This is a genomic window from Acinetobacter sp. SWAC5 (assembly GCF_003419885.1).
Classification (GTDB): domain Bacteria; phylum Pseudomonadota; class Gammaproteobacteria; order Pseudomonadales; family Moraxellaceae; genus Acinetobacter; species Acinetobacter cumulans.
Genome location: NZ_QUWR01000011.1, coordinates 1 through 57,671, shown reverse-complemented (window position 1 = coordinate 57,671; position 57,671 = coordinate 1). Strand labels below are relative to the sequence as shown.

The window sequence follows — 57,671 nt, the reverse complement described above, 5'->3', positions numbered from 1 at the left end:
TGTCGCTTTTGCCAAATTGGGCTTAGTGATTATTGATGAACAGCACCGCTTTGGGGTCGATCAACGCTTGGCACTGCGTAATAAAGGCTTAAATGGCATGACACCACATCAGCTGGTGATGACGGCCACACCTATTCCCCGCACACTGGCCATGTCGGCTTATGGTGATTTGGACACTTCGGTGATTGATGAACTGCCGCCCGGCCGTACACCAATTCAAACCGTGACTATACCGCTGGACCGCCGTGAAGAAGTGCTACAACGCATTGCCACCAATTGCGCCGAAGGCAAACAGGCCTATTGGGTCTGCACGCTGGTAGAACAGTCGGAAACATTAGATGCGCAAGCTGCAGAAGCCACTTTTGCCGAAATTAAAGAACGCTTCCCCGAGCTGAATATCGGACTGGTACACGGTAAAATGAAAGCCGATGAAAAGCAGGCTGTGATGCAGCAGTTTAAGGACAATGAACTACAATTGCTGATTGCCACCACGGTCATTGAAGTGGGTGTGGATGTACCGAATGCCTCGATTATGGTGATTGAAAATGCAGAGCGTCTAGGCTTATCTCAGCTGCATCAGCTGCGTGGCCGTGTGGGGCGTGGCGCTAAAGCCAGCTTCTGCGCCCTGCTGTATAAAAACCCACTGTCGCAAAATGGGCAGGAACGCTTACGTATCATGCGTGAAACCAATGACGGTTTTATCATTGCTGAAAAAGATTTGGAAATACGTGGCCCAGGTGAACTGCTTGGCACCAAACAAACAGGCGATATGGGCTTCCGTGTAGCCAAATTAGAGCGCGATGATCATCTGCTGAATCAAGCGCATTATGCTGCGCAGCAAATATTAAAAGAACATCCTAAAAATGCAGAAGCCTTGCTGAAACGCTGGCTGCCTGAAGCACCACGCTATGCCTATGTATAACCCTAAATCTAATTCCATACTCCAGCAATTGACAGGGCTGTTTCGAAGCTTCCAGCCCTGTCAACTTTGCCATGCAGATACCCAACATTGGCATCAGGTCTGTGAGGATTGTTGGAAATCTTTACCTTGGCAAAGGCAAACCATAAAGCGCCAAGGCCTACAAATCATGACACCATGTCGTTACGACTATCCACTCGATCGCATTATTCAACAGTATAAATATCAACAACAACTACAATTTCAACCACTCCTTTCAGGCTTACTCTGCTCGCTCAAACTACCCAAAAAAGTACAGGCGATTGTTCCTATGCCCATATCAACGAAACGCCTAGAAGAACGTGGTTTTAATCAGTCCTTGCTGATTGCACAAGATCTGGCAAAACACTTGGATGTACCCATTTGGCAACCTGTCACACGTTTAAAACAACACGCACAAAAAGGCTTAAGTCGTTTAGAACGTATGAGTGATATTCAACAACAATTTCAATTAACGCCACCAAATGCAGTGCGCTATCGCAATGTTCTGATTGTCGATGATGTGGTCACTACGGGCAGTTCTATTCAAGCCCTACACAATTGCCTAATCGAATTGGGGTGCCAGCAGGTACATGTCACCTGCTTAGCCGTTGCAGAAATTTAAGCGTCTTACTTACCACAAAACTCATCTAACTGCTTAAGAAACCAATTGCTGCTTAATCCAAGGAATAATGATTTCTGTGGTCAATGGTGCCAGTGCTATGTCTTGATCATCTAAATCCACCCAACGCATTTCCGCAATTTCTGCATGTACCGTTGGAATCTGATCTAAGGTCACATGATATACATAGCTCACCAGTTGATGATCAGGTTCATTGGCTGTTGCAGTTTCAAAGCGCCCAAGATAATGCTGAATTTTAGCCTGACAGCCAATTTCTTCTGCAATTTCGCGCACAATGGTTTGTTCTGGATGCTCATTCGGTTCTAGCTTGCCACCCACCTGCATAAAGCAGGCAGTATTTTTCTTACGCACCACCAACATTTGCTGTTGTTCATTTAGCACAATGCCCGCAGCAACAGTAATCACTTTCATCTTAATGTTTCACCAAATCTTGTTGATCTGCCGCCATTCCCCATTTAGGTTGTGGCGCCGTATAGTGCATAAACTGCGTTAAAATATCTTCTACTTGATCGGATACCACCAAAGCATCTGCAAAACGGGTTTGCGTAAAACCTTTTTCCACTGTGAGCTGAATAAACTTAATTAAGTCCGTATAAAAATCATCAATATTTAAAAATGCGCAAGGTTTTAAGTGAATTCCCAATTGTGCCCAAGTCCACTGTTCAAAAATTTCTTCCAAGGTACCAGCACCACCAGGAATCGCAATAAAACCATCGGAGAGTTCCGACATTTTGGTCTTACGTTCATGCATATTTTGCACCACATGTAACTCTGTCAAATGTGGATGTGCGAGTTCACGGTCCACCAATTGCTTCGGAATCACGCCAATAACTTTACCGCCCGCCTGTAATACGCTGTCTGCAACGATGCCCATGAGACCTGAACGCCCTCCACCATATACCAAAGTGATCTGATGTTTTGCTAAGCATTGCCCGACTTGAATGGCGATTTGCTCATAAACAGGGTCCGTACCTAAAGCTGAACCACAAAAAATTGCTATAGAATTCATCATCTCTCACCCTGTTATTGAATTGTCATGCTTGGAATCTAAACTTCGTTCAGATTTTTTAATAAAATAATCATTCGAGCAGTGTATTTCTAAGCATCCTTGTCTAAAATACACGCATTCATTTTTACATACTGCGCAAGGGAGAAAAGACGGCATGCTGGAAGCCTTTTACGCCACAGAGCGCGGTAGTTTAGAAGATACCACTGTCAATGGTGACTTCGATCTACATCAAGATTTGGTCTGGCTTGACCTCATTGCTCCATCTCAAGAAGAACAGCAATGGATCATGGATGCCTATGATCAAAATATGCCTACGCTTAAATCGCTAGAAGACATTTCCTCATCTGCACGATTCTACCGTGATGATGATGGCATTTTGCATATCAGTACGTATTTTTTAACGAAAAATAAAAACTTTCAGGTCGATGGCGAAACCGAAGAAAACTCCAGTATTTTAGCAACCGTGCAGACCGTTGCTTTCATTCTTCATAAAGAGCGCCTATTTACACTGCGCGGTGAAAAACTGGTGGCCTTCCGTGCTTTTCGTGCACGGGCGCGTCGTAATGACTATGAAATTGATTATAAAGATCCAACTTGGATTTTATTGGGCTTGCTGGAAGCCAAACTCGATGAGCTTGCGGATATCTTAGAAGATATCCACAAGGACTTGGAAAAATACTCCACAGAAGTGCTAAACAATCGTCACCGTGAAATGATTTTAGATTTAGATGACATGATCACGCGCTTGGCACAATTAGAAGACATGCTTGGTAAAGCACAGCTGTGTCTTATTGACTTACGTCGTGTCCTCACCTTCTTATCTCGTCCACGTGCGCTTGGTAGCCATATTTACGACGCAGATATTCGAGAACTGAGTGAAGATGTACGCTCATTGGTAGAACATGATGCCTTCTTATTCCAAAAAGTACGCTTCTTGCTCGACACAACTTCAGGCTTCATTAATACCGAACAGAACGATACCATTCGTCGATTCTCGATTTTACCAAGTATGCTTGCGCCTCCTATGCTGGTGGCCAGCATTTACGGCATGAATACCGATGTGCTCCCTTTCGCACATGGAACAACCAGCTTTATCGTGGTCAGCTTAATTTTAATTGCCTTCTTGATTGGCCCACTCATTTACTTCCGCTGGAAAAAATGGATTTAAGCACGCCTTGGCGCATTGCTTCAACCTGAAATACACAGCATGCTACAGATGAAATCACGATTTATCTGTAGCCCACAAAAAAGCGCCCTTAGGCGCTTTTTTTTATGAAGATCACTTTTAAATCACGATAGAATTTAAATAAGTTTCAAATCATGCTCTAAATGACAAGCTTGAATAATCTTCATCATTTTTTCAGGAACAGCTTTAAAGACTAGACCTTCTGCATTTGGTGTTTGTCTTAGCCAGCGAACCAATACCGCCAATGCTAAAGTACTACCATGCTCCAAAGCAGATAAATTCACTGTCATTGGATATTGTTGCTGTGTCTGAATAACTTTCAGCCCTTGAGCGTAATACTGTTCAGCATTACGATAATCAATTTTCCCAGTTACATGCAACTCTTGCGCAGTGAATTCAATCATCTTAAACCTGCTTATTTTTTCTTTTCAACAGCAGCTTCAGCATCAGGCTTGAAGTTCGCAATTGATTTATCCAAGTTACCGCCATTACGTTTTACAGTTGCCGCAAACTGATTACGGAATTGCAAGCCTAGGTCGATACCTGAAACGTTGATATTACGAATTTTCCATTGGCTACCTTTGTCAGCCAATTGGAACGATACTGGAATTTTTTCGCCATTGTTAATGAAGTCGATGGTCACAACAGGATTGGTTGGATTTGTCGACTTAAATGGACGCATGGTGTAGCTTTGGTTGCTGTATTTTGCAAAAGCAGAACCATAGTTTTCAATGAGCGTTTCACGGAAATTCTTTTCGAACTGAGCACGCTGTGCAGCAGTACTGTTCTGATTCGTTGCATAAGTACCCATCACAATACGTGTAAATGCTTGTGAATCAATATATGGGTCAAGATTTTGACGCACAATTGCTTTTACTGCTGCAGGGTTATTTTGCAGTTTAGATTGGTCCGCTTTCAAACGAGTGATCAACCCATCAGCCACTTTCTTAATAAATGCAGGTGGCGTTTCAGATGGTGCTGCAAAAGCGGTACCTGCAAGCATGGTCGAAAGTATGCTAGCTGTTAAGGTTTGTTTCACCAAAGTATTCACGTGTTTTCTCCTCAAAAAACTATTCTGTAAATGACGGTTCTGCATCTGCCGTAGTATCTGTCTCTTCAGCTTTAGCATCAGATGACTTACCAGCACCACCGGTTACAAATTTGGTAATTAAGTCTTCAATTTCCATCGTGCCCTGTGTGTTCACAATTTGAGAATCACGCTTCAAATAGTTCAAACCACCACCCGGTACAATTTTCAAATATTTCTCACCCAACAGACCGTTGGTTGCAACCATAATATAAGCATCTTCATCAATATTCGTGATGGACTTCATGTTAGCAATAAGTTGCTTTTCCATTTCTTTTTGTTGTGCTGGATCGGCCGCCTCATAATCCGAACTATAACGTAGCTCTTCTAAGGCATCTTTTTGCACTTGCTTTAATTGTTCTGGATTAAACGTTGTTAAGCTACCATCCATCGTAAGATGTACTGTCGCTAAACGCGTCATTGGATCGAGTGTAATTGAATCTACTTGTCCAATTTTAACACCACTCATTGCAACTTTTGCACGGGGTTTAATGCCATTCACATTTTCAAAAACAGCAGTCATTTCATAGCTGTCTTTTAAATTATTGCCCACCAAACCACTCACACGCATGGCCAAGAAAAATAAAGCAATACCAAATAAAATAACAAAAATGCCGACGGCCAGCTCACTCGTACGTGATTTCATTAAATACCTCCGAACATGACCGCAGTCAACACGAAATCAAAACCTAAAACACACAGCGACGAATACACCACTGTACGTGTTGTAGAAGTTGCAATACCTTCAGATGTTGGCTCACAAGCATAGCCTTGATACACCGCAATCCATGTACAAATTAGTGCGAACACAAAACTTTTAATAATTGTGCCGTTTAACACATCTTTAAAAAATTGCACGCTATTTTCGATACCACTCCAGTACGAACCTTCATCCGCACCCAAGAAGTCCACACCGACCAACTTACCGCCCATAATACCAACAGCGGCAAATATGACGGATAACATTGGAAGGCTAATAATGCCTGCCCACAAACGCGGTGAAATCACACGTTTCAAAGGGTCTACACCAATCATTTCCATACTTGATAGCTGTTCAGTGGCTTTCATTAAACCAATTTCAGCAGTTAATGCCGAGCCTGCACGGCCTGCAAACAATAAAGCCGCCACAACAGGTGCAAGTTCTCTTAACAATGTGAGTGCAACTGCAGTCCCCAGCATGGCTTCACTACCAAATGTAGACAAAATGCTATACATCTGTAGGCCCAAGACTGAACCAATAAATAAGCCAGATACAGTAATAATCAGCAGGGACAACACCCCAACACGATACATCTGATAAATAAACAGCTTTACCCCAAGCCATGTGGGCAAAGAGCATAAAATTTGCAACAACATAATAAATGCTGTGCCAATGCCTTGGACACGTTCAATGACGCGTCTACCTAATGCGGCAATTGCATTCATGAACGAACCTCTTGCGACAAATATGGCTGATGGCTAAATTGATAATCGACAGGACCATCGACTGAACCTGTAAGGAATTGACGTACAAAAGGTGAAGCATGTGCTTTCAGCTCAGCGGGAGTCCCCTCACCCTGAACTTTGCCTTCTGCAACCACATAAATATAATCGGCAATCGATAAGGTTTCTGCCACATCATGCGACACAATAATAGTGGTAAGATCCAAAGCTTCACGCAAAGAGCGAATTAAACGGGTTAATACACCCATCACAATTGGGTCTTGGCCTGCAAAGGGCTCATCATACATAATCAGCTCTGGATCAAGCGCAATTGCACGTGCCAATGCCACACGACGATTCATCCCGCCAGAGAGCTCTGCAGGCATAAACTGTTCTGTACCACGTAAACCCACAGATTCAAGCTTCAGAGAAACCAACTCTGATATTAAATGTTCAGGTAACTTCGTATGTGCACGGATTGGAAAGGCCACGTTTTCATATACGGACATATCGGTAAATAATGCACCGCTTTGGAAAAGCATGCCCATACGCGCACGTGCAGCAAATAATTCCTGGCGTGACATTTGGCCAATATTTTTACCATCTAGGAGGACTTCACCTGCATCGGGCACCAACTGACCACCAATAAGACGTAATAAGGTAGTTTTACCCGTACCTGACGGCCCCATAATAGCGGTGATTTGACCACGACGAATGGTTAAGCTGACATTGTCATAAATGACACGCTCTCCTCGCTTAAAACTCAAGTTTTTCACTTCAATGAGTGATTGAGCCTGAAGAGGTGTTTGATTATTCATAGCTGAGCTTATTCCTGCATTTTTTCAGCACGCATACTATAAAGGATTCAAGAACATAATGTTACCTTTCCATGTAACACAAGATGACTAAATTATAGTGTGTTTTTATTTTTTATTTTTTCAAAACTGGCGAAAACAAGGCGTACGAGTTTAAACCCAATGATTATAGACATAATAAACAATATTGCTTAAAAATAAAGCTAAACCGATATAAGGCATAAGCACCTCCAAAGAAGAAGCTTGTAAAAACCGCTTGCTAACATTCAACATAATTATCAAATAGAACAAGAAACATGATCGAGTATACATTTTATCAAAAAAAGGACAAATAAAAACCGGTGAATGGCCGGTTTTTATCTTTATTTCAGACGAAATTCAATTAGTCATTGAATTTGCGACCGCGTTCGCCATCTTCGCGACGTGGACGATCTGAATTAAATTCGCGACGTGGACGGTCATCACCAAAGCTACGTTTTGGACGGTCACCGAAGCCACCTTCACGACGTGCTGGACGATCACCAAAATCACGTTTTGGACGGTCACCGAAAGAACCTTCACGACGTGGTTTGTAATCTACGCGATTGCCACGGTTGTCATCATTCGAGTCAAAACGTGGTTTATCGTTGAAGCCACCTTCGCGACGTGGACGATCATTGTTGAATTCACGACGTGGACGGTCTTCGAAACCACCTTCACGGCGTGGACGATCGTTGTTAAATTCGCGACGTGGACGGTCTTCGAAACCACCTTCACGGCGTGGACGATCGTTGTTGAATTCACGACGTGGACGGTCTTCGAAACCACCTTCACGGCGTGGACGATCGTTGTTAAATTCGCGACGTGGACGGTCTTCGAAACCACCTTCACGGCGTGGACGATCGTTGTTGAATTCGCGACGTGGACGGTCTTCACCACCGAATGAACGGCGTTCGCCATCACGGCCACCTTCACGACGTTTGAAGTTGCTTTCGCCTTCAAAACGACGACCGCCACCAAAACCGCCACGACCACCGCGACCACCGTCACGACGACCACGACCGCCATCACGGCTACCGCGTGCAGGAGGTGGAGATGGCTCAAGGCCTTCAATTTCAGAAACTTCTAAACGTGCATCTAGGTAATCTTCTAAAGCACGGATTTTACCGCGTTCACGGTAAGTTGCTAAAGTGATTGCTTTACCAGTACGGCCCGCACGACCTGTACGACCAATACGGTGTACATAGTCTTCGTTCTTCATTGGAAGACCAAAGTTAATTACGTGAGAGATTGTTGGTACGTCAAGACCACGTGCTGCAACGTCAGTTGCAACTAAGATTTTTGCACGACCTTCACGGATGCTACGTAAACGACGGTTACGTACAGTTTGTGGCATAGCACCGTGAAGCGCTACAACTGAGTGACCTGCTTCAGCAAGTTCTTCAGCCAACATATCTGTGTCTTCTTGAGTAGAAGCGAATACAACTGCTTGATCAAGATCTTCTTCGCTCAACCAGTGAGTAAGAAGTTTTTTCTTGTGCTCAAAACCATCAGTCCAGTGTAAAGTCTGAGTGATGTCTGTATTTGTTGTATGACCTGTTTCAATTGCAATACGTTCAGGTTCATTCATCATGCGTTCAGCAAGTGTAATGATACGTGGTGCAAAAGTTGCAGAGAACATTAATGTTTGTTTACGGTTCGCAGCCAAATCACTGATTGCTTCTAGGTCTTCAGAGAAACCAAGATCAAGCATACGGTCAGCTTCATCGACAATTAACGCGTCAACTTTATCTAATTTAATTTGACGACGGTTTACCAAGTCAAGTAAACGACCTGGAGTCGCAACAACAACTTGCGCGCCTTTTAATTGTTGGATTTGTTTACCAAAAGGCATACCACCCATAATTGCAGCAATACGAACACCTTTCATGTGACGTACGAATGCAATTGCGTCTTGACTCACTTGTTGAGCCAACTCACGCGTTGGACATAAAACCAAAATATTAGGTTGAGTAATCGCTTTCATACGTTCTTTAAACGGTACGAAAGTATCTTGGTCAGCTAATGCATTTAAAGTTGGGAGTAAGAATGCAGCTGTTTTACCAGAACCTGTTTGGCTTGATACTAAAAGGTCTTTACCTTCTAAAGCCGCAGGAATTGATTGCTCTTGTACAGGAGTTGGCGCAGTAAAACCTAAGCTTTGTAGAGCTTGTTGCAGGGACTCGTGTAGAGGAAATTCAGCAAAAGTTTTGCTCATAGAGTTTTTCACCCGAAAAATGGGTGCTCCATTAAAATAAAGTCAATTGGACATCGGCAAAAAGCGGTACAGCAATAAACGCTGACAATCTAAGATTCAGCGGCGATCCGAGTAACGACGATGTGATATAACGCACGCATGATTACGGCTAAACCTGAAGGAATCGCTAAAGCGATTGGGGCGCGAGATATCGTCCTCTCTTTGGACCGCACGCGCATACACAATGATTTGAAGAGAAATGTTCAGGTAATGAACGAAAATAAGTGCGTGGGCGGATTATATCAGAATAATTTTAAAAGTCATCCTTTTTAGTCAACTTGAAACAACAAATTCAAAAAACATATATTTATTTGCTGTCTAGCATGCAAAAATTTGACTGATAGATACTCCATACTTTATTAAAGTACTCCTTTATTCAACCCTTTAGGCGCCGCGAGAAGTGTCATTAAAAAATTAACAATATTTTCTGGTGTATCGTGGGTAATGACCCGTGTACACGCGAAAGAAGCATATTGATCAAAACGCTGTGAAATTTTTAAGCATTCTTTTTCAGGATCTGCCTGAAGATATGCTCTGTTTAATTGCCTCTGCACAATAAGATCAATACATTGTTTTTTATCTAATGATGGTAAAAATACATAGGTCTGTGCTTCAGCTAACAGTTGATGCTTAATGGTCTTATATTCTGCATCCTGATCTAGTGCATAGGTCATAAACCCAGATGAACACACTAAAATGACAGATTGTTCTGGCTGAATTGATCTTCGCAGTTGTTGATACAAAGTGATATTACGGCGTGCATAGGCCAAATAGCCGTGCTGTTGAATATATAAAGAGATATCCCCTTCCATTTTTAGGAAATATTCATCCAAATCTATACAGACAGCCCCTATTTTAGGAGCAAGTTGCTTTGCGATCGTTGTTTTGCCTGCACCGCCAGGCCCAATAAACTGAATTAACATATTCTGCACTCTAGTTGGAGATGGGCTATTCAAACACCTGCTCAAGCTCTGTCATTTTTTATTTCTTAGATTTATTATTTTTATCAGTCTAAATATAAGCCCAATAAAAAACCCTCATCAATGAGGGTTTTTTTAAACTCGAACTACAGATAAGTTGAATAACTTATTTAGCAGCTTCGCCCCAAGCAGGAACTACAGCTTGCATTAATGGTTTTAACATTTTCATAGAACATGCGATCACTTGACCGTTTTCCATAGAATCTGAACCGCCACGTGCATCTACTACAGTACCGCCCGCTTCTTTCACAATCAGCTCACCTGCAGCGATATCCCAAGGCTTTAAGCCAAGTTCAAAGTAGCCATCTAAACGGCCAGCAGCCACATAAGCTAAATCAAGGGCAGCAGAACCGGCACGGCGGTATTGAGCACCTGCTTCAGTTACATTTAATAATGAATCGAAGTGATTTTTTGCATAAGACACTACTTCACCATTACGGACTTTACGGTAAGCATGGCCTACACCCATAAAGGTATTTTCTAAGCTGTCTTTTACATTTACACGAATACGGCGTTGGTTCAACATTGCGCCACGACCACGGCTTGCAGAGAATAACTCATCTTTTACAGGGTCATAAATAACACCGTGTTGAGTTACACCTTTATGTTGAACAGCAATAGATACACAGAAATGTGGGAAACCATTAATAAAGTTTAAAGTGCCATCAAGTGGGTCAATAATCCAACACCAATCAGCGTCATGACCTTTACCTTCTTGAAGACCAAACTCTTCACCTAGGAAGCTGTGGTTTTTATAGCTTTTACGAAGCGTGTCGATAGTCAACTGCTCAATGTAGCGATCAACACGTGTTACAGGACCGTCGATGCCTTTTTCTTCAACTTGCAAATCGAGTTTATGACGATTTTGATGCGCTTTTAAAAGCTCTTGACCAACTAATTGAGCCGCACGCGCAGCCATCACCACCATAGGTTCCATTGAACACCCACTACAAATTTGAAGACACTGATAAAGAATAATGCATAAAAGCCCGTACATTTTAGCAAATATACGGGCTTTTAGGCAAAAAATGTTTCTAAACGTATTTAAAAAAATAAATTCAGCGATTTAAACGAGTTTCGACCACGCACGTTGTACTGATTTTTCAATACCTTCGGCATCAAGGCCAGCTAATTGCAACATTTGTCCATGTGAGGCTTGATGTAAAAATTCATCTGCCAAACCTAAGTTCAATGTTGGTTTCACAATACCTGCCTTCGCGAGATATTCATTCACTGCACTACCCGCACCCGCCATTACAGCATGCTCTTCAACCGTCACAAATAAAGCCGTGCTATCTGCAAGACGATCCAACAATGCTTCATCTAATGGTTTCACATAACGCATATTGACGATACGAACCGCTAAACCTTGTGTTGCTAAGGCTTGTGCAGCTTCAAAAGCAGGCTGTACACGACTACCAAACGCTAAGATTGAAATGCTTGGGCCTGCCGCCTCATTAAAGCTTGCTAAAACTTCTGCTTCGCCAATGTTCATGGCCTGAAGTTCGCTTTGGATACTCACCCCTAAACCATTACCACGTGGGTAACGTACTGCTGTTGGGCCTGGATATAAATATGCCGTATGAAGCATTTGGCGACATTCATTTTCATCTTTTGGCGCCATGATCACCATATTCGGAATGGTACGCATATAAGCGTAGTCATAGGCACCCGCATGGGTTGGGCCATCCTCGCCCACCAAACCTGCACGGTCAATCCCAAAAGTCACATCAAGGTTTTGTAATGCAACATCATGGATAAGCTGGTCATAACCACGTTGTAAGAAGGTGGAATAAATCGCGACAACAGGTTTTAAACCTTCACATGCCATACCTGCAGCCAAAGTGACCGCATGTTGTTCTGCAATAGCGACATCAAAATAACGCTGTGGAAAATCTTGGGCAAATTTTACCATGCCGGAACCTTCACACATGGCCGGTGTAATTGCGATTAAGCGCTCATCTTGTGCCGCTTCATCACATAGCCACTGACCAAATACATCTGAATATTTTGGCGCAGTTGTAGACGATGCGGGTGCGTTAAGTTTACTAATCGCATGATATTTGATTTGATCCGCTTCTGCTGGTGCAAAACCTTTGCCCTTTTTGGTATAGACATGTACCAAACGTGGACCTTTGCGCTTTTTCACTGCTTCAAAAACTTGAGTCAGTTGCACAACATCATGGCCATCAAAAGGGCCAAAATAATCAAAACCAATGGCTTTAAATAGATTGTCCGCCGCATCTGTGGCTGCGCTGTGTAAACGTGAGTTATAAGTCCATTCAGGATGAGGCTGTAGATAAGCCTCGCCCTGTTCGGTGATATTGACTGACTCACCTTTGCCCCAAATGGCTGCCAAGTGTTTGGCAAAACCACCTGTGCTACATGAAATCGACATATCGTTGTCATTCAATACAACAATTAAATCTGCATCATGTGCAACTGCATCGTTCATGGCTTCAAAGGCCATACCCGCAGTCATTGCGCCATCCCCTACAATAGCAACAACTTCACAAGGATCTTTTTGGTAACGGCGTGCCAATGACATGCCTAAACCTGCAGAAATTGCCGTTGAAGAATGGCCTACGCCAAATGTGTCGTACTCTGACTCTTCACGCGCAGGAAAGGCCGCTAAGCCATCTTTAGCACGAATAGTAACGAGTTGTTCACGGCGCCCTGTTAGCGCTTTATGTGGATAGGCTTGATGCCCCACATCCCAAATCAGGCGATCGCGTGGTGTGTTAAAACAGTAATGCAACGCAACGGTCAATTCAATCACGCCAAGATTTGCGCCAAAGTGTCCGCCGCTTTGTCCTGCTGCATATATAATAAATTGACGTAACTCATCCGCCACTTGTTCGAGCTGCGTGCTTTCAAGCAGACGGAGCTGTTGAGGTAGCTCAATGCTGTCCAGCAGCGATGTAATGGGGCGATGAGACGGTATTTCTGTATACAGCATAATATGGCAAAGCCTTCTAAAGCCTGGCAAATCCTAAGCTAGGTCAAATGGATATTCGATGATTATATCGAATTGTATCACCTTCAATCAGCCATATTTCTAGCGATGCAATTTTAAGTTCAACTCAAAATTGGGTGTTATGTTTAAGTGTAGGAGATTATCCTGAATAATCTGACTATTTATCAACTATTATCGTTCTCTTTATGCAAAAAAAGAAAATGTTCTGCACAAAATCGTAACTGCAATTCTACCAATGTCCAAGCATTACGCTATACTTTAAACAATTTACAATCAATTATTCGGGTTTGACTGTGCCTATAGAATTTGTCGCGACTTCCAGATTACCGACCGCTTTTGGTGAATTTAAAATTTCAGTATTTCAAGACCCACACACCGGCGAAGAACATGTCGCACTCTCTAAAGGCTTAGAAACCGCACCAACGGGTGCTGTTTTAGTTCGCATTCATTCAGAATGTTTAACAGGTGATGCCTTTGCATCACTCAAGTGTGACTGTGGTCCACAACTACAAGCAACACAACAACTGATTAATGATGCAGGTCAAGGCGTAATTTTATATTTACGTCAGGAAGGTCGCGGTATTGGTCTTACCAATAAAATCCGTGCTTATGCCCTACAAGATCAAGGTCATGACACTGTAGATGCAAACCTTATGTTGAATTTACCTGCGGATGCACGTACTTACGATATGTGTAGCATTATGCTGGCGCATTTACAGGTCAACGAAGTCCGCCTCATTACCAATAATCCGTTAAAACTTAAAGCATTAACAGACCTCGGCATTAATGTGGTAGACCGTGTTCCGCTTACAGTGGGTTTAAATAAATTCAATGAAGAATATTTAAAAACCAAACATGATCGGATGTCGCACATGTACGATAAAGATGATTTTTAAATAAAAGCATGAATTAAGAATAATCGGAGATTGAACACATGAAGCTAACCACGATTCTATTTGTGTTCAGTCTCTTCTTATTTGCCAACGTGTGTAAAGCCGATCTAGCACCAGCAAATGCCCAAAACACGCAAGCACCCACCATTCAAAAACTACAACAATTTCAGACGAACAATCGTTTTGCTTATGGCAGCGCTTCTGATGCAACATTACAAGAGCACATTTTAAAAAATCACATTAATCAATCTATTGAAAGTACACGACAAGCATTTATCCGTCTCTATCAAAGCAATAGCCAACCAAGTAAACAACAGTTATTACACATCTTATCCAATGGGATTAACCAAATAGATCCAAACAGTTTATATACTGATGATCGCGAGCAAGTTGCGACTATTTTTGAAAATTTTTTAGATGTTATTGGCTTAGAAAGTTCAGACGGAATACTCAACACATGGATATATGGCAAAGAAATTACTGACCTGATTACCAAACCTAAAATGCAATGACGACAAATCGATGTGAAGCATCCATTTTTTACTCGGCAATATTTTTCTTTTGCTAAACACATCTCCCTCTCTGCAATCAGAACGGGAGACTTAGCAATCTTCTCTCCAAAGTGAAAATCAAATCGTCATCGAGAATATCTGAGTTTCAGGTTTTCTTCGTTTTAAATGTAAATCAAACGCCATACAAATATTTCTTACGAAGGGCTTACCTTGCTCCGTAATCACAATTTGATCCTGTTCTATCTGCAATAAGCCATCTTGCTCCATCTCTACCAGTTGCTGAATGACATCTTCCCGTTCAGGAAAATCCATCGTCTGGTCAGCCCATGAGGTTTGAAACGCACACATTAAATTCAAAATATGCTTACGAATTTTTAAATCTTCCGCACTCAACACATGGCCTTTCACCACTGGAATTTGATGATTTTCCAGACATGCATAATATGCATCTATATTCTTTTCATTTTGTGCAAAGCTATACCAACTGTCGCTGATCGAAGATACCCCCAAGCCAATCATGACTTGTGTTTTAGATGCGGTATAGCCCATAAAATTACGGTGTAAAGCCTGCGCCTGAAACGCCTGATACATTGGATCGGTGCTTAATGCAAAATGATCCATACCAATTTCATGGTAACCATGCGCCAATAATGCTTTTTTGCCCTCTTCATAGCACTGACGTTTCATTTCATCCTTAGGCACATCAGCATCTTTAAAACCGCGTTGCCCATTGCCTTTAATCCATGGCACATGCGCATAACTATAAAATGCCAAACGGTCTGGCATTAAGCGTGTGGTCTGCTCAATGGTATTCAATACATCTTCGAGCTGTTGAAAAGGCAAGCCAAAAACCAAGTCATGGGAAATTGAGCTATAGCCAATCTCTCTTGCCCAAGTGGTCGCACGCTCTACATGGGCAAAGGGTTGGATACGGTGAATCGCTTTTTGTACATTTTCATTGTAGTCCTGTACCCCGTAGCTAACACGACGAAAGCCCACATCATATAGTGCTTGTAAGTGCTCACGCGTAGTATTGTTGGGGTGACCTTCAAAACTAAATTCATGCTCAGGTGCTACATCTGAATCGGCTAAAATCCCTTGAATTAACTGTGTTAAATGTTCAGGAGCAAAAAACGTAGGCGTCCCACCGCCCAAATGAATTTCTTTAATGACAGGTCGTTCGACCAATAATTGGCGGTACAGCGCCCACTCTCTGAGCACCGCCTGAATATAAGGCTGTTCAACTTCATGCTTTTTTGTGACTTTCTTATGGCAACCACAGAAGGTACACAAGCTTTCACAAAATGGCAGATGAATGTATAAACTGATGCCTTCAGTTGCATTGGATGCATCAAAGGATTGTTTTAGTGTGTGTTTCCATGCCTCTGATGAAAATGAAGTTTCATCCCAATAAGGTACGGTTGGATAACTGGTATAGCGTGGCCCGGGCACATTATATTTTTGGATGAGTGATGTTGCCTGTTGCATATCCACAGCCTTAACAAAAAACGAAATTGCATTTAATGCTATTTTGCTTGGCTTATCAGGTGAATTCAACCTAGCCATTTAGTCGGAATAAGCCAGCAGAGCTTCATACAAAATGCCCTTCCGACGACTTAAATTTTGACCTACTTTCAGTTTTTCCGATGCTCAAGATTGGCAAAAAAACCTTAAGTTTTTAGACATTTTATGTTTTGATATTCCTAGTCATTATATAAATCAATGAGAGTGGCAATGTCACATCCAACTTCAGCGGATATACAACGTGTCCGAGATTTCCTTTGCGATTTGCAAGCCCGCATTTGTACGGCACTAGAGCAACAAGAACATGCTGGTGGTGGCCAAGCCGAGTTTGTTATTGATGATTGGCAACGTCCTGAAGGTGGTGGTGGTCGATCCCGTGTGCTGCAAAATGGAACCGTGATTGAAAAAGGCGGTGTGATGTTCTCCCACATCCAGATCTCTAAGCTCCCTGCCTCGGCAACAGAGCGTCACCCACAAATTGCAGGTGCGAAAGCACAAGCGATGGGCGTATCACTGGTCATTCATCCGAAAAATCCAAATGTACCCACCTCGCATGCCAATGTTCGATTATTTGTCGCCGAAAAAGAAGGCCAAGACCCAATTTGGTGGTTTGGTGGTGGTTTTGACTTAACGCCTTTTTATCCTAATGAACAAGATGTCCTGAGCTGGCATCAAACAGCCCACGACTTGTGTGCACCATTTGGCGATAACGTTTATGCCGAACATAAACAGTGGTGTGATGATTACTTCTACTTAAAGCATCGCGATGAACAGCGTGGTGTAGGTGGCTTGTTCTTTGATGATTTGAATCAATGGGACTTTGAGACATGCTTTAAATACATGCAAGCTGTGGGTAATGGCTACCTTGAAGCGATTTTACCCATCTTTGAACGTAACCGTGACAAGCCATACAGCGAAGCACAGCGAGACTTCCAACTGTACCGTCGTGGACGCTATGTCGAATATAACTTAGTGTATGACCGAGGCACCTTGTTTGGCTTACAAACGGGTGGGCGCATTGAGTCCATCTTGGTCAGCATGCCTCCACTGGCAGGTTGGTCGTACCGTCCAGAATGGGATGCAAATTCTGCTGAGAAAAAACTCACAGACTATTATTTAAAACCACAAGACTGGTTAAACACGCTGAAATAAGTTTTTGTATCCCCGTCTGCTTTAAATACAATCAAGCCTCCAACTCTTGGAGGCTTTTTTACATGGACTGAAAATCCATTGCCAAACTGAGCGCTTAACATAGACATCAAAGATCAGCTTCAATTTGAGCTCCCGACTCCCCCTTACTTATTTACCTTTGATGTACACAATATAGACTCAACGTTGGCAGTCCTTGCGATTAACCTACATCTATTATCGTCGAGTGCTGTACTATGAATGCTCAAGTCATCATCATGACTTTAGAGTGTTGAAGATCTATCCTGATGAAATATGCCTCATCATCAAAATGATATTGTCATGATTGCAATCTATGATCTTCTCCTCCTACAGATCAAACGCAGGAAATAGCATGAATATCATCAAAACCCATTCCACACTATTCAGCTTTTGGGGATTTATCGTCCTTATGCTTACAGCTATCAGTATCGCGCTTTTTTCTGAAAGCCAGTTTAATGATCAATTTGCTTATAGCACGATGCCGATCGCATTGATTGGGATTCTTTTGAGCGCTTCTTTTTTAGCTATTGATGCCATATTTGAGCTTTGCAACTCTTAAATACAGCAAAAATTACCCAATAACAGAATGAAGAATCACAAGGCAAAGCTTGGGCTGAAATTTTGATTAAAGCTTTAGACTGACGCATAATTGCCGTATATTGATGCACATTTCTCCACATGGATTTTGTGCGATGAGCAAGCAATTTGCCGTGATCGGCCATCCAATTGAACAATCTCGTTCTCCAGAACTGCACCATGCCTTTGCCCAAAAAATGGGTATCGACCTCAATTATGCGAAACGCCTTGCACCACTCGATGGCTTTGATGCCAGCATGCAAGATTTTTTCGCACAAGGCGGGCTTGGGATGAATGTGACTGTTCCATTTAAAGAACAAGCTTTTAATGCCTGCACGGTGCTTACTGAGCGTGCAAAAATTGCCAAAGCTGTAAATACCCTTTGGATGCAGAATGGTCAATTACATGGTGACAATACCGACGGCCAAGGGCTGGTCGAAGCCATCCTTGCCTTAGGGTGGAACTTAGCACAAAGTCGTATTTTAATTATTGGTGCAGGTGGCGCAACGCGTGGCGTGATCTACCCACTTGTTCAAGCGGGTGCGCAAAAAATTGTGATTGCAAACCGTACCTTGGCACGTGCCGAACAACTGGTTGCAGATCTAAAAGATGCAGTCCCAAATACTGAACTCAGTGCGGTTGAATTGCATGACTTAGATGGCGATTTTGATCTGGTCATCAATGCAACGTCTGCAAGCCTTTCTGGCGATGCGCTGGTTTTGCCTGAAACTTTACAATTTAAATATGCGTATGAAATGGCATACGGCAAAGCATCAAGCTTTTTGGATCAAGCCAAAGCGCGTGGTGTGCCGACATCTGAAGGTTTTGGTATGTTGGTCGGACAAGCGATTGAATCCTTCCGCATTTGGCATGGCGTCAAACCAAACTTAAAAGATTTTCTGTAATTTAGGCTTTTCCTAATATCAAAAAAATGCGCTATTGCCCTGTGATTTATGCAGGTGCAATGGCGCATATTTGTTGGGCCGTGGGGCATTTACACAATTTTTCCCATGCAGTCATTTTGATCATAATGACAAAAATAAAATGAGTTCATGCTATCTTCATTCAAAACTTTAAATACCCATACACAGTCAGCATATAATTAAATATACATCTGTTTTATATTGTTTTATCTCATTAAAAATAATCATTAATTCAATATTTTTTGAATTTTTGTTGTATTTAAACCAACAATTGTATTGCAAAAATATTTCAGCAATTCGCATTTCTGACAGTTTGATCAGTCTATGCTATCAATGTAATTTAATCATTATTGTGAATAATCAAATCATCGAACCAGATAATCCAAAACTATTTTAAATTAGGATTAAATTATGCCTGCTTATAAAGCTCCTTTACACGACATTCGTTTCTTAATGAACGAAGTATTCGACTTCCCTGCACATTTTAAAACTTTATCTAACGGTGACCTTGCAGACGCTGACACTGTAGACATGATTTTAGAAGGTGCTGCCGATTTTTGTGAAAATGTACTTTCTCCTCTAAACCAAAGTGGTGATGAAGAAGGCTGTCACTTTGAAAATGGTGAAGTAAAAACACCAAAAGGTTTTAAAGAAGCGTACGACCAATTTGTTCAAGGTGGTTGGCAAGGTCTGTCTTATCCAGAAGAATTTGGTGGTCAAGGCTTACCAATGTCGCTTAACCTGATCAAATCTGAAATGATGGGTACAGCGAACTGGTCATTTACCATGTACCCTGGCCTCAGCATGGGCTGCATGAACACCATCATGCAATTTGGTACAGAAGAACAAAAAAATACCTATATGCCTCACCTCACTGCAGGTACTTGGTCGGGCACAATGTGCTTAACTGAACCTCAATGTGGTACAGATTTGGGCCAAGTAAAAACCAAAGCTGAGCCAAATGCTGACGGTACTTATGCCATTACAGGTACAAAAATCTTTATTTCTGCAGGTGAACATGACCTAACAGAAAACATTATTCATATTGTGCTTGCTCGCCTTCCAGATGCGCCTGCAGGTACACGCGGTATTTCTCTGTTCATCGTTCCTAAGTTCATTCCAACTGCAGATGGTGGTGTAGGTGAACGTAACCCTGTGACTTGTGGTTCTATTGAACACAAAATGGGGATCCGCGCTTCTGCAACAGCTGTACTGAACTTTGACAGTGCGAAAGGCTACTTGATTGGTGAAATGCACAAAGGTTTACATGCTATGTTTACCTTCATGAATACAGCCCGCATTGGTACGGCGGTACAAGGTTTGGCACATGCTGAATTGGCATTCCAAGGTGCATTACCATACGCGAAAGACCGTATGTCTATGCGTGCGCTATCTGGTAAAAAAGATCCAGATAAAGTAGCTGATGCAATTATTCACCATGCGGACGTACGCCGTATGCTGTTAACTCAAAAAGCCATTGCTGAAGGTGGCCGTGCCATGATTTATCATGCTGCACAGTTGGCAGACAAAATGGCAGATTCTTTAGCTCAAGGCAATCAAGCAAAATTCGAAGAATATGATGACAAGCTTGGTTTCTATACCCCAATCTTGAAAGGTTTCTTAACTGAATTGGGTTATGAAGCGGCGAATCATGGTATGCAAGTTTACGGCGGTCATGGTTATATTAAAGAATGGGGCATGGAGCAAATCGTACGTGACTCACGTATTTCAACCCTATACGAAGGTACAACTGGCGTACAAGCACTGGATTTAATTGGTCGTAAAGTGTTGTTATCGTCTAAAGGTAAAGTCGTACGCGACTATACTGCTGAAATCTTAAAATTCTGTGGCGTACATGCACGTAATAAATATATGCGTCGTTTTGCATGGGATTTAACTAAAATCTGTGCACAGTGGAACGCATTGACTGTTCGTATTATGTTGGCTGCACGTAAAGACCGCGACATCGTATCGTCTGCATCTGTCGATTACTTGATGTTCTCTGGCTATGCCATGATGGCATTCTACTGGGCGCAACAAGCTGCCGTTGCTTCTGCAAAATTGGCTTCTGGCGAAGGCCAAGAAGTACCAGAGTTCTATAAAGCAAAAATCAAATTGGCTGACTTCTACTTCGAACGCCTATTGCCACGTACCCAAGGTCATGCTGAAGCGATGGTCAACCCATCTAAAACAATGACATCTTTAGCACCAGAGCATTTCAGCTTCGACTACTAATTTGTTGTTATTAAAAAGACCGCTTCGGCGGTCTTTTTTATGCTCATTACTTTTAAATTCTAAGCAAATAAAGTAGAGCGCATTCCTTCTTAAAAACTCATATCCATAAAACGTCAAAAGACGCTCATTGCGCCTTTTGTCTTTCTTTAAATTTAAAAATATTAGCTTAAAGAAACTCTTCCAGTACTGAATTTAAAAAGATATGCCCCTGCTCTGTACATGACAGCACATTTTCATCAGCCACCATTAACTTGCGCTCACGTAAGGAATTTAAAAGCTCCTTTAAACCATCTAAACTTAATCCTGCACGTTCCGCATAAAGTGCAGCATCCACCCCATGATTCAAACGCAAGGCATTCATCATAAATTCAAATGGCATATCCTCTTGTTCAATTTTTTTAAATTGCAAATGCTCTGCTGGCACTTTGGCTAAATAGTCTTTCGGCAAGCGGGTTTTCTGATAGCGATACACCCCATCTGGCTGTGTCACTTTGCCATGTGCGCCTGCACCAATCGCAAGGTAATCGCCAAACTGCCAGTAATTCAGGTTATGCGCCGAAGGCTTTTCTTTACGCCAAGCCGAAACTTCATAATTGATAAAGCCCTGTGCTTTTAAATAGGCCTCACCCTGTGCTTGAATCTCTTCCAATACATCATCAACTGGCAAGATCGGCTGTGTGCGGAAAAAAACCGTATTCGGTTCAATCGTTAACTGATACCATGACACATGCGTCGCGCCATTTTCTACTGCCAGTTTTAAGTCCAATAAGGCTTGCTCAATCGTTTGCTCTGGCAAACCATGCATGAGGTCAACATTCACACGCTCAAAACCTGCTTCTTTAGCATGCTGAATCGCAGAAATTGCGTCATCGTTAGAATGAATACGGCCTAATTTTTTCAGCTGATCGGTATTAAAACTTTGTACGCCGATCGACAAGCGGTTAATCCCTGCCTCTAAATAGCCCGCAAAAGGATCATGTTCCACTGTGCCCGGATTGGCTTCTAAAGTAATTTCACAGCCATCTTCAAATGGAATAATGCTTTTGAGCTGTTCAAATAACCATTGATAACCTTTTGCGGAAATCAAAGATGGCGTGCCACCCCCAATAAATACGCTGTGTACCGCACGGCCTTGGGCAAAATCGACTTGCGTTTTAAAGTCTTCAACCAGCGCCTGTAAATATTCTTTTTCTAGATCTAAAGACAGTTCACCATTGGGTACTGCATGCGAGTTAAAGTCACAGTATGGACATTTTCGTACGCACCACGGCATGTGAATGTATAAAGACATCGGAATATTTGCAGGAATGAGTTCAGCCAAGGAGAATGCTCAAATGAAAAAAGAGAAGATGAATATTTTAGCATGAGTCCATAAACACACTAAGGCATTCTATATTTCTGTTCTGAAGTTTTATGCAGTACACTCAATCAAATTAAAAAAATTTACAGATAAGAAAATGAAAATAAGTAGCCACCTACTGTATTTACTCCCACTTGCGATGGGTATTGGCATCGCCATGAGCATTCAAACCGCGATTAATAGCCAATTGCGTGAATATTTATATTCTCCGTTACAAGCCGCCCTATTATCGTTTTTGATAGGTACAATAGTGCTTGCTGTCTTGGTGTTTTTTCAACCTGTCGAAAAGCCCAACCTTGAAACGCTGCTACAGATTCCTTGGTTTTTATGGCTGGGTGGATGCTTAGGTGTATATGCCATTAGCATCAGTATTTATACGGCACCCAAATTAGGTTTTTTAAGCCTATCTGGCCTGATTATTTTTGGCCAAATTGCCATATCAATGTTTATTGACCAATACGGCTTATTGGGTAATGAAAAAACTCCTATTCATTGGCAGCGCCTTTTAGGTGGCGTGGTGATTTTTATTGGTGTGCTTCTCACTTTACAACGCTAAGACCTCATACCTAAGCACCTCAAAGAAAGAGTATGTTCTGTGTCTACTGTCACAACAACCCGCTTTGAATTAAAGCAACTGTTCCGCTTGATGATTCCCATCTTAATCACCCAATTTGCGCAAGCAGGTTTTGGTTTGATTGATACCATTATGGCTGGCCATTTGTCTGCGAATGATTTGGCTGCTATTGCAGTTGGTGTCGGGCTATGGATTCCGATTATGCTACTGTTTAGTGGCATCATGATTGCCACAACGCCTTTAGTCGCAGAAGCCAATGGTGCGCGTACACCTGAAAAAATTGCCACCATTGCTCGCCAATCTTTATGGATTGCCTTTATTCTTGGAATCATTGCCTGCCTGATTTTACAAGTTGCACCTTTTCTACTCCCTATTTTAGGTGTACCTGAAGCATTGCTCCCCAAAGCCAGCTTATTTTTACATGCGATTGGTTTTGGTATGCCTGCGGTGACCATGTATGCAGCCCTACGCGGTTATTCCGAAGCATTGGGCTACCCTAAACCTGTCACAGCCATTAGCTTAATTGCACTTGCTGTACTGGTGCCGCTGAACTTTATCTTTATGTATGGACTCGGCCCAGTGCCTGAGCTTGGCTCTGCAGGCTGTGGTTTTGCGACTGCTATTTTGCAGTGGCTGATGTTCTTGGCTTTAGCACTGTATATATTTAAAGGCAGTGCCTATAAAAAAACCCAGCCTTTCGCGGTCTGGGAAAAATTAGACCCCGTGTGGATGAAACGCATCTTTACACTGGGCTTTCCTATCGGCTTAGCGATTTTCTTTGAGGTGAGTATTTTTAGTACTGCCGCCATTGTGCTCAGCCCACTCGGTGAAGTGACTGTAGCTGCACATCAAATTGCCATCTCCATCACATCACAGCTGTTTATGATTCCTATGTCTTTAGCCATTGCGCTCACCATTCGGGTGGGCACGTATTATGGCAGTCAAAACTGGGCTGCTATGCGCCGTGTACAAATAGTTGGTCTGGCAACAGGGACCGTTTTTGCACTCATTACCATGCTACTGCTGTGGATACTACGCGCTGAAATTGTGTCGCTCTATACCTTTGACTATGATGTTGCGGTATTGGCGGTGTACTTGGTGCTCTTTGCAATTGCTTATCAATTGATGGATGCATGGCAAGTGAGTGCTGCAGGTTGCCTACGTGGCATGCAAGACACTAAAGGCCCAATGTGGATTACCATGCTGGCCTATTGGATTATTGCCTTCCCTGTGGGTATTTATTTGTCACGCTTTACCGACATGGGCGCAGCGGGTGTTTGGATTGGACTGATTGTTGGTTTAACTGTGGCCTGCATCTTACTCATTAGCCGTTTGATGATTATAAATAAACGTATCGCACAGCTTTAAATTTGATTGTCCATACGGTTACGGCTCGTATGGACTTTTCTTCTCAGTACTTTAACTAACCCAAGTCAGCCAACGCTTTTTTTAAGCCCTCAGGCACATCTGCTTCCTCTGCCTCTTTCATAATGGCTTGACCCACAATCACATCTGTACCGTTAAAGGTCATGGTTGGCGAACCATAAAGCTCATAGCCTTCATTTAAGGCCTTGGTCACACGTGCACAAAAGGTCACATCATCTTTACCGGTTAAATATTTATATACTTTCATGGTCTAATTTCGTCTGAGTTACTCAGCTTATTTTAAGCTTAATCCTACAAGATGTAAGGCTGAGTTTAGAAACTTTGCATGAATGGCTAAGCGATACACATGAGCCAACAATGCAAAATGATGCCAAAACAACGATCAGCTTTAAACTGCCTGATAGCCTGTAAGTAAGATTGATTTAACACCCTGATGTCGTCATAGACACAAAGCTTTAACATTTTAAAGTAGGCAACACCTTGATTAACGCCTATGATCAAAACCATATTTTATGATGATCTTGAGGAGCATCACATGGCCAAATCGGCTAGCACCCCCGGTCGCCGCTTTATGAAACTTGCGGGAATGACTGCAAGTATTGCCAGCAAGACAGTTTCAAATTCGATTAAAAACCTCACTGCCGACGAAGAGCAAAAGAATGCTTCGCGCAGCAAATTATTTCAAGATATTGGGGTACAAATTGCCGACACCCTCGGTGACATGAAAGGTGCTGTCATGAAAGTCGGACAGATCGCCTCACAATATAAAGACATTTTCCCACCCGAAGTTGCAAAGGCGATTGGCAAACTACAACGTCAAGCACCGCCTATGCCGTTTAGCGATATTAAAGCGCAAGTGGAAAAGGAACTAGGCAAGCCCATTCTTGAGATATTCAAAAGTTTTGATGAAGTGCCCTTTGCCGCAGCCTCCATTGGCCAAGTACACAAAGCGACTTTGCCCAATGGCCAGCAAGTTGTGGTCAAGGTGCAATACCCAGGTGTAGATGAAGCCTGCGAAAGCGACTTAAAACAGGTTCGCCTAGCACTCCGCTTAATGGGCGTATTAAAAATTGATCGTAAACTTCAAGATCAATTATTTCATGAGATACAAGAAAGCTTAGACAACGAACTCAATTATCAAATTGAAGCACAAAACCTTGCCGTTGCACGTACCTTCCATGAAGCGCTCGATAGCAAGATTGTCATTCCCCAAGTTTATGAAGATTATTCTTCACGCCATATTTTAACTTTAAGCTTAGAAGAAGGCGAAAGCATAGAAACAGCAAGCACTTGGTCACAAGATACCCGCAATGAATTGGGTCGCCGTTTACTCCGTGCTATGGGACAAGAAATTTTCTTCTTAAAACGTTTTCACTGTGACCCACATCCGGGCAACTTCGCCTTTCGTGAAGATGGTACGGTCATTATTTATGACTTTGGTGGCGTTAAAATTTTATCCAATGACACGGTACAACAATTTAAAGCATTAATACGTGCAGCACGCGCAGAAAATATTCCAGAAATTGAAAACCAGCTGGATGCACTGCACTCGATGGCAGAAAAAGGAAAATTCCCAGAAGCCCTATACAAAGAATGGTTAGAAGTGCTCATGCGTCCACTCACAACGCAATATGACTTTGCCGAAAACTCTGCACATCATGATGGTGTTGAGCTGATTAAACCTTCATTAAAATATTGGGATGTGTTTAAGCCTTCGCCTGATACGCTTATGGTCAACCGTACCGTGTCTGGGCATTACTGGAATCTTATTCATTTAAAAGTGAATGACAATTTAAATGATATTTTTGAAGAGTTAATTCCCCCTCTGGCCTAAGTTTGAATTTGCCTTAAAAGCTCGATCTCGATCGGGCTTTTTTTATGGCTTGTAATGAAATGACAAGACGCGCTGACATTCGCTTGTCCAAAGTTCCATTGGTGAAGAAATGTAAATCTGCTTGCAGATACTAATGTTACAATATAACATAACATTAAATTTAAAATCTGCGATAGGAGAAGAACAATGCGTCCGAATATTCATCCTCAATACCAAGATGTACTTTTTCATGACACCAATGCTGATGTGTATTTTGTGATTGGCAGTACACTACAACCGACACAAACACGTGAATATGAAGGTAAGACATATCCTTACGTCACTTTAGATATTTCAAGTGCATCACATCCGTTTTATACGGGTGAACAACGTCAAACTAGCAATGAAGGCCGTGTGGCAAGCTTTAACAAACGTTTTGCGCGTTTCAAACGCTCACACTAAATTCATATTGTTTTAAGCTTTTGCTTTTAAAGTAAAACTATTAAAGAAGTCTAAGATCCCCTCCTCCAGCTTAGACTTCTTTTTTTTGTCTGTGCACAGCCAATTTATACTTTTAGCAAATACTGAAACAGATAAAAACCCAAAGCCAACAGTACTACACCCAACACCACACTCGACCCTACATAAAGCAAGGCAATACTGGTTTGTGCCTGTTTCAGCAATTGAAAGGTTTCTAAGCCAAAACTCGAAAAGGTGGTAAACCCGCCTAAAATACCGACCATCACAAACAAACGAGTTTCTTGTTGCAATACGGGATATTTCTGCGTAAGTGCAAAAAAAATACCTGCGATAAAACACCCAAGTAAATTAATCGCCCACGTGCTCCAAGGAAACAAACCACTCGGCTTATACAACCAAAGCCCTGTGCCATAACGCAGACTTGCACCTATTGCCCCCCCAAGGGCGACCAATAACCAATTCATGGATGTTCCTATCTATTTTTGAGGCAATCTCGCCTGCTTTTCTAAGTTCTGCCTGTCACTATAGCTGAACTTTGACTTCTATTCGGCACCCAAATTCACTCAATTTAAATGCAAAATCTTGCTATATTCGCAAAGCTTAATTTACATTTTTTACGGATGATTCATTCATGGCGCAACAATTATTGGCAGAACTTCAAGCTGGCACAGCAAAATTTGCTGACGTGATTGCATTTATTGAAGCACGTTATGTTCATACGCCAACAGCATTTCAAAATGGCCAGCAAAGCAACGGTGCCAATGAAAACCAAGGCAGTGCCAAAGTATTTTCTTTTGCACAGCTGAATGGCTTAGATCAAGCGCAAACTTTAAGTTTATTTGCTGAACATTATGCATCTGTACTGGCAACACCAGAAGCGACAGATCACCAAAATATTCGCCAATTTATGCTCAATGGCTGGGATGGCATTCAATTTGATGGCCAAGCCTTAACTGCAAAATAAGCCTATGCGCTGAGCAATCATATTCAATCGACTTTAAAGCAATCAAGCCAGCATTCGTGCTGGCTTGATCAGTAGAAATGTACGTAAAAACCGTGACTACACTCTAATCGCTTAAGAAATTCTAACTCGGCACTGCCATTCGTCAATCGAGTTTTTTTCCCACGGTCGTGCATGCTGTATATGCAGTACCTCTTCACCCGCTTGTTGTGCGGTAAAACGATAAGTTTTTTGACCACCTACACCTACAATAGGCGGATCACTTTGCTTTGGTTGATCCGATTTATACAGTTCTTCAGCTTTAAATAGCTTAGGGCTTTTCGTTAAGCGCCAGACATAACCTGTGGTTGGGTTTTCATCTAATATGACTTCAAGTGTTTGACCACGATCCATCTCTAAAAGTGCTGGACAGCTTTGCTTACCCGTAAAAATATGATTTTTACCATCGACCGTTGAGCTCAAACTACTACACCCACCCAAACCTAAGGCCAAAACCAAAGCCATACCCATTGCTTGTAACTTCATGATGATGCCAACTCAAATCTAACTTTTAACGCGTTCAATCCATTGAATTGAATCTACTCGAAAAACTTCACAAGCCCCATCCCCTGTATCGGTTGGGGTTAAGGATGAGGTCCAAACCAAGTCTTTGTCTTTAATTTCGACCAAATCACCTTTTAAGCGGACTAAATCACCGCGTTTAACTTTTTTAATTTCTTTGGCAATCGCAGGACTAGAAGGAATAATGTGCATATTTGACACCATCATCATCGCCTGCTTTTCAGGTACAGGAACTTTATCCATACGCCAGTTTAAATAGCGGTCATATTGATTAACACTAATACGGCGAGCAATTTCTGGCTCGGCAAATAGCCCCCAACTCACGGCATAATCGATAGGCGAAAATTTAGCTTGTTCATCATTGCTATAGGTTTTTGAACCTAAAATTCGAAAGTCACCATAAAATGGCTGCAAGGTAGAAATAGACTGCCCTTGAGCAACCGGTGCTAAACCTTTGGCAATATTATATTCCGATGATGCCTGCGCACCTGTTTGTAGCAGTATTGAAGCCAATACCGTACTGAGTAAAATCTTTTTCATCATCGGGTTACCTCTTTTCATTGCTTCGTTCAGGCCTTTGCAATCGATGCCATCGACCAACACAATCCAGCGGATGTTCAATCCCAAATAGACCGATGATCAGCATCTCACCTGAAACTGAACGCTTGCTTAATCATTTATTTCTAATCTTATATTAAGGAAAAATTCGGCAGAAACATTAGTAACTTGGTAACAATTCAGCCCTATTGACGGGTATATGTCTTATCTTTTGAGCCATATTCGACTAAGCTTGGCAACATTCCCATTCATTTATAATAATAGCGCAATAATGATTTATAAATTTTATCAACAACATATCTTTCCGCACTTACTCAATCAAGTCATGCAAGTGCCCAGCTTAATGGATAAGCGCCGTGAACTGCTGTTGCCCATTCAAGGTGAAGTTTTAGAGATTGGTTTTGGTACAGGATTGAATCTTGCCTTTTATCAAGCAGTAGATACCGTGTATGCCCTAGAGCCCAATATTGAAATTTATCAACTGGCAGCACAGCGCATACATGAAACGCCTTTTGAGGTTCAACATATACAGGCCAGTGCTGAAAAACTCCCTTTTGCAGATCGTAGCTTAGACCATATTGTTTGTACTTGGACCTTATGCAGTATTGCCGATGTGGAACTTGCACTCGATGAAGTGTATCGGGTACTCAAAGTAGGAGGCACCTTCCATGTGGTTGAGCATGTTTTACACAATGAAAATCACAACATCCAGCGCCTACAAAATCTGTTCACCCCGCTACAAAAACGCGTGGCCGATGGCTGTCATTTAAACCGTAATATAGAACAAGCTTTAAAAAATGCAGACCTCGAAATTACTGAACTACAATATTTTGATGCTGAGGGCATTCCATCCATTGGACGTCGCATGTTGTTGGCACGGGCGGTAAAAAGCTGATGAATAACCTGCAACTGAATGCAGCGTTAAGACAAATGTAGCATTAAGACAACAGCTGAATATAGCTAATTTTGACGATACTGCATTGTGGTCTAGGTCGCGGTATATTCATGCCTGTCACAAAGCGCTTGCCCGTTTTCAGTTGCTGCACATTGACATATTGCCCTTGTAACTTCACATGCTGACCCGGTTTTAAACGTCGTAGTTGTTTGGTAATCCGCTCATTAGCAGCAATTGCGCTCACATTGAGGCTGTCTGCACGGACCTGATCTGCTGTTAAGCCTGAGTTCGGCTTGAGCTGAAACTCATAGCACCGACTGTGCTGATTAAAATCGACCTTTTTCAAATTATTCGCTTTAGCCAACATTCCCTGTACCAGCAATACATCCACATTGCTCAGATAAGCCAAATCGTTATATTCCCCCACCCATGCCGATGCTCGGAATAGCGCACTTCTTTGTGCCGAATAAAAACGCTGACCCGCAACGGTAAAATCTCCAGAAAATTCACCGCGTGTTTCTAGCTGAAAGTTTTTAAGAACACCCGGCTGTTCCAAATGTGGAATTTCTCTAAAATACGCATGCCAGCCCCAAATCAGCAATGCTAAACAAGTGAAGGCGATCAGCAACTGCTTCATGCATTTATCTCCCCGTCACATGACGATATGGTTCAGCGCACAATAAAGTATCCTCAAAAAAGTACCCTCAAATTAGTCATTAAAGTTAATTCTTATGGTTTCAAAACGTACACGTCCCTCAGCGATCGCTTGTGCAATTGCTTGCTGACCTTTGGTCAAGCGTGCACCACCACTTTTAATATCGATCAACACCACTTCAATATCATCTGCATGACCATCGCCATCACGATAATCGGTATAACCGTCAAAGACTACATAATCGACAGGATCGCCCAGAAACTTGGCATCACTCGGCAGGTACTGAAATTCAGGCATAATGGGTGCCAGTTGCTCTGCCATTTTTCCCTTTAATACTGCGCGACTGGTATTTACACTGCGCTTTTGGGCATGGGTTAAGGCCTGCTGATGCTCTAACTTCAACTCAGCAATATACTTTTCATACTCTGCTCGAATACGTCCATTGCGCGAGTTACTTAAAATGAGCGTAGTCAACACCGCCCCGATACATGCCCCAATCAACATGGCCATCCAAACCGACATCTGTTCTTCCTAATTCAATGGCTTAAACTACAACTTTCGTTTTCTGCCCTATGCATCGCACAAAAGAATGATATGCTAGGGCCGAGCAGAATAAAATCATTATTGGGTCATGAAAACAATTTTAGTTGCCAATCAAAAAGGCGGATGCGGGAAAACCATAACAGCCATCAGTTTAGCTTCTGCACTGGCACAAAAAGGCTATAAAGTCGCTTTGGCCGATGCTGACAATCAAAAATCAGCTTTGCAATGGTTAAAGCAACGCCCCGAACAAGTCGCTTCTATTCAAAGCCTCGATTGGCGTCATGAAAAATCCATTGGCGATGCACCCAAAAATACTGAATATTTGATTATTGATGCCCCTGGCGCGCTTTCTGGTGAACACGCCGAACAACTGATTAGTGAAGCCCACACGATCATTACCCCGCTACAACCCTCATTTTTTGACATCGATTCAACTCGCCGTTTTCTAAAGCATTTACAAGACATTAAACGGATTCGTAAGGGTAAAGTTCAAATTTTACTGCTCGCCAACCGTGTCAAACCCAATGCAACCAGTGCAAAAGATATTCAAGATTTTTTTGCCAAAATTGAACAACAACCTGTTGCTTGGATTTCTGAACGTAGTGCTTATGGTCAATTGGCCATGCAAGGCTTGAGTGTATTTGATAAAACCCAAAAAAATTACATTAGCATTCAAAACCAATGGCAACCTATATTGAATGCTATTATTGATGATGAAAGCGACTGGTTTTAAGCCCTCGCTTTTTGCTGTACTTTCGTCATCAAGTGAAGTGAAAATAAAAGGTTTTCATTGGTAAATACTCATTTTCGAGTAGTTTTTTTCAGTTAATATGGACCATGTCCTCTTTAATCATCTGAGAACTCAGTGCAACAATACGCGCCTACCTTACAAAAATTCTTATTGTTCGGATTGTTTTTTGTCCTGATCTTTTTAAGCTTTAATGTCTTAAAATATTTTATTGTGCCTGTGGTTTGGGCTGCAATTATTGCCTATATGACATGGCCACTGTATCAGCGCATTTTAAATGCTTGTAAAGGGCGTGCCACGCTCAGCGCTACACTGATGATCTTACTGGTGGTATTGGTCGTTGGCTTACCTGTAATTTTTGCAATCTTCTTGCTCCAACACGAAGGCCGTAATTTATATTATGAATTACAAAAGCAAGTATTTTCAGGGCATTTCAACGTACCGCAATTTGTACGTGACTTGCCAATTATTGGTAAAGAAATTAACCGTACGCTACACGATTTAAATACAGACCCGAACAGTATTATTCAATCCGTGCAAATTTGGGTTCAGGGTCATTTAAATTATGGTAAAGCCTTAATTAATGAAGTCAGTAAAAACATTTTTAAATTGTGTTTTGCCGTCATGTCTTTATTTTTCTTTTACCGTGATGGTCAACTCATTTTAGACCAAGCCAGCAAAGCCTTAGAAAAAGTGATTGGTCCACGTATTCATCATTATTTGGCAACCATTTCAGACACCACACGGGCAGTTGTTTATGGTGTAGGTCTGACAGCGGTCGCACAAGCAACTTTAGCGGGCATTAGCTACTTTGTTGCAGGTGTGCCCAACCCCATGTTGCTCACTTTAGTTACTTTTATACTGGCACTCATTCCATTTGGCCCACCTGTGGCTTATACCTCAGTATCCTTATGGCTATTTTCACAAGGTCAAACCATTGAAGCGATTGGGGTCATGGCATGGGGCGTGTGTATTGTGAGTACAGCAGACAACGTGATTCGACCTTTGGTCATTTCGGGTGCAACACAAATTCCATTCTTATTAATTATGTTTGGTGTATTAGGTGGTCTGGCAAGCTTTGGTATGGTCGGTTTATTTATTGGTCCCGTGATTTTGGCGGTGTTGTTGGCCATTTGGCGTGAATGGCTACATGAAGCCAATATTGAACCTGTACAAGTGCCAAAAGCTACCCTAGCACATGACTTAGATGATGATTCAGATCTAAAAAACTAAATCGTCAGGCGCATCAAAATTAGGCGATATCATCATCGCAATAATATTAAGGCAAGGTTCCCCCCTTGCCTTTTTTTGTTACAGAGCTAAACCGAATTTACATGGCAGTTCAGGCAAAGCTCTGTTTCAATGAGCTATGACCCTATACACCAAGGACGTATACATGCCACATTTGAATTTTAAAAAAACCACGAAAACCTTAGTTGGCCTTTCATTCGGTTCATTATTTATGCTGGGCTGTGCCAGTACACTACCTTTAAAAGATGGCACACCCAGCCAAAAAGTTAGCGTTAATGCCGTAACACCTGCGGGTATTGGCGCGACCATTGGCACGATTCACTTGGAGGATAGTCAGTCAGGCTTAGTGCTTCATACACAACTGAGCCAATTGCCTGCTGGCCCACATGGTTTTCATATTCATGAAGTCGGATCATGTGCACCTGCCAGCAAAGATGGAAAAATGGGCGCTGCTTTAGCTGCAGGTAGCCATTTTAATCCGAATAAAGCCCCAAATCACGGTACGCCATTAACAGGCCACTTAGGTGACTTACCATTACTAAATGTACAAGCTGACGGTACAGCACAAGTGACGCTGGTTGCGCCACGTTTAAAACTGGCCGATGTACAAGGCCGTGCCATCATGATTCATGCTGGCGGTGACAACTACTCAGACTCACCAAAAGCATTGGGCGGTGGTGGTGATCGAATTGCATGTGGTGTGATTCAATAAACACACGAATAAATAGATCAAGCGATATGGCAATAACTGTGGATAAAATTGATTTTATCCGCAGTCAGCAATGACCTAAATAGCGCCCGCGATTCACGGCCTTATCCACGTGATTGCAACTGATTTCTTAAGGCGTAGCGTCTGCAATGCTCTAAGTAACCCGCCTCATGCTCGCTGATGAGTTCGACGATGCTACGCCACAACCAAAACGGCGCATCAATGGTTTTAGATTGAGCGCGCTTCAACTCTTTGATCCATGATTTACGTTCTACTTGTGTCATTTGCCTCACATGCGCCCGCCCAACCACAAAAGCCAAATAAAAGGCTAAATTTCGCGCTTCAAATTGATTGGTACCCTCAATTTCTAGCTTCAAATCCTGAGGCATGAGCTCTCGAATAAAGACCGAAGTATCTAAAAACTGAGATGCACGCATGCGACTGCCTAAATAAGGCGATAAATGCCGTGCGCCTTCGACGATCCGCTCAGCATTGTCTCTGGGCATAGAGGCTTCGGTATAGCGTGGCGCGAGAGCACGGGCCGCTTCTTTTAAATCCATCAGGCAAAGGTCACTGCCCTCACTGATGTGATGATGATTGGTATCCATCAGCACGATATAACGGAGCAATCCCAAAGAACTACAGCCTTTTACCCAATACGCCGCATCAAGCATGTGAATACGATCTACCTCACTGCGTTGCCCAATCATCATGACTAAGTCACTGACATGCTCCTGACGAAACAGCTGTTCGATTGCTTTATGTTCTTTTTTGAGCAAAGGCCAGAACTTAGACCCCAGCTCAATTTTGGGTTCTAATCCCTGCAAACGTTCTTTGGCTAAGCTTTTCCACGTACGTTTATAAGCCTGTTGCATAACACCATGTACAGCACGTGGCCGATTGACTAAATCTGTCGGCTGGCCTTCATTTTCCAGTGCATGCACATAACCTGCATACAGGGCTTCAACCATTTGCGCAGTGACTACGCCTGGCAAATCAGAACTGCGCAGTGCTGTTGCCAGTGATAATCCCAAACGGATCAAATCATTCACAGGATTGCCAATGACCGTTTGATCCAGATCTCGAATTTCAATTTCAATCTGTCCATCTACATTGGCCACTGGCCCAAGATTTCCTGTATGGCAGTCACCACAAATCCAAACTGCTGGCCCCTGCGGAATCGAGCTGATTTCAGCAGCTTTAAGCCAGTCATAGTATTTGGCAGTATTGCCTCGCACATAGGCATGAATAGAACGTGCCATTTTTAAATTACGCTTTTCTGTCAGCGCATCACTGCGTTGCCTCGGCTGACAAATATCACTTTTGATTATTTTTGGCATGATTTGTGTCTATTATTTTTGAGTCTTTACAAAATTCTGCATCTAATTCACTCTAAAATGCAGAGATGAATGAATGTTTTCTGTTGAGATTATGTTCTCAGCATTTTCCTGCGTGCTGGCAAGCGATATGCCGCTGAGAGCCATATAGGTAAAAATTGAACGTGAATCTTTCGCCATCATTACTACAAGGTTTTAAATCCAATGCACTGGCAATTTATTGCGTGCAAATTTGCATTGTGCTGAGTGGTTCTACGCTCGGACTGCATTTTCTTGGGTTAGAAACCCTGATTGTGCCTGTGACTCTGGGCGCAATTGCCACCGCACTGACAGACTTTGATGACCGACTCAGCATCAGGCTCCGTAATTTGGCCTATGTATGTATTTTATTTTTTAGCGTGAGCAGTATTTTAGATGCCTTGCATCCCTATCCCGTGCTGTTTGCCATATATTTGTCATCCTCCAGCGCCTGCCTCATTTTGATGGGAGCGCTCGGCCAGCGCTATGCTGCGATTTCTTTCGGCACAATTCTGCTATCCATTTACACCATGTTTGGCCTTGGTGAATACACACAGTGGTATTTTCAGCCCAGCGCTTTTGTTTTAGGTGCACTGTGGTATGGCGCGACCGCAATTGTGTTCTATCTGATTAAGCCGACACTGCCTGTACAAGATCAGTTGGCACGCTGTTTTCAGCAAATTGCCTCTATGCTACATGCGAAGTCACTGTTATTTGATCCAGATAATCGCGCCAATGTTGAAGAACTCTTATATGCCTTACCACTGCAAAATAGCGCTGTGGTGGATAGCTTAAACCGTACTAAGGCCTCGTTGCTCACACGGCTAAAAGCCTCACGTGCCAATCAAAAAACAATTTACTGGCTCAAACTGTACTTTTTGGCGCAAGATCTGCACGAACAGGTCAGCGCAAATTATCTGCATTATGAGCAGATTCACCTTAATTTTAGTCGCACAGATCTGATTTTCCGCATTCAAAAAAATATCCGCCTACAGGCAATCGCGTGTGAGGAACTGGCACAGTGTATTTTAAATAGTCAGGTCTATCAGCCCAACGCCAATGCCTCTATTGCACTACAGAATTTGCATAGCTCCATGCGTGACTGGATTCAGAACAATCCACACAACATTGAAGTGAAAAATCTACAATTGGTGCTGAATAATTTGGACAGCATGCAGGAGCGTTTTGCGCATTTAAATGATTTAAACAGCCCGCAGGAACATCTGCCGCATCAGCTAGATCAACTCAATTTATATGATGATGACATTCATGGCACCCGTGATTTATGGCTTAAGCTGAAGCAACATCTCACGCCACAATCGGCGCTGTTCCGCCACGCAGTGCGGATTGCCTTTGTTTTTGCAGTTGGCTACGGTATCTCACTCTTACCCTTTGCACGAAATGGCTACTGGATTTTACTGACCAGTTTATTTGTTTGCCAAATGCGTTACTTTGCCACCAAAAGTCGCTTAAAAATGCGCACGCTCGGCACTGTACTGGGTGTATTACTGGGTATTCCAGTGCTGTATTTTGTGCCGAGTACCGAAGGCCAATTATTGTTGGTGATTATTTTTGGGGTGTGCTTTTTCTATTTAAGTGCCAAAAAATATGCCATGGCGACGCTGATGGCGACCCTCATGGTACTGCTGATTTTTAATTTAAAAGGCGCAGGTTATGCCATTATTTTGCCAAGGATTATGGATACGATTTTAGGTTGTCTGATTGCTTGGTTTGCCGTCAGCTTTATTTGGCCAGACTGGGACTTTCGCAATATTTCCAACACCATCAAAAAAAGCACACAAGCCACGCTGCAGTATTTTAATGCTGTGCTAGATGAATATATCAGTGGCCGTAGCAACAGCATGACTTATCGCCATGCGCGACGCGATGCCCATAATGCGCAAACTGAGCTGGCCAGCATGATTTCCAGTTTAAGTACAGAACCAAACCCTGACCCTGAACTGATTCACTATGCTTTTCGCTATCTGGTGTATAGCCATAGCCAACTGAGTTATGTGTCTACTTTGGGTAGCCACCGCGAACAAGTTCAAGATGCACAAGTACTCGACCTACTACAGTGGTGTAAAACTGCACTCGCGGATTCCCTGCTACAACCCAATTTAGCGCTGGATGAAATTCAGCAGAAGCTTTTGGAAGTCAAACAACTGAATGCACAGGATAATTTATCCAGCCATTTACAACTGGTGCTCAAGCAAATCAGCCTATTGCTCGAAACCTTGCCAGAGCTACTGGCACTGAAAACAGAACTCCTCCGACGCGATATTAAATAGTCAAAGCGCATCTTATATAAAAGCATTGGCACACCAATAACCAAGCGCATAGCTTGGTTATTAGTATTTGATTTATATTAATTTTAATAAAATAATCTTTTGTTTTCCCCATCGCTTTTCAGTACACTCAAGGTTCATTCTCATTCTAGCCATGACCATGAATATTCAAACTTTACGCATTGTGGGTACTTTAGAAGGCCTATCCTTTTTACTTTTACTGTTTATTGCCATGCCCCTAAAGTACATGATGGGTAATCCAATTTTAGTCAAATACGTTGGTATGGGACACGGCGTTTTATTTGTTGTCTTTTTAGCGGTGCTGTTTATTGTTTGCGAAAAACAAAAGTGGTCGCTCAGTGTATTTTTAATGGGTTTAGTCGCATCAATCTTGCCATTTGGCCCTTTTGTATTTGATGCTAAATTAAAGAAATTAGCACAAGAAAAAACGTCAGTTTAATAGAACTACTCAGTTCAACGGCCGTACATTCAGGCAAGGCGATGCGATCAAGACCATTGATCTGCCCTGCCTGTAGTGGTTTTTGTTATGCCGATTAAAACTCGCCTGCCTCACGGCGTTCCTGCAAAATACGCATAAATGCACGGCGCGGGAAACTAAACCACAGTGCAATGAGTGCCAAACAAGAAAAACCATAGGCGCTAATATGAAATTGCTCATACAGCATGCGCGCCAGCTCAATCACAATAAAAAAGCCAAACATCATCAGTACAGACACAGCCGCTGCGACAGTTCCTTTGGATACCTCCGACGACATCAAAGCAAAACGATACAACACCGAAAAGCTCATGCCTTCACCAAAGCTCACCAAGGTCATGCCAATAATCACGCAGTAAATAAAATACTGAGGCAACATCACGCCCAGTACCACAATGGCAGTCCCCAACAACATTAACGGTAAACCAAACAATACTGTGCGCCCAAGGGCCAAGCGGTCAATAATATTTAACAGCACAATATTGCCTAAAATAAGCCCACCGAGCACAGGAAACTGTGCCAAACCATATTGCATACTGCTCAGGCCGAGCTCTTCAACCAACATCACTGGAGACAGTGCAATCCATAGCATTAAAGGCATTGCGACCATGGGCAAGCCCAAGGTCAGGCTTAAAAAGCGTTTATTTTTAAAGACCTGTTTAAAATCATCCACAATATAGCTTAAAGGCTGTTTGGGTATACTTTGCTTCGGTGCAGGCATTTTGGCTTTGAGGCCAAACCAACTTAAAAAGGCTAAAAATGCAATGCCAATAAAGCCCCAATGCCATGACACATGATCAATTAAAAATGCCCCAATTACAGGCCCAATTAAAGGTGCAAGCAAGGAAATATTGGCCATCAATGCCATGACTTTAATGGCGTCACGCTCTTCAAATGTTTCTTGAATGGCAGCATAGCCCACAGCTGAAATGACAGATAAACCAAAGCCTTGTAAAAAGCGAAGAGTTAAAAAGCTTTCGATATTCTGAGTAAGCAAAATGAGCAGGCAACAGATGGTAAAAAATGCCACACCACCCAACAGGACTTTTTTACGCCCTAAGCGGTCAGACAATGGCCCTAAAATTGCCGCAACACATGCACCACCCAACAAATAAAAGGACATAGATGAGGGTGCCCAAGCACTGCTTACGCCAAACTCTTTGGTAATGGCAAGCATCGCGGGCTGTACAAGGTCATTGCCGATATAAACTGAAAATTCAAATAAAACCAAAGCCAGCGGAAACATTAATGTTGCACGGCTCAGTTTTGTTACGGGTACATTTTGCATTGTTATCTACATATAAAGGTGCACACTGCATGGGGCGTGTCTTAATTTTGGGGAGAGACACTCCAGCCCAATGGCAGGCACTGTAATTCATTAAAATAAAAAGCTGTGCGAAATATGCTGTATTGCACCGTATTCACAAGGTGCTTATAAAAAGAGAAAGTGGTGTATTCAATAATAGAACTTAAAGTTGCATGGAGCATGCTTTAAGTTCTGTCAGTTTAGCAGTGTTTATTTAAATTGTATGCCGTGATTTTTTCAGCTTGATGACATTAACTGCCCTCTGCTGGGCTGTGTATAAATGTGCCATTTTTTAAATCTTCATAGCATTGTAGTATTTGTTCATAGCTGTTCATCACAAAGTAACCACGACCATAAATCGGCTCATTTAAAGGCGCAGCACTTAAATACAAAATTGCGCAGTCACGCTGTGCGGTTATTTCAACATGCTCACCTAAGCTGGACATCACCGCCATGTGATTGTCTTCCAGTTCATCAGCGCTTGCTGCAAATACTGCACGGCCTGAGCGCATATAGATGAGTGTGGTATCTCCCGCCTGTGCAGGTAGCTGTACGGTTTGGCCTTGTTTGATAAATACATCATAGACTTGCATAGGCGTATGGGTTTCTGCTGGCCCGACATGGCCTGCATATTCCCCTGCAATCACACGCACATAGCCTGCATCATCGGCAAATGCCGCTTTAGGAATGCTGTTATTCCTTAAGCTTTGGTAGCGTGGCGGGTTCATTTTGTCTTTGGCTGGCAAGTTGACCCACAGCTGGAGCATTTCAAATGGGCCGCCTGTTTTGGAAAATGCTTCGCTAAACACTTCTTTATGCTGTATGCCTGAGGCTACCGTCATCCACTGTACATCGCCTGTGTAAATCACGCCCCCACCGCCTGTGGTGTCGCGGTGTTCGAGTTCACCTTTAAACATGATGGTGACGGTTTCAAAACCGCGGTGCGGGTGTTCGTCTACACCTTTACGCAGTTGGGTGGGTTTGAGTGTGCCGGGGCCTAGGTGGTTGAGCAGTAAAAAAGGTGAAACGGTATTGCCCAGTTCGTAATGGGAAAAGACTGAGGTGACTGGGGAGAAGTCACCTACAGCAGATTGGGTTGTGGTGTTATGAATAAAGGCGAGGGTTTTCATTTTGTTGTATGCATTCTTTTTGATGCTTTGATCTTAGCCTATCAAGTACAGGGATTCGATAGGCTAAGTGGTTTTCAGTGTCGCAGTTTTAGGATGCTGATATTTTGGGTAAATCTACAGGCTCTATCCCATTAAGCTTTGCAATATCAGGATTCTCTTCAAATTTTAGCCAACCTTTTTTCATCCATAATTCAACTTTCTCTCTACCTAAAATGTGAATCAAATTACATAAATGATCGAAATATGCCTGCTTTCCAAATGAGAAAATAACAACTTCAAAATTTTTATATTTTTCAGAATTTATTGAAAAAATTTCCTTTATGTAATTTTCATCAGATACATCTAAAGAATGCCCCCATATGTATATGCATCCTTGCATTTCTTTAAGTTCTGTTCTCCATTGATGTAAAGCACGTTGATCACTCGATATTTGCTCAGGGCTTTTCCATGTATCTGTAATCATTGAATTGCTCCAAAAATCTATATTTTCCCTAGTGTCATTAATTTTAACTAAGTTTTCATATAAAAATTTATAATTTGTCTTTTTGAAAATTTTCTGATGATATTTGGTAAAACCATAAAAATTATATTTTTCTAAAATATTTACACTTAAATCAGACACACCTAAAACTATATTAGAACTTTCAATATTCCCATGTAAAAAATCAATTCTCTTAACATTATAAATTTTCTCTGGTGTCTTCGTATAATTAAATGAATATATTTTCAACAAGTTTCTATCATTAAATATTTCATTTTTTTTAATCTTATTTTGTAGATTCAAACACTCTAAAATACTTAAATAGTCCTTAAACAAAACAATAAACCGATCCAAATAAAGTTGCAAATCATTTACAACATATTGAAAATTAAACTCATTATAAGATTTAAAATTCGTTGTGTAAATTTCATTTAATTTATAGTGACATTCATTCCAATCATCTGTGCGTTGCACCTCATCCTTTTCACAATCACCCCATGGCATATCACTATCCTTCAGCGTTGTATAATAAAAATTTCCTTTTAAAATTTTTAGTATGCTTAATATATAACTTTCATTTTTCCTTAAAACAATATTATCTATTGAATATTCACTTTCTCTGTGATGTATTTCCAAACCAAACCAATCTGTCTTCTTTTGCAGGTTTTCAACTTGTTCAAAAAAATTAAAAACTACTTCTAATGCTTTTTTAATTTTAGTTTCAAAATCAATCCATGTTTTCACCTCTCTTACATGATCTGAAAAATACTGATACCACACATTATCTTTCAGTTGCTCTTTCAACACTTCAATTTGATCAAGTGAAATTTTAATTTCGTCTGTTTTATACATTGCCTTTGTATATCCAAAGAAATAATCTTCTTTTTCATACAGATTTCCAAAAAGATCATCAAACCCCATATCACCTTTAGTTTCATCCCACTTTTCTATTGCATCCATAGCAACCATAAAATGGTCGTACTTCGTTGGCAAATAATGCGACAAATCAAAGCCGTTCCCCACAATCAAAATATTCATTGTTCTTATAAAACCCCAATAAAAAAGCGCATCAACTGATACGCTTTTTATGAGGCACATTCGCCTAATTTTCAACCATAAATCAAAGATTTATTAAGGGCATTTCGCTGTTTGGAAAGCCTTGGTGTTTTTACCGCGATAGCATTGGAACTCTTTAGATGTACCTACTCTATTCCACTGCCCGTCTACATTTTTAAAACGGTACACCGTACGAACCGATTTTACAGAATCATCCATTAAACCCGTTTCAGTCACTTTCACTTCAGCGGCCGTTGGCGACTCCACACGGTTAAAGTACTGACGGATTTCAACCGTACTTAATTCCTTACGCAAATCATCACGCTCTTTTAACACCTGTGCCAATGGCGTATCCGAACCGCCAATATTCACTTTATTGGCAATTTTTTGTGTGGTCGCGCAACCCGTAAACATCAGCGCACATACTGCTGTAACTGTCATTAGACTTGTTTTCATCATTCTATCCCAATCAACAAACATCCATACAGTGCATGATGCCTTATTCTACCCGCTTACTCTATTTGGTAAATGTAAGCCTCGCTACTGCGCCAAGTTCAGTTTTAAATAATACAAGTGCAAGATACGCGAGTGTGGCAAGCATGCCACACGTTCCATAAAAAACGCATCCGAAGATGCGTTTTAAAATTCTTAATCTTTTAAATTAAAGATCAAACAATTTACCTGGGTTCATAATGCCTTGCGGGTCAAATACTTGCTTAAGCGCTTTCATGTATTCAATTTCTTCCGCTGAACGGGTGTAGTCTAAGTATGGCTTTTTGGTCATGCCTACACCGTGTTCTGCAGAAATTGAACCGTCGTATTTTTTCACAGTTTCAAATACGTACTTGTTCACCACTTGGCACTTACCAAAGAATTCATCTTTGCTTAAATTCTCAGGTTTTAAAATGTTCAAGTGCAAGTTGCCGTCACCAATATGACCGAACCAGCAGATTTCAAAGTCTGGGTAGTTTTCAGCAACAATTGCATCAATTTCTTTAATAAACGCAGGTACGTGTGTAATAAGTACTGAAATGTCGTTTTTGTACGGCGTAAATGGCGCAATTGACTCAGAAATGTCTTCACGTAAACGCCATAAGCTATGCACTTGGTCTAGGCTTTGGCTCATCACGCCATCATGTACCCAACCTTGTTCCATGCAGTGCTCAAAAATTTCCATCGCCTTGTCCATAATCGGCTCAAATGGCGCTTCAAATTCAAGAAGTACATAGAACGGGCATTCAGTTTCAAATGGACGCTGTACATGGCCGTTAGCAAGCACTTTCTGCATTGCCACTTCACCAAAGAACTCAAATGCAGTTAGGTCAATTTTTGCTTGGAAAGCATGAAGTACTGGCATAACTGCTTCAAAGTCAGGTACACCCAAGACCATCACTTGCAAGTCTTGCGGCTGGCGCTCAAGCTTAATTTCAGCTTCAGTCACTAAACCAAGCGTACCTTCACCACCAATGAATAAATGCTGCAGCGCATAACCCGTCGCGTTCTTGATCATGCCTTTGTTCAAGCGAAGGATGTCACCTTTACCTGTGACTACAGTCAGACCTAACACCCAGTTACGTGTCATGCCGTATTTAATTACTTTAATACCGCCAGCATTGGTACCAATGTTGCCGCCAATTTGGCTTGAACCCGCAGAAGCAAAGTCTACTGGATAGTACATGCCCTGTTCTTCGGCATAGTTCTGAAGTTGTTCAGTCACCACACCTGCTTGAACGCGAACCATGCGGTCAGCTGGGAAGAATTCTAAAATTTGGTTCATCTTGTCCATGCTGACCACGATTTCACCGTTGGCAGCCACAGCACCTGCTGATAAACCTGTACGACCGCCACTTGGCGTGATCGCAACATTAAATTGGTTCGCAAGTTTTACAATTGCTTGTACTTGCTCAGTCGTTGATGGAAAAACGATTACCGATGGATTTGGATCGAAGTGCTTAGTATGGTCACGTCCCCAATTTTCGAGACTATCTGCATCTGTTTTAATGCGATTTTCGCCAACAATAGCGGTCAATTGGGTCAATAACTCTGGGGTTAAAGCGACTGGAGCATTCATCGTTTTCAGACCTTGCAAGGATTAAACAAGTGGTGTTCGGTGCCTCGGTTTATTCGCTGTCTAGCAATTTTTAGCTGAATAAAACCTAGACACATTGTGAAGATTAAACCAACGATATGGCATTGGCGTTTTTCACGAAGCCATATTATAAGGCATTTTTAAACGGAAACCCGCAGAAATCAGCATTTTGTAAATGTCACTTTGTAAATTACACAGTTAATTAGACCTGCAACGACAATTAATGACAGCAAATTTGCCCAAATAGACGATTGTAGCGTCATAAAGGAAATGTATATAGCCCTAATTGCTATGCTATGATATGCGCACTAAATTTGGCCTTTGTAGCGGAGCCGTAATGAGCCAACATCTTTCTTTGCCTAAAGATAAAATTCGTTTCTTGTTGTTAGAAGGCGTTCACCAAAACGCGATCGACACATTAAATGCTGCCGGATACACAAATATTGATTACCGTAAAACAGCGCTTGAGGGTGATGCGCTGAAAGAAGCGATCAAAGATGCGCACTTCATTGGTATTCGTTCGCGTACACAACTTACTGAAGAAGTATTTGAAGCTGCGAACAAACTAATTGCTGTGGGTTGTTTCTGTATTGGTACAAACCAAGTGAACTTGAACGCTGCGATGGTTCGCGGTATTCCAGTATTTAACGCACCATACTCAAATACTCGTTCAGTGGCTGAACTTGTACTTGCTGAAGCGATTCTTCTTCTTCGCCGTGTACCTGAAAAATCTACAGATACACATGCAGGCGGTTGGAACAAATCTGCTGTAGGTTCGTTTGAAACTCGTGGTAAGACTCTAGGTATCGTTGGTTACGGTTCAATCGGTTCTCAACTTTCTGTGCTTGCAGAAAGCATGGGTATGAAAGTAATTTACTTCGACACAGTAACTAAATTACCGCTAGGTAATGCACGTCAAGTAGGTACTCTAGGCGAACTTCTTGCAAATGCAGACGTTGTATCTCTACACGTTCCTGATGTTCCGTCTACACGTAACTTCATGACCAAAGAACAATTTGCACAAATGAAAGAAGGTTCAATCTTCATCAATGCTGCACGTGGTACATGTGTTGTGATTGAAGACCTTGCTGATGCGCTTAAATCAGGCCACATCGCTGGTGCTGCAGTTGACGTATTCCCGAAAGAGCCTAAAGCAAACGGTGAAGAATTTGTTTCTCCACTACGCAACATTCCAAACGTAATTTTGACACCGCACGTAGGTGGTTCAACCATCGAAGCGCAAGCAAACATTGGTTTAGAAGTGGGTGAAAAATTCGTTGCTTACTCAGATAAAGGTATGACTTTATCTGCTGTGAACTTCCCAGAAATCGCACTTCCGTTGACTGAAGGCAAACACCGTTTGCTTCACATTCACAAAAACGTGCCTGGCGTGTTGTCTAAAATCAACAACTTGTTTGCAGAACACGGCATTAACATTTCTGGTCAGTCTTTAATGACTAAAGGCGATGTTGGTTACCTCGTAATGGATGTTGACGCAACTGCTTCTCAAGAAGCACTTGATACACTGCATGAAGTTGAAGGCACAATCCGCGTACGCGTATTGTTCTAATTCTACTGCGGTTTTAAAACCACAGCTTTCGAGCTGTGGTTTTTTATTTTTGTAACATTTAAAAATTAGGCTATTGTCTCTCTCCCGCTATTCGAGTGATCGAATCAAATTTAGTTTATGCCAAATTTTAAAATCAGCCCTACTGTGCAAGCCCCTCTGATCTTACTCATCGCGATGATCAGCATGCAAAGTAGTGGCTCATTTGCCAAATATCTTTTTGGGCAATTTCCCATTTTGACCGTATCCGCAATGCGTTTGTTGCTGGGTACTTTAATTTTGGCGCTTATTTTTAAAATCTGGCAGATCAATTTTCGACAGCTAAAATGGTCATCCATCCTCAGCTACGGTTTAGCTTTGGCAGGCATGAATATTCTATTTTACTTGTCGCTTGATCGTCTCCCGCTTGGCATTGCTGTCTCTTTTGAATTTATTGGTCCATTAAGTGTTGCACTGTTTGCAATACGTCGTAAGTTTGACCTGATCTGGGTTGGCCTTGCCATTTTAGGCCTCATTTTATTATTCCCTTTTGACCAAGCCGCACAAACCCTCGATCCAATTGGCATCGCACTTGCCTTAGGCGCAGGTGCATGTTGGGCTTTATATATTATTGCAGGCCAAAAACCTTCTGGCGTTTCAGGTAATCATACAGTTTGCCTTGGCATGTTTGTCGGCATGTGTATGCTAATGCCTATGGCCTTATTTGCAGGAATGCCCGCACATACCTTTGAACCCGTCAGCTTATTGTATTTTATAGGCTTGGCTGTATTGGCCAGTGCTTTGCCCTTTACATTAGAAATGATTGCGCTACGTAATTTAAGCGCCTTAAGTTTTGGCACGCTGATGAGTCTAGAACCTGCTGTTGCGGCTTTGTCTGGTTTTGTATTTTTGGGTGAGCATTTATTGTGGACACAATGGCTGGCGCTTGCTGTCATTATTAGCGCTTCCATTGGCTGTACCATCACAATGCAAAAACATAAAACAGCGCAAAACTAATCCAAAATTGCTGAATTCTAATTTTACCAATAAAAAACCGCGTTTGACTGAAAAGCAAAACGCGGTTCTAAACAACTCAGTTATAGCAACCTTAACTTGGTTCTACACAGAATGCGGTATCAGTTTCAACTGGATCATTACCACCATACAAAGCCACCATTAAAGTTGGCAATGCATCACGCTTAAACCCTTCTGCCCAGTTAGATCCACAATAGGTACCTTGTAGCATACGACCTTTCAAACTCAAGCTACTAATCATGCCTTCATCTAAGCCTGCAAAACCTGCATATTGGTTTGGTAAATGAATCAGCTTTTTCTCACCATACGGCACACTAAAATACAATTTATGCGTAGCTGCATTAAATTGATCCACATACACATTCATTTCAATTTCACATGGCTTACCCACCAAGAGTGGATTGCTTACATTCAATTTACCTGTGTTGTAATCATAACCAGACGTACATTGCACATAAAAACCAAGGCCTTGAGCAGCAGCCACAATTTCTTTGTCTTTTAAGGTAATTTTTACATCGGCTTTGCTATTTGAAACCGCTGCGCCCACATAACGTACCCACTGCCCAGCTTGTAAAGTAATGGCTGTTTTCGCTGACCATACTAATGAATCATTGCTTGATTTCAAGCCACTCATCACGCGTACACCTTCTTTAGGTGCATTAAACTCGATTGCTTGATAGCTTGTTCCCACTTTTGTAGTGAACTCACCACTACACTCTACGGCTGTACCATCTTCAAGCACACATTGTACTTTATTACTGGTTGCAGGAATGCCCAAATCAATCACCACGGTTTTATCATTTGGTAATTGTGAAGTCACTGAACCAATTAAAGTGCCTGTCGTATCTTTAGCTGACCAGTGAATTTGGCCTTCTGTTGGCATATTAATAATATCAACGCCATTTTCTGAAATAGACGTCGTTTTGGTCAAACCAGAACCATCTTTAAGTTCCACAAGCGCAGTAATATGACATGGCACATAGGTGCTTGCTGACTTACATTTCACATTGACTGAAGCTGGGTTTTCAAATTTAAAGTCCCAGTTCCATGTAGAGAAATGACTTACAGTTGCTTTTACTGCTAAGCCTGTCGCAGAAAGTGGCGATGCCACGACAGTACCCGGTGTACCTTCTTCAACCCATTTACCTTTAGTAATATCGAAGTACCACATTGGAATACTGGTACCCACCGTCATGGCTTGGTTATTCACACTATTCAATGGTAAATCCATTTGTATATCGGCACTTACACCCGTTTTAAGCTGTAATTTTTGCCCTGTGCTGTCGGTAAATGTTGCCGTTAGCATACCCGCACTAATTAATGTTGCAGGATTGCCTTTGGCATCAACTGCCACACCATTGGCTGGCATTGCATTTAAATCACTACTTTGAATATCCCAAGGCGTCAATTCAACCGTTACGGCGCCCGTTGCAGGCTGTCCATTTAGCAATACAAAAGCATTGGCAGGAATAGAAATTTGCGCATTCATAAAAGCAGATTGAATTACTTGTCCTTCTTCAATATTCGCAACAGTCATAGTCTGCTTAATCGGTAACAGATTCGCCGAAATCTGTGCAAGTTCATCTACTTTTACTTCTACAGACTGGCTAATAAATCCTGCTTTTTTAAAGCTGACCACAACCATTTTCGTGCTCTGTGGTAATTTCACTTTAAATTGGGCATTTCCAGAGGCATCGGTCGTAAAACTTTGACCATTGATACCAATTTCAGCACCAATCAATGCTGAACCTGTCGCAGTTTGTACCAATGCACTTACTGATTTTTCCACAATTACTTCATTGCCTGAGCCATCACCTGAGCCCGAGCCACAGCCCACCAAAGGCACAGCTAAAATACATGCGACCATCACCGCATGTGCGTGTTGTTTTAATTTCATTTATATTTCTCGGTTTTTATATAATTTCAAAAAGCAGCATATTATTGATATTATTTACATTATGTTCAATTAAACAATATTATTCACATGATATAACAAGCAAGTTCAAAGCCCATTGAGCCCACTTGCCAAATATATTTTTGCTATACTGCCCACACGTGTTCAGTCCAGTTCAGATGCAGAGTGGCTATGCCAAACGCACAACTTATTGCAGTCTTGTTCATGGTACTGTCCATGATCTCTTATCAAATTAGCGCATCTTTTGCGAAGCAATTGTTTCTGGTGCTCGATCCCCTGTCCGTCACTATTCTACGCTTGTGCTTTGCTTCTTTAATTGTCTGTTTCATGTTTCGCTCATGGCAAATTTTAAAGCGCTTATCTTTTTTAAAGTGGCATGATCTGCTGTGCTACAGCGCGGCCCTTTGCCTCATGAATGTCTTGTTTTATATGTCTTTGGGCAAGCTCCCACAAGGGATTGCTGTTGGACTCGAATTCATTGGCCCACTCGGTCTGGCACTGCTCTCTATTCAGCGACGTAGCGATTATATTTGGGTGCTCTTGGCCATGACAGGCATTGCATTGATGGTGCCTTGGGGCCAAACCTCAGGCAGTGACTTTTCAATCATTGGTGCTGCCTGCGCTTTGGGTGCTGGCTTATGTTGGGCCTTTTATATTTATTTTGGGCAAAAAGTTGTGCATCAAAATATCGGCATGCATGCTCTGACCATTGCCATCACCTTATCTGCACTTAGCCTACTGCCTATTGGCTTGTACCGTGATGCGCCTGCATTGCTAGAAACACAATACTGGGGTAAAGCGCTGGCAATTGCAGTTCTTGCGACAGCCATTCCTTATGCGCTGGATTTAAAAGCACTGAAAGTCCTCAGCAAGTTGAGTTACGGTACACTGTCTAGCTTATCTCCAGCCTTAGCTGCCTTAACTGGCCTGTTGTTACTTGGAGAAAAAATTGGAACATTGCAGTGGATCGCACTATTTTGCGTGATGATTGCTTCAGTCGGTGTAACCTTGCGCTCACAGCAAAAAGTGAACCCGTCGAGTTAAGCCTAATTCTCCATCGCAACAGTTTTCACTGATTCAAAAAAAGAGCGCATGCGCTCTTTTCATGTGTAGTCTTTTCAATCTTTATCCTGTCAGGCTGTCTTTATCTGCTTTTTTATATTTTTGATACTCAGCTAAATACTGCGTTGCCAAAGTCTCTTTTTGCTTGGCATCTAATATTTTACCCGCTTGTTGAAAGAAGCCATGCTCCTCTTCTTGCAAATGATGATGAACGGTTTCTGCCAGCTTTTTGGCAATCGTCAACCAGCCCGGATTGCTAAATTCAGTATCGGTCAACTGTTCGAGGAGTTCATCCATTTTATGATGTTCAGCCAGCGCATGGCGGCTAATGTTTAGCCCTGAATCCGTCATCATCAGTGGAATATATAAATAGCGATCTTCCCCTACTGCATGGGCAAATAATTCATTTTTTAAACGATCAAACAGTTCACGGCGTTCGGGTGTATCGCCTGACGTATGGAGTAACTGCTCTGCAAGTTCGCGTTGTTTTTCATGACTTTGGCGTAAAGCTTCAAATATATTCATTTTGCTAATGACCTCTGATGCTGGGCTATATGTTCAATCCAAATATATAAATGCAATTGTAGTGGGCATAAAAAAAAGCCAGCCCAATCAATTTCAGGCTAGCCTTTTTTCACACGCTAAATCAGTGCGCTTTTGTAAGCATTTTGTTTAGGCTTCACCCATGATCATTTGATAGCCCAAACGTACAATTAAAATACTCACCAATACCAAGAACAATATTCGAATAAAACCACTGCCATATTTCAGCGCAGCTTTTACCCCAACAATGGAACCCAAAATATTGGCCACAGCCATCATGCCCCCAACAGCAAATAACACATGCCCAGTGGGTGCAAAAAAGCTGAGCGCGGCTAAATTGGTGGTTAAATTGGCAATTTTAGACAGCGCCGATGCATGCAAAAAGTCAGCTTTTAAATAACGAATAAAAAAGAAGATGAAGAAACTGCCCGTACCCGGCCCAAAAATCCCGTCATAAAAGCCAATGGCTAAGCTACCAACTGCAGCCAATAGTAATATTTTTGGTGTTAATTCTTGGCGAACATGGACTTGGCCAAATTGCTTTTTACAAAATGTATAAATCGCAATAATGATCAGCATGAAAAGTACAAACGGACGCAGGACTTCTTTAGGCACCATCGATACACAGGCCGCACCTGCAAACGATGCGACAAAAGCACAACTGGCGATTACTGCGAGTAATTTCCAACGTAGCTTCACTTGACGTAAAAACGTCACTGATGCCGAAGCTGTACCAAAAATAGATGAAAGCTTATTGGTACCAAAAACTGTCGCAGGTGACAGCTGTGGCATCGCATTCATAATAGCTGGAATTTGAATTAAGCCACCCCCACCGACTGCCGCATCGATTGCGCCTGCAAAGAACGCAAAAAACAGCAGCGTCAGGATGATTTCAATGTCCACAAGATTGACCTTTTATTAAAACAAATGGGAGAACTACAAATTTAAAACGCGTTTAGGAACCAAACGTTTTTGCGCGGTAATTTCAGCCAAGCCTAAACATTTTTCACCATCAAACACCAAAGCTTCTGCCACAGCCTCATGCTCAATATTACTTTCCATGCCACGACTGAAATATTCTGTACGACCTTCTGGTACTTGGACTTGAACTAAGTGTGATACAGGTGCATGTGCAGGCAATAACAAGGCCTCACGCTCTTCCTCAGTCAAACTTTCCAAATACTCAATGGTATAGCTTGGAATCAGCTCGAAGGGACCAGTTTTAATCCGATGTAAATAGGTTAAATGCCCGTATGTGCCTAAAGCTTTTGCAATATCTTCACCCAAGACACGAATATAGGTTCCTTTTGAGCATGTCACATCTAAAGTAATACTATTCTCTGTATATGACAGTAATACGATCGCTTCAATATGTATTGGACGTGCTTCACGCTCAATCTCAATTCCTTGACGTGCCAATTCATACAAAGGACGGCCTTCCTTTTTTAAAGCCGAATACATCGGTGGGACTTGTTGAATATCCTCCTGAAACAAAGCCAAGGCAGCCAAAATTTTCGCTTCAGTCAGTTCAGGGACGGATTGCTCTAACAATACCTCACCTTCAACATCACCTGTGGTGGTGCTATGACCTAAAAATACAGTGGTTTGATAGCGTTTTACTGAGTCTAATAAATAATGTGAAAACTTGGTGGCCTCTCCTAAACAAATCGGCAATAGACCTGAAGCTAAAGGATCAAGCGCACCTGTATGACCGCCTTTATGCGCACGGAACAACCAGCGAACACGTTGCAAAGCGCCATTCGAACTAATACCAAGTGGCTTATTTAGAAGGAATACGCCACTAATCGCACGGCGCTGAATTTTAGGAGAAGATGCTTTCATAATCACACTAAGCGAGGGAAATCCTGCGCAATGTTAACCCAATATTTACAACATTTCTGTGATTTTGTACGACTTTTATGGCATATTCTGAGCAACCAAAATGATTCTAAAACAAATACAATAGGAATAAGGTGCATTAGGATATGCAAAAAAATAAGTTATGGTTGATTGTCGTTGCTGTCATTATTGCCATCGTTGCTTTAATTTTCTGGCTTTCGCCGAACACTTCTACATCAGATGCAAGTCAACAAAATCAAGATGTCGCACTAAACCCAAATAGTGAAGCCAACACGGTATCGGCAAGCGATGCCAGTGCAGGCCCAGGCTTTATGAGTAAAAGCCAACAAGATACGCAAATTAACTGCCAGATGACCATGGACAGTTCTAACCGATTAATTGTGAATGAACAAACCCGTAACTGTTTTGAATATTTCATTACCCAATACGGCGAAAAAAGTTTGGATCAAATCAAAAAAGATTTCCAAGCTTATATGCAAAAGACCCATAAAGAACCTGCCCTTTCACAAATTTTAGATTTGTGGAAACGCTATATGGACTACCGCGAAGCGCTTGGTCAGTTACAAGCACCTAATATTGATCCAAATGATCCGAAATACTACCGTGCTATTTTTAGCAGTACCCAAAACCTGCGTAAGCAGCACTTTTCAGATTATGAAATTGAGGGTTTATTTGGTACTGAAAATACTTATCACCTGTACACCCTAAACCGCTTAGATGTCATTCATGATAAAAAACTCAGTGAAACTGAAAAAGCCAAAAAACTGAAAGATTTATTTGATGAACTTCCTGAAGACTGGAAAGAGAACCTCGAGCAAATTAATAAGCTAGAAGACTTAAGAAAACTGACTGCAGACATTAAAGCGCGGGGTGGTTCAGCAGAGGAAATCCGCAATATGCGCTTAAACTTAGTTGGCCCTGAAGCGACTCAGCGTTTAGAAACACTCGATACCCTGCGTACCGATTGGAAAAACAATGTGAATGGTTACTTGGCAGAACGCGACAATATTATGAAAAGTGGCATGAGCGACAGCGCCAAACAACAAGCCGTTCAACAATTGCGTAGTCAACACTTCCAAAGCAAAGAAGACCAACTTCGTTTAAACACCTTCGAAACCCTACATGACCAAGGTGAAAAACTCCCATTTAGTGACTAAGCTTTTGCTTGTATCACCCATTAAAGCCCTGTGGTCTTCAACACAGGGCTTTTTTTAGTTTTAAAAACCATTTTAACGACAATAAAATTTACTTATTCTGCTTTAGCAATAAACCACCTATACATTGATGAAATAACATTCACTGTAATGTTTATTTTCAGTATGTTTTTTAAGCAAAAATTATGACTATAAATGTCATTCACAGACATATCATGTCCCAAAATGACATGGTTTAAACAAATCAGCATGGAAAAATAACTGGGCATTAACATGTGTTCAATCAGCACCCGTTTGGTTTTTCCTCAAGCCCATTTGAATGATTCAAATTTGATGAAAACAGGCGTGCTGTGATTTATAAAAATAGCGATAACAACAACACAGACAAAGGAACGTGTATGCGATCTTTCAAAACAATGGCCAAGATGGCCTCTCTAGCAACATTAGCAACTTTCACAATGGGTATAACTGCAACTACACAAGCAGCGCCAAGTGTTTTACAAGTTAAAGAAACGGCAAAGTCTGACTATGCTAAAACCAAATACCCTATTCTTATGGTACATGGTTGGTTAGGTTGGTCACGTATTGGCAATGAAAGCTTTAACATGGACTATTGGTACCAAATCCTTCCAGATATGGCACGTAATGGTTCAACTGTATTTGCAGCACAATTATCACCAGCCAACACAACGGCATACCGTGGTGAACAACTGATTACTCAAGTTGAAGATGTGATGGCAATTACGGGTAAAAATAAAGTGAACTTGATTGGTCACTCACACGGTGGTCCAACAGTACTTTATGTCTCTTCTACGCGCCCACAGTATATTGCCTCAATTACAGGTGTTGCAGGTACTTACCACGGTTCTAAAGTGGCGGATGACATTCAAAATAATAAGCTGAGCCGTACTGCATTCAATATTTTAGGTGACTATATTGTCGGCCCATTGATTGCACTGGCACAATTGAAGCCCGAGTTGGGCATTGATTTTGATGCATCAATGAAATCATTAACTCAAACTGAATCTGCAAATTTCAATGCAACAGTTGCAAAATCAGCTGTAAATGATGGTGTATTGTCTGCAACTGAGAACTGTAATAAATCTTTGAGTAATGTAGACCGTAAAGGCATTTACTACTACTCATGGACAGGCGTTGCACAAACCACCAACCTACTTGATTTAGACACAATCCTTATGCAGTTAGGGCCATTGTCTTATGGCAACAAAGACAACGACGGTATGGTGTCACGTTGTAGCACGTACATGGGTAAAGTCATTAACGACAGCTACAAACTGAACCATACAGACCTCGCAAACATGTTATTTGGTTTAACTGGTGTCTTTGCTCAAGACCCTGTTGCATTGTATCGTCAACATGCAAACCGCTTAAAACTTCAAGGTTTATAAGCATGACAATCAGGCCCCTGAAATAATTCAGGGGCTTTTTTTTGCCCGTTTTTTAAGTTGTCAAACTTTGTTACAACTCTCTCAAACGACCATCCAGCATTGTTTGCAAATCATTGTTACGACTGCTTTTATATTCATGACAAATTGAATTGTCAGATTTATAAAACTAAAAAACCATGCAGGATGATCACAATATGAAATTTAAAATTTTATCCGCGAGTCTCATTTCTTTACTTTGCATCAACAGTGCAATGGCGACTCAGGCCACTCAAGTGACTGAAAGTAAAGTCAGCTCTAGCTATGCCAAAACAAAATATCCTATTGTTTTTAACCATGGGATGGGCGGTTTTATTAGTATTGGTACTGACACTTTAGGAATGGATTATTTCTATCAAATTTTGCCTGATTTAGCGCGTAATGGTGCCAATGTCTGGGCAACACGTGTATCCCCTTTTAACTCGACGGAAGTTCGCGGTGAACAGCTCTTACAGCAAGTCCTTGAAATTCGTGCTTTAACTGGTGCATCAAAAGTCAATTTGCTCGGCCATTCACACGGTGGCCCAACAATTCGCTATGTCGCTGGGGTACGTCCTGACGTCGTGGCATCACTGACCAGTATTGCTGGCCCACATCAGGGCTCTCCAGTGGCGGACCTTATTTTAAAAGCAGAAGGTACTCCAATTGAAGGGCCATTGGTTGGCGCAGTGAATTTTGTTTCCAAAGCCATTACTTGGGCACAAGGTTTAGACCCAAATAGCTATCCACATGATGCTTTAGCTGGAGGAAGTAGTTTAACCTTAGCAGGCTCAGCCAAATTTAATGCCCAATTCCCGCTTGGCCTACCTAAAACTGCATGTGGTGATGGTAATAGTGTAGAAAAAGGCATCTACAACTATTCATTTACAGGTGTAGGTCAAGTCACCAATGTTTTAGATTTAGACTCTGCACTCAAAGTTACTGCATTGCTCATTGATGGCGGAAAAGACAATGATGGCTTAGTGTCTAAATGTAGCGCAAAGTTTGGTAAAACCATTCGTGATAATTACAATTGGAACCATCTAGATGAAGTTAACCAAGTACTCGGCTTAAAAGCTTTATTCGCACCAGATCCTGTTGATGTTTATCGCCAACATGCCAACCGCTTAAAACTTCAGGGTTTATAAAGACTTATATTTTAAGCAATCCGCAAGCCCAACCCCCATGTTGGGCTTCTTTATTTTATTTACATTTCACTTTTGCATTCTGTCGACTAGATCACATTATTAATTGTTTTTCAGCCTATACTGTTTTTGACATGATGTATTGTCAACACGCCATAAGCACCATGCTTACTGAGTGTGTAACAACATCCTCTGTCAGATCAAAACAAAAATAAAGGATGTGACATGAACCAGAAAATCAAAGGAAGTCTGCTATGCCTTACTTTATGCACTAGTATTGCATATAGCCCAACCTATGCAGCTTCAGCTACGCAACAAACCCGCGCTAAAACCCAGATCAGCAACTATGCTCAAACCAAATATCCAATGGTCTTTGCACATGGTTTATTTGGTTTCGGTAGTGTTATTGGCGTCGACTATTTCTATCAAATTTTACCCGACCTTGCGCGTAATGGTGGCAATGTCTGGTCTACATCTGTTTCACCCATGAATTCAAGCGAGATCCGTGGGGAACAATTACTCCAGCAGGTTGATGAAATTATTGCTCTAACAGGCCAGCCCAAAGTGAACTTAATTGGTCACTCACATGGAGGGCAATCCATACGCTATGTTGCAGGCGTTGCACCCAATAAAGTTGCCTCACTGACCACCATTGCCTCCCCCAATCAAGGCGCCAAAATTGCAGATCTGGTGTTAAATATTGAAAACACGCCATTAGAATATCCAGTCCGTGCCGTGTTCGATAGTTTAGTCTCGCCTGTGATTACATTTGCACAAGGTCTTAACCCAACTGAATTCCCCCATGACTCAAAAGCCGCCCTCAAAAGCTTAAGTATTGCTGGCTCAGCCGCCTTTAATCAACGCTTCCCTGCTGGTGTTCCTACAGCATATTGTGCTGAAGGCGCATACAGCACAGCTGGCATTTATAATTACTCCTTTATGGGAAATAACGCACTCAATACCGTATTAGACCCATCCGATTATATTGCCGCGGCAGCTTCACTGTTAATTAATAACGGTGGCGACAATGATGGTGTCGTAGCACGCTGTGATGCACGCTTTGGTAAAGTGATCCGAGATACCTATAAATGGAATCATTTTGACGAAATCAACCACGTGTTGGGCTTAAAGAGTATTTTCGCACCGAGCGCAGTCGATATTTACCGTCAACATGCCAATCGCTTAAAACTGCAAGGTTTATAACAAGAATGGGGGCAATGTCGTGGCTAACATATTTAAACAAATAGCTCAGCCACACATATAATTTTTGCACCCCTATCCATGCAGCAAAAATTCAGCCCCGCCTACCACCCAACTGAACGCATCATTGAAAACAAAAAAAGTTTAAAAAGGAATCCGTCCATGAATGGAAAAATAGTCTGTACCCTTCTCTTGAGTTGCTTAAGTTTAAATGCTGCACATGCAGCTGCAGGCATACAACAAGCTCCGCCCACAACAAAAATTGATCATTATGCAGAAACCAAATATCCGATTTTGCTGGTACATGGTATGTTCGGCTTTAACCGCTTAGGCGGTGCAACTTTTGGGCTCGATTATTGGTATCAAGTCTTACCAGACCTCGCACGTCACAATGCCACAATTTATGCCTCTCAAATATCACCACTCGAGTCGATCGAAGTTCGTGGTGAACAACTCTTAGACCAAGTGGAAGAGGTTATTGCCATTACAGGAAAACCTAAAGTGAACTTAATCGGTCACAGTCATGGTGGCCCAACTGCACGTTATATTGCAGGTGTACGACCTGATTTAGTGGCTTCCGTGACCTCCATTGCAGGAACTAATAATGGCTCACCTGTAGCAGATTTAGTGCAAAGTGTCCCTATTCTAAATGGGACTTTAGGCATTGTAATGGATGCACTCATGACACCTATAATTAATTGGGCACAGCAGTCAAACTTACCTTCTAATTTTAAAGCTTCAATTTATAGTATGGCTAAACAAGGTGTCGCTGAATTTAATGCCAAGTTTCCACTGGGCATGCTGCTATTCACCAATTAAAATGTCTATGCGATAAACCATTTAAAATGTCCTGTTTTTAACTGCAAGAGTCAAGAACAGGATTTAAATATCTTTGTTCAATAACAGCTTTCTGAGCTTTACGACTCGG

At 41.9% G+C, this 57,671-nt stretch carries 57 protein-coding genes (1 of these 57 running past the window's edge); 28 read left to right on the top strand and 29 right to left on the bottom strand.

Translation table 11 applies throughout. From position 1 onward, the window contains the following. Positions 1-922, top strand: the end of a protein-coding gene (recG, locus tag DYI81_RS09540) for an ATP-dependent DNA helicase RecG (RefSeq protein WP_117007430.1). 1,124 nt of this gene lie to the left of the window's left edge; only the last 922 of its 2,046 coding nucleotides appear in the window; its start codon lies beyond the left edge, outside the window; the stop codon is at positions 920-922. Next, positions 915-1,562: a phosphoribosyltransferase family protein gene (locus DYI81_RS09535; RefSeq protein WP_117007463.1), complete on the top strand. Its 648-nt coding sequence runs from the start codon at positions 915-917 to the stop codon at positions 1,560-1,562. The genes recG and DYI81_RS09535 overlap by 8 nt, the downstream gene beginning before the upstream one ends. A gap of 33 nt (positions 1,563-1,595) precedes the next feature. On the opposite strand, the gene DYI81_RS09530 is transcribed toward DYI81_RS09535, so the two are convergent. After that, entirely contained in the window at positions 1,596-1,991 is a 396-nt protein-coding gene (locus tag DYI81_RS09530) for an NUDIX domain-containing protein (protein ID WP_106984017.1), read from the bottom strand. A 1-nt stretch (position 1,992) separates the two neighbouring features. Next, positions 1,993-2,589 carry a TIGR00730 family Rossman fold protein gene (locus DYI81_RS09525; RefSeq protein ID WP_117007429.1) on the bottom strand — a complete coding sequence of 199 codons (597 nt, stop codon included), beginning with the start codon at positions 2,587-2,589 and terminating at the stop codon, positions 1,993-1,995. A 154-nt stretch (positions 2,590-2,743) separates the two neighbouring features. Here DYI81_RS09525 and DYI81_RS09520 point away from each other — a divergent pair, with 154 nt between their 5' ends. Next, positions 2,744-3,757 (top strand): CorA family divalent cation transporter, encoded by a 1,014-nt coding sequence (locus tag DYI81_RS09520; protein WP_106984015.1) that lies wholly within the window; start codon positions 2,744-2,746, stop codon positions 3,755-3,757. Between the two features lie 134 nt (positions 3,758-3,891). Here the strand turns inward: DYI81_RS09520 and DYI81_RS09515 are convergent, their stop codons facing one another. From DYI81_RS09515 to dxs, 9 genes are all read right to left on the bottom strand, one after another. Continuing rightward, on the bottom strand, positions 3,892-4,179 hold the full coding sequence (locus DYI81_RS09515) for an STAS domain-containing protein (protein WP_106984014.1): 288 nt from the start codon (positions 4,177-4,179) through the stop codon (positions 3,892-3,894). A gap of 11 nt (positions 4,180-4,190) precedes the next feature. Beyond that, positions 4,191-4,826, bottom strand: coding sequence for an ABC transporter substrate-binding protein (locus DYI81_RS09510; RefSeq protein WP_106984013.1), 636 nt, complete (start codon positions 4,824-4,826; stop codon positions 4,191-4,193). A gap of 19 nt (positions 4,827-4,845) precedes the next feature. Further along, on the bottom strand, positions 4,846-5,508 hold the full coding sequence (locus DYI81_RS09505; protein ID WP_117007428.1) for an outer membrane lipid asymmetry maintenance protein MlaD: 663 nt from the start codon (positions 5,506-5,508) through the stop codon (positions 4,846-4,848). Then, positions 5,508-6,287: a lipid asymmetry maintenance ABC transporter permease subunit MlaE gene (gene mlaE, locus DYI81_RS09500; RefSeq protein ID WP_106984011.1), complete on the bottom strand. Its 780-nt coding sequence runs from the start codon at positions 6,285-6,287 to the stop codon at positions 5,508-5,510. The genes DYI81_RS09505 and mlaE overlap by 1 nt, the downstream gene beginning before the upstream one ends. Next, complete coding sequence (locus DYI81_RS09495; RefSeq protein WP_117007427.1) at positions 6,284-7,102, bottom strand: ABC transporter ATP-binding protein; 819 nt, start codon at positions 7,100-7,102, stop codon at positions 6,284-6,286. The genes mlaE and DYI81_RS09495 overlap by 4 nt, the downstream gene beginning before the upstream one ends. 379 nt (positions 7,103-7,481) lie before the next feature. After that, positions 7,482-9,335 carry a DEAD/DEAH box helicase gene (locus DYI81_RS09490; protein ID WP_117007426.1) on the bottom strand — a complete coding sequence of 618 codons (1,854 nt, stop codon included), beginning with the start codon at positions 9,333-9,335 and terminating at the stop codon, positions 7,482-7,484. A 398-nt stretch (positions 9,336-9,733) separates the two neighbouring features. Further along, positions 9,734-10,297 carry a shikimate kinase gene (locus DYI81_RS09485; protein ID WP_117007425.1) on the bottom strand — a complete coding sequence of 188 codons (564 nt, stop codon included), beginning with the start codon at positions 10,295-10,297 and terminating at the stop codon, positions 9,734-9,736. A 163-nt stretch (positions 10,298-10,460) separates the two neighbouring features. After that, the gene (locus DYI81_RS09480) at positions 10,461-11,291 is read right to left on the bottom strand and encodes an inositol monophosphatase family protein (RefSeq protein ID WP_106984007.1); all 831 of its coding nucleotides are present in this window, start codon (positions 11,289-11,291) and stop codon (positions 10,461-10,463) included. Positions 11,292-11,420: 129 nt separating this feature from the next. Next, positions 11,421-13,313: a 1-deoxy-D-xylulose-5-phosphate synthase gene (dxs, locus tag DYI81_RS09475; RefSeq protein ID WP_106984006.1), complete on the bottom strand. Its 1,893-nt coding sequence runs from the start codon at positions 13,311-13,313 to the stop codon at positions 11,421-11,423. 311 nt (positions 13,314-13,624) lie between these two features. On the opposite strand from dxs, the gene ribA reads away from it, so the two are divergent. Continuing rightward, the gene (gene ribA, locus DYI81_RS09470; RefSeq protein WP_106984005.1) at positions 13,625-14,227 is read left to right on the top strand and encodes a GTP cyclohydrolase II; all 603 of its coding nucleotides are present in this window, start codon (positions 13,625-13,627) and stop codon (positions 14,225-14,227) included. A 38-nt stretch (positions 14,228-14,265) separates the two neighbouring features. Further along, entirely contained in the window at positions 14,266-14,736 is a 471-nt protein-coding gene (locus DYI81_RS09465) for a DUF4844 domain-containing protein (protein ID WP_117007424.1), read from the top strand. Positions 14,737-14,853: 117 nt separating this feature from the next. Here the strand turns inward: DYI81_RS09465 and hemN are convergent, their stop codons facing one another. Next, a complete protein-coding gene (gene hemN, locus DYI81_RS09460) occupies positions 14,854-16,224 on the bottom strand; it encodes an oxygen-independent coproporphyrinogen III oxidase (RefSeq protein WP_117007423.1) in 1,371 nt (456 codons plus the stop codon). Between the two features lie 246 nt (positions 16,225-16,470). On the opposite strand from hemN, the gene hemF reads away from it, so the two are divergent. From hemF to DYI81_RS09440, 4 genes are all read left to right on the top strand, one after another. Continuing rightward, positions 16,471-17,412 (top strand): oxygen-dependent coproporphyrinogen oxidase, encoded by a 942-nt coding sequence (hemF, locus tag DYI81_RS09455; protein WP_117007422.1) that lies wholly within the window; start codon positions 16,471-16,473, stop codon positions 17,410-17,412. Positions 17,413-17,782: 370 nt separating this feature from the next. Beyond that, positions 17,783-17,989 carry a hypothetical protein gene (locus tag DYI81_RS09450; protein ID WP_106984002.1) on the top strand — a complete coding sequence of 69 codons (207 nt, stop codon included), beginning with the start codon at positions 17,783-17,785 and terminating at the stop codon, positions 17,987-17,989. Between the two features lie 133 nt (positions 17,990-18,122). Beyond that, positions 18,123-18,911, top strand: a complete 789-nt coding sequence (gene aroE, locus DYI81_RS09445) for a shikimate dehydrogenase (protein WP_106984001.1) — start codon at positions 18,123-18,125, stop codon at positions 18,909-18,911. Between the two features lie 429 nt (positions 18,912-19,340). After that, positions 19,341-21,164, top strand: coding sequence for an acyl-CoA dehydrogenase C-terminal domain-containing protein (locus DYI81_RS09440; protein ID WP_106984000.1), 1,824 nt, complete (start codon positions 19,341-19,343; stop codon positions 21,162-21,164). Between the two features lie 166 nt (positions 21,165-21,330). On the opposite strand, the gene hemW is transcribed toward DYI81_RS09440, so the two are convergent. Next, positions 21,331-22,485 (bottom strand): radical SAM family heme chaperone HemW, encoded by a 1,155-nt coding sequence (gene hemW, locus DYI81_RS09435; RefSeq protein ID WP_117007421.1) that lies wholly within the window; start codon positions 22,483-22,485, stop codon positions 21,331-21,333. 136 nt (positions 22,486-22,621) lie between these two features. On the opposite strand from hemW, the gene DYI81_RS09430 reads away from it, so the two are divergent. Both DYI81_RS09430 and DYI81_RS09425 read left to right on the top strand, forming a co-directional pair. Then, positions 22,622-23,080 carry a DMT family transporter gene (locus DYI81_RS09430; protein ID WP_117007420.1) on the top strand — a complete coding sequence of 153 codons (459 nt, stop codon included), beginning with the start codon at positions 22,622-22,624 and terminating at the stop codon, positions 23,078-23,080. 90 nt (positions 23,081-23,170) lie between these two features. Then, a complete protein-coding gene (locus DYI81_RS09425; protein WP_117007462.1) occupies positions 23,171-24,466 on the top strand; it encodes an MATE family efflux transporter in 1,296 nt (431 codons plus the stop codon). Between the two features lie 55 nt (positions 24,467-24,521). Here the strand turns inward: DYI81_RS09425 and DYI81_RS09420 are convergent, their stop codons facing one another. Next, positions 24,522-24,731, bottom strand: coding sequence for a DUF1737 domain-containing protein (locus DYI81_RS09420; protein WP_117007419.1), 210 nt, complete (start codon positions 24,729-24,731; stop codon positions 24,522-24,524). 288 nt (positions 24,732-25,019) lie between these two features. On the opposite strand from DYI81_RS09420, the gene DYI81_RS09415 reads away from it, so the two are divergent. Next, positions 25,020-26,318 (top strand): AarF/ABC1/UbiB kinase family protein, encoded by a 1,299-nt coding sequence (locus DYI81_RS09415; RefSeq protein ID WP_117007418.1) that lies wholly within the window; start codon positions 25,020-25,022, stop codon positions 26,316-26,318. Positions 26,319-26,504: 186 nt separating this feature from the next. After that, positions 26,505-26,759, top strand: coding sequence for a type B 50S ribosomal protein L31 (locus DYI81_RS09410; protein WP_117007417.1), 255 nt, complete (start codon positions 26,505-26,507; stop codon positions 26,757-26,759). A 104-nt stretch (positions 26,760-26,863) separates the two neighbouring features. On the opposite strand, the gene crcB is transcribed toward DYI81_RS09410, so the two are convergent. After that, on the bottom strand, positions 26,864-27,241 hold the full coding sequence (gene crcB, locus DYI81_RS09405; protein ID WP_106983994.1) for a fluoride efflux transporter CrcB: 378 nt from the start codon (positions 27,239-27,241) through the stop codon (positions 26,864-26,866). 167 nt (positions 27,242-27,408) lie between these two features. Here crcB and DYI81_RS09400 point away from each other — a divergent pair, with 167 nt between their 5' ends. Continuing rightward, a complete protein-coding gene (locus DYI81_RS09400) occupies positions 27,409-27,741 on the top strand; it encodes a HopJ type III effector protein (protein WP_117007416.1) in 333 nt (110 codons plus the stop codon). Positions 27,742-27,852: 111 nt separating this feature from the next. Here the strand turns inward: DYI81_RS09400 and DYI81_RS09395 are convergent, their stop codons facing one another. Both DYI81_RS09395 and DYI81_RS09390 read right to left on the bottom strand, forming a co-directional pair. After that, a complete protein-coding gene (locus tag DYI81_RS09395; protein WP_117007415.1) occupies positions 27,853-28,263 on the bottom strand; it encodes a protease inhibitor I42 family protein in 411 nt (136 codons plus the stop codon). 18 nt (positions 28,264-28,281) lie between these two features. Continuing rightward, the gene (locus DYI81_RS09390; RefSeq protein ID WP_106984101.1) at positions 28,282-28,842 is read right to left on the bottom strand and encodes a hypothetical protein; all 561 of its coding nucleotides are present in this window, start codon (positions 28,840-28,842) and stop codon (positions 28,282-28,284) included. 286 nt (positions 28,843-29,128) lie between these two features. On the opposite strand from DYI81_RS09390, the gene DYI81_RS09385 reads away from it, so the two are divergent. Next, on the top strand, positions 29,129-29,752 hold the full coding sequence (locus tag DYI81_RS09385) for a class I SAM-dependent methyltransferase (RefSeq protein ID WP_106983991.1): 624 nt from the start codon (positions 29,129-29,131) through the stop codon (positions 29,750-29,752). 43 nt (positions 29,753-29,795) lie between these two features. On the opposite strand, the gene DYI81_RS09380 is transcribed toward DYI81_RS09385, so the two are convergent. Next, positions 29,796-30,389, bottom strand: coding sequence for a hypothetical protein (locus tag DYI81_RS09380; protein ID WP_117007414.1), 594 nt, complete (start codon positions 30,387-30,389; stop codon positions 29,796-29,798). Positions 30,390-30,461: 72 nt separating this feature from the next. Continuing rightward, positions 30,462-30,929, bottom strand: coding sequence for a Holliday junction resolvase-like protein (locus DYI81_RS09375; protein ID WP_117007413.1), 468 nt, complete (start codon positions 30,927-30,929; stop codon positions 30,462-30,464). A 109-nt stretch (positions 30,930-31,038) separates the two neighbouring features. Here DYI81_RS09375 and DYI81_RS09370 point away from each other — a divergent pair, with 109 nt between their 5' ends. The 3 genes from DYI81_RS09370 (at position 31,039) to sodC (ending at position 33,661) form a co-directional block, all read left to right on the top strand. Continuing rightward, positions 31,039-31,683, top strand: coding sequence for a ParA family protein (locus DYI81_RS09370; RefSeq protein ID WP_106983988.1), 645 nt, complete (start codon positions 31,039-31,041; stop codon positions 31,681-31,683). Between the two features lie 132 nt (positions 31,684-31,815). Next, positions 31,816-32,931, top strand: a complete 1,116-nt coding sequence (locus tag DYI81_RS09365; protein WP_117007412.1) for an AI-2E family transporter — start codon at positions 31,816-31,818, stop codon at positions 32,929-32,931. Between the two features lie 163 nt (positions 32,932-33,094). Further along, on the top strand, positions 33,095-33,661 hold the full coding sequence (gene sodC / locus DYI81_RS09360; RefSeq protein ID WP_117007411.1) for a superoxide dismutase family protein: 567 nt from the start codon (positions 33,095-33,097) through the stop codon (positions 33,659-33,661). Between the two features lie 101 nt (positions 33,662-33,762). Here the strand turns inward: sodC and DYI81_RS09355 are convergent, their stop codons facing one another. Beyond that, positions 33,763-34,998, bottom strand: a complete 1,236-nt coding sequence (locus DYI81_RS09355) for a DUF2252 family protein (RefSeq protein ID WP_117007410.1) — start codon at positions 34,996-34,998, stop codon at positions 33,763-33,765. A 161-nt stretch (positions 34,999-35,159) separates the two neighbouring features. On the opposite strand from DYI81_RS09355, the gene yccS reads away from it, so the two are divergent. After that, the gene (gene yccS / locus DYI81_RS09350; RefSeq protein WP_117007409.1) at positions 35,160-37,304 is read left to right on the top strand and encodes a YccS family putative transporter; all 2,145 of its coding nucleotides are present in this window, start codon (positions 35,160-35,162) and stop codon (positions 37,302-37,304) included. 157 nt (positions 37,305-37,461) lie between these two features. Then, a complete protein-coding gene (locus DYI81_RS09345; RefSeq protein ID WP_117007408.1) occupies positions 37,462-37,761 on the top strand; it encodes a DUF3817 domain-containing protein in 300 nt (99 codons plus the stop codon). 94 nt (positions 37,762-37,855) lie between these two features. On the opposite strand, the gene DYI81_RS09340 is transcribed toward DYI81_RS09345, so the two are convergent. The 5 genes from DYI81_RS09340 to DYI81_RS09320 form a co-directional block, all read right to left on the bottom strand. Further along, positions 37,856-39,085: an MFS transporter gene (locus DYI81_RS09340; RefSeq protein ID WP_117007407.1), complete on the bottom strand. Its 1,230-nt coding sequence runs from the start codon at positions 39,083-39,085 to the stop codon at positions 37,856-37,858. Between the two features lie 269 nt (positions 39,086-39,354). Next, a complete protein-coding gene (locus DYI81_RS09335) occupies positions 39,355-40,233 on the bottom strand; it encodes a pirin family protein (protein WP_117007406.1) in 879 nt (292 codons plus the stop codon). Positions 40,234-40,321: 88 nt separating this feature from the next. Then, a complete protein-coding gene (locus tag DYI81_RS09330; RefSeq protein WP_117007461.1) occupies positions 40,322-41,752 on the bottom strand; it encodes an AbiH family protein in 1,431 nt (476 codons plus the stop codon). Between the two features lie 93 nt (positions 41,753-41,845). Next, positions 41,846-42,229, bottom strand: coding sequence for a hypothetical protein (locus DYI81_RS09325; protein ID WP_117007460.1), 384 nt, complete (start codon positions 42,227-42,229; stop codon positions 41,846-41,848). Positions 42,230-42,431: 202 nt separating this feature from the next. Continuing rightward, the gene (locus DYI81_RS09320; protein WP_117007405.1) at positions 42,432-43,841 is read right to left on the bottom strand and encodes an FAD-binding oxidoreductase; all 1,410 of its coding nucleotides are present in this window, start codon (positions 43,839-43,841) and stop codon (positions 42,432-42,434) included. A 355-nt stretch (positions 43,842-44,196) separates the two neighbouring features. Here DYI81_RS09320 and serA point away from each other — a divergent pair, with 355 nt between their 5' ends. Both serA and DYI81_RS09310 read left to right on the top strand, forming a co-directional pair. Then, positions 44,197-45,429 (top strand): phosphoglycerate dehydrogenase, encoded by a 1,233-nt coding sequence (gene serA, locus DYI81_RS09315; protein ID WP_106983978.1) that lies wholly within the window; start codon positions 44,197-44,199, stop codon positions 45,427-45,429. Positions 45,430-45,546: 117 nt separating this feature from the next. Continuing rightward, entirely contained in the window at positions 45,547-46,422 is an 876-nt protein-coding gene (locus DYI81_RS09310) for an EamA family transporter (RefSeq protein WP_106983977.1), read from the top strand. 91 nt (positions 46,423-46,513) lie between these two features. Here the strand turns inward: DYI81_RS09310 and DYI81_RS09305 are convergent, their stop codons facing one another. Then, on the bottom strand, positions 46,514-48,337 hold the full coding sequence (locus DYI81_RS09305) for a hypothetical protein (protein WP_117007404.1): 1,824 nt from the start codon (positions 48,335-48,337) through the stop codon (positions 46,514-46,516). A 189-nt stretch (positions 48,338-48,526) separates the two neighbouring features. On the opposite strand from DYI81_RS09305, the gene DYI81_RS09300 reads away from it, so the two are divergent. After that, a complete protein-coding gene (locus DYI81_RS09300; protein ID WP_106983975.1) occupies positions 48,527-49,399 on the top strand; it encodes an EamA family transporter in 873 nt (290 codons plus the stop codon). A gap of 81 nt (positions 49,400-49,480) precedes the next feature. Here DYI81_RS09300 and DYI81_RS09295 read toward each other — a convergent pair whose 3' ends face one another. The 3 genes from DYI81_RS09295 to truB all read right to left on the bottom strand — a co-directional run bounded on the left by DYI81_RS09295 (position 49,481) and on the right by truB (position 51,802). Beyond that, on the bottom strand, positions 49,481-49,942 hold the full coding sequence (locus tag DYI81_RS09295; RefSeq protein WP_117007403.1) for a hemerythrin domain-containing protein: 462 nt from the start codon (positions 49,940-49,942) through the stop codon (positions 49,481-49,483). Positions 49,943-50,089: 147 nt separating this feature from the next. After that, entirely contained in the window at positions 50,090-50,863 is a 774-nt protein-coding gene (locus tag DYI81_RS09290) for a TSUP family transporter (protein ID WP_117007402.1), read from the bottom strand. Between the two features lie 33 nt (positions 50,864-50,896). Beyond that, entirely contained in the window at positions 50,897-51,802 is a 906-nt protein-coding gene (truB, locus tag DYI81_RS09285; protein ID WP_117007401.1) for a tRNA pseudouridine(55) synthase TruB, read from the bottom strand. A gap of 143 nt (positions 51,803-51,945) precedes the next feature. On the opposite strand from truB, the gene DYI81_RS09280 reads away from it, so the two are divergent. The 5 genes from DYI81_RS09280 to DYI81_RS09260 all read left to right on the top strand — a co-directional run bounded on the left by DYI81_RS09280 (position 51,946) and on the right by DYI81_RS09260 (position 57,562). Continuing rightward, on the top strand, positions 51,946-52,977 hold the full coding sequence (locus DYI81_RS09280) for a lipase secretion chaperone (RefSeq protein WP_117007400.1): 1,032 nt from the start codon (positions 51,946-51,948) through the stop codon (positions 52,975-52,977). A gap of 395 nt (positions 52,978-53,372) precedes the next feature. Continuing rightward, positions 53,373-54,383 carry a triacylglycerol lipase gene (locus tag DYI81_RS09275; RefSeq protein ID WP_117007399.1) on the top strand — a complete coding sequence of 337 codons (1,011 nt, stop codon included), beginning with the start codon at positions 53,373-53,375 and terminating at the stop codon, positions 54,381-54,383. A gap of 194 nt (positions 54,384-54,577) precedes the next feature. Then, positions 54,578-55,546 carry a triacylglycerol lipase gene (locus DYI81_RS09270; RefSeq protein ID WP_106983969.1) on the top strand — a complete coding sequence of 323 codons (969 nt, stop codon included), beginning with the start codon at positions 54,578-54,580 and terminating at the stop codon, positions 55,544-55,546. A 234-nt stretch (positions 55,547-55,780) separates the two neighbouring features. After that, on the top strand, positions 55,781-56,746 hold the full coding sequence (locus DYI81_RS09265) for a triacylglycerol lipase (RefSeq protein ID WP_240627385.1): 966 nt from the start codon (positions 55,781-55,783) through the stop codon (positions 56,744-56,746). A 159-nt stretch (positions 56,747-56,905) separates the two neighbouring features. Further along, positions 56,906-57,562 carry an alpha/beta fold hydrolase gene (locus tag DYI81_RS09260; protein ID WP_117007397.1) on the top strand — a complete coding sequence of 219 codons (657 nt, stop codon included), beginning with the start codon at positions 56,906-56,908 and terminating at the stop codon, positions 57,560-57,562. The last annotated feature ends 109 nt before the right edge of the window (positions 57,563-57,671 follow it).

Excerpts from the sequence above, each read along its gene's own strand:
- DYI81_RS09535 (WP_117007463.1), top strand. The coding sequence starts at position 915 with ATGTATAACCCTAAATCTAATTCCATACTCCAGCAATTGACAGGGCTG.
- DYI81_RS09530 (WP_106984017.1), bottom strand. The coding sequence starts at position 1,991 with ATGAAAGTGATTACTGTTGCTGCGGGCATTGTGCTAAATGAACAACAG.
- DYI81_RS09525 (WP_117007429.1), bottom strand. The coding sequence starts at position 2,589 with ATGAATTCTATAGCAATTTTTTGTGGTTCAGCTTTAGGTACGGACCCT.
- DYI81_RS09520 (WP_106984015.1), top strand. The coding sequence starts at position 2,744 with ATGCTGGAAGCCTTTTACGCCACAGAGCGCGGTAGTTTAGAAGATACC.
- DYI81_RS09515 (WP_106984014.1), bottom strand. The coding sequence starts at position 4,179 with ATGATTGAATTCACTGCGCAAGAGTTGCATGTAACTGGGAAAATTGAT.
- DYI81_RS09505 (WP_117007428.1), bottom strand. The coding sequence starts at position 5,508 with ATGAAATCACGTACGAGTGAGCTGGCCGTCGGCATTTTTGTTATTTTA.
- mlaE (WP_106984011.1), bottom strand. The coding sequence starts at position 6,287 with ATGAATGCAATTGCCGCATTAGGTAGACGCGTCATTGAACGTGTCCAA.
- DYI81_RS09495 (WP_117007427.1), bottom strand. The coding sequence starts at position 7,102 with ATGAATAATCAAACACCTCTTCAGGCTCAATCACTCATTGAAGTGAAA.
- DYI81_RS09490 (WP_117007426.1), bottom strand. The coding sequence starts at position 9,335 with ATGAGCAAAACTTTTGCTGAATTTCCTCTACACGAGTCCCTGCAACAA.
- DYI81_RS09485 (WP_117007425.1), bottom strand. The coding sequence starts at position 10,297 with ATGTTAATTCAGTTTATTGGGCCTGGCGGTGCAGGCAAAACAACGATC.
- DYI81_RS09480 (WP_106984007.1), bottom strand. The coding sequence starts at position 11,291 with ATGGAACCTATGGTGGTGATGGCTGCGCGTGCGGCTCAATTAGTTGGT.
- dxs (WP_106984006.1), bottom strand. The coding sequence starts at position 13,313 with ATGCTGTATACAGAAATACCGTCTCATCGCCCCATTACATCGCTGCTG.
- DYI81_RS09465 (WP_117007424.1), top strand. The coding sequence starts at position 14,266 with ATGAAGCTAACCACGATTCTATTTGTGTTCAGTCTCTTCTTATTTGCC.
- hemN (WP_117007423.1), bottom strand. The coding sequence starts at position 16,224 with ATGCAACAGGCAACATCACTCATCCAAAAATATAATGTGCCCGGGCCA.
- hemF (WP_117007422.1), top strand. The coding sequence starts at position 16,471 with ATGTCACATCCAACTTCAGCGGATATACAACGTGTCCGAGATTTCCTT.
- DYI81_RS09450 (WP_106984002.1), top strand. The coding sequence starts at position 17,783 with ATGAATATCATCAAAACCCATTCCACACTATTCAGCTTTTGGGGATTT.
- aroE (WP_106984001.1), top strand. The coding sequence starts at position 18,123 with ATGAGCAAGCAATTTGCCGTGATCGGCCATCCAATTGAACAATCTCGT.
- DYI81_RS09440 (WP_106984000.1), top strand. The coding sequence starts at position 19,341 with ATGCCTGCTTATAAAGCTCCTTTACACGACATTCGTTTCTTAATGAAC.
- DYI81_RS09430 (WP_117007420.1), top strand. The coding sequence starts at position 22,622 with ATGAAAATAAGTAGCCACCTACTGTATTTACTCCCACTTGCGATGGGT.
- DYI81_RS09425 (WP_117007462.1), top strand. The coding sequence starts at position 23,171 with ATGATTCCCATCTTAATCACCCAATTTGCGCAAGCAGGTTTTGGTTTG.
- DYI81_RS09420 (WP_117007419.1), bottom strand. The coding sequence starts at position 24,731 with ATGAAAGTATATAAATATTTAACCGGTAAAGATGATGTGACCTTTTGT.
- DYI81_RS09415 (WP_117007418.1), top strand. The coding sequence starts at position 25,020 with ATGGCCAAATCGGCTAGCACCCCCGGTCGCCGCTTTATGAAACTTGCG.
- DYI81_RS09410 (WP_117007417.1), top strand. The coding sequence starts at position 26,505 with ATGCGTCCGAATATTCATCCTCAATACCAAGATGTACTTTTTCATGAC.
- crcB (WP_106983994.1), bottom strand. The coding sequence starts at position 27,241 with ATGAATTGGTTATTGGTCGCCCTTGGGGGGGCAATAGGTGCAAGTCTG.
- DYI81_RS09400 (WP_117007416.1), top strand. The coding sequence starts at position 27,409 with ATGGCGCAACAATTATTGGCAGAACTTCAAGCTGGCACAGCAAAATTT.
- DYI81_RS09395 (WP_117007415.1), bottom strand. The coding sequence starts at position 28,263 with ATGAAGTTACAAGCAATGGGTATGGCTTTGGTTTTGGCCTTAGGTTTG.
- DYI81_RS09390 (WP_106984101.1), bottom strand. The coding sequence starts at position 28,842 with ATGATGAAAAAGATTTTACTCAGTACGGTATTGGCTTCAATACTGCTA.
- DYI81_RS09385 (WP_106983991.1), top strand. The coding sequence starts at position 29,129 with ATGATTTATAAATTTTATCAACAACATATCTTTCCGCACTTACTCAAT.
- DYI81_RS09380 (WP_117007414.1), bottom strand. The coding sequence starts at position 30,389 with ATGAAGCAGTTGCTGATCGCCTTCACTTGTTTAGCATTGCTGATTTGG.
- DYI81_RS09375 (WP_117007413.1), bottom strand. The coding sequence starts at position 30,929 with ATGTCGGTTTGGATGGCCATGTTGATTGGGGCATGTATCGGGGCGGTG.
- DYI81_RS09370 (WP_106983988.1), top strand. The coding sequence starts at position 31,039 with ATGAAAACAATTTTAGTTGCCAATCAAAAAGGCGGATGCGGGAAAACC.
- sodC (WP_117007411.1), top strand. The coding sequence starts at position 33,095 with ATGCCACATTTGAATTTTAAAAAAACCACGAAAACCTTAGTTGGCCTT.
- DYI81_RS09355 (WP_117007410.1), bottom strand. The coding sequence starts at position 34,998 with ATGCCAAAAATAATCAAAAGTGATATTTGTCAGCCGAGGCAACGCAGT.
- DYI81_RS09345 (WP_117007408.1), top strand. The coding sequence starts at position 37,462 with ATGAATATTCAAACTTTACGCATTGTGGGTACTTTAGAAGGCCTATCC.
- DYI81_RS09340 (WP_117007407.1), bottom strand. The coding sequence starts at position 39,085 with ATGCAAAATGTACCCGTAACAAAACTGAGCCGTGCAACATTAATGTTT.
- DYI81_RS09335 (WP_117007406.1), bottom strand. The coding sequence starts at position 40,233 with ATGAAAACCCTCGCCTTTATTCATAACACCACAACCCAATCTGCTGTA.
- DYI81_RS09330 (WP_117007461.1), bottom strand. The coding sequence starts at position 41,752 with ATGAATATTTTGATTGTGGGGAACGGCTTTGATTTGTCGCATTATTTG.
- DYI81_RS09325 (WP_117007460.1), bottom strand. The coding sequence starts at position 42,229 with ATGATGAAAACAAGTCTAATGACAGTTACAGCAGTATGTGCGCTGATG.
- DYI81_RS09320 (WP_117007405.1), bottom strand. The coding sequence starts at position 43,841 with ATGAATGCTCCAGTCGCTTTAACCCCAGAGTTATTGACCCAATTGACC.
- serA (WP_106983978.1), top strand. The coding sequence starts at position 44,197 with ATGAGCCAACATCTTTCTTTGCCTAAAGATAAAATTCGTTTCTTGTTG.
- DYI81_RS09310 (WP_106983977.1), top strand. The coding sequence starts at position 45,547 with ATGCCAAATTTTAAAATCAGCCCTACTGTGCAAGCCCCTCTGATCTTA.
- DYI81_RS09305 (WP_117007404.1), bottom strand. The coding sequence starts at position 48,337 with ATGAAATTAAAACAACACGCACATGCGGTGATGGTCGCATGTATTTTA.
- DYI81_RS09300 (WP_106983975.1), top strand. The coding sequence starts at position 48,527 with ATGCCAAACGCACAACTTATTGCAGTCTTGTTCATGGTACTGTCCATG.
- DYI81_RS09295 (WP_117007403.1), bottom strand. The coding sequence starts at position 49,942 with ATGAATATATTTGAAGCTTTACGCCAAAGTCATGAAAAACAACGCGAA.
- truB (WP_117007401.1), bottom strand. The coding sequence starts at position 51,802 with ATGAAAGCATCTTCTCCTAAAATTCAGCGCCGTGCGATTAGTGGCGTA.
- DYI81_RS09280 (WP_117007400.1), top strand. The coding sequence starts at position 51,946 with ATGCAAAAAAATAAGTTATGGTTGATTGTCGTTGCTGTCATTATTGCC.
- DYI81_RS09275 (WP_117007399.1), top strand. The coding sequence starts at position 53,373 with ATGCGATCTTTCAAAACAATGGCCAAGATGGCCTCTCTAGCAACATTA.
- DYI81_RS09270 (WP_106983969.1), top strand. The coding sequence starts at position 54,578 with ATGAAATTTAAAATTTTATCCGCGAGTCTCATTTCTTTACTTTGCATC.
- DYI81_RS09260 (WP_117007397.1), top strand. The coding sequence starts at position 56,906 with ATGAATGGAAAAATAGTCTGTACCCTTCTCTTGAGTTGCTTAAGTTTA.